Source organism: Mesorhizobium sp. M2A.F.Ca.ET.042.01.1.1, assembly GCF_003997405.1.
Lineage (GTDB): Bacteria > Pseudomonadota > Alphaproteobacteria > Rhizobiales > Rhizobiaceae > Mesorhizobium.
Window position 1 is genome coordinate 1 of record NZ_RZRX01000009.1, and the last position, 57,671, is coordinate 57,671.

Sequence of the window (57,671 nt, forward strand, 5' to 3'; positions counted from 1 at the left end):
GCACCAGGGACGGCTGCGCAAGCTCGAGCGGATGGGTCTGGCCGCGGAGGTCGGCGCTGGCTCCTGGCGCCTCGACGATGAGCTCGAAGCCACGCTGCGCCGCACCGGCGAACGCGGCGACATCATCAAGACCATGCACCGCGAACTGACCGGCAAGGGGCTTGCCCGCAGGGCCGCCGACTGGGTGATCCACGATCGATCCGGCGAGCCCGTCCAGTCTCTCGTCGGTCGCGTTGTCGCGCGTGGACTGGCCGACGAGATCAATGACCGCCATTACATGATCGTCGACGCCGTCGACGGTAAGAGCCATTGGATCAACATCGGTAGAGGCGAGGCGATGGAAACGATGCCTAATGGCTGCATCGTGCGTGTCGCGCCAAGGAACACCGAGCCGAGGCAGGTCGATCGTACCATCGCCGAAATCGCCGCCGCGCATGGCGGCCGTTACGACGTCGATATGCACCTGAAGCATGACCCATCCGCCACCGAGAGCTTTGCGCGAACGCATGTGCGGCGGCTGGAGGCGATCCGCCGCGCGACCGGCGGCGTCGAGCGAGAGCCGAACGGCACCTGGCTCATCGCGCCGGACCATCTCGATCGCGTCGCGAATTATGAGGGCCAGCGGGCCAGGGCCGAGCCTGTCGTTGCCGACAAGCTCTCCTCAATGGCGCTGGAGCGACAGGTCAGCTTCAACGGCGCCACCTGGCTCGACCGGGAGCTGGTTGCCGATAGACCCGAGCCTTTGCACGGATCCGGCTTCGGCCGCGACGTGAGAGAGGCGCAAGCTCGCCGGCGGCAGTGGCTGATCGCGCAAGGCCTCGCGCATAAAGAACAGGATGGGATCGTCTATCGAGCCAACATGCTTTCGATCCTGCGCCAGCGAGAACTGAACCGTGTTGCTGGCCAACTGTCGGAGGAACTTGGCCTGCCCTATGCCGAAGCGCGATCCGGAGGACGAGTAGAGGGTACGCTCCGCCGCTCCGTCGAGCTTGCCAGCGGAAAATATGCCGTCGTTGAAAAGTCGCGCGAGTTCACGCTGGTGCCATGGCGGCCGGTGCTTGAGCGCCATGTGGGCAAGGAGGTCTCCGGTGTCGTAAGTGGGGAGGGGATTTCATGGACCGTCGGCCGGCAAAGGAGCGGACCTGGTGTTTCGTGAGATGGTGTACAGCTTTTTAGCCAGCGGCGCGGGCAGCCATGCGAGCCCGCGTAGACCTTATGGCCGCACGCCCGCAATCGGTCGCATGGACCTGCCAGGCGGGGCGGCTTTGGAGCGTTCGGACCCGACACGCTGCGTGAGTGGCCAGACTTCGAGCGCTCGAAGATGCGGACTGTTGTCTGCTGGCCGGCGTTATTCCGGCTGGCCTATGACCGCGGCGCAACAGTTCACCGCTGAAGTTGCCACGGGCGAACATCGACAAGAGAAAAAACACCATTGCGCGATACAAATCGCCGTTGAAAGCGTTTAGGTTGCATGCGCTTCGCCAAGTAAACGGATACCCCAGAAGAGAGCCATGACCACGGCCCGCCATATCGTGACGCTGCTTAAAAGCCACATTGCCGGCGACGAGGATCGTTTCCTCTCTATCGCGATGCAGCTTGCTGCGCATGAGGCACGTCAAGGCCATGGTAAGCTTGCTCAGGAGCTCAAGGATCTGGTCGACGCAGCCAAGAGCAGGGACGCCCGGATTGTCAAGAGCAGTCGGCCGGTTCCCCTTTTTCAGCCAAAGGGCGAGCTCGCAGGGCTCCTGCATGTGCGCTATCCGGACCTGCGACTGACCGACATGATTTTGCCGGACAGTCTGCGCTCGCGCCTGCACCGCGTGCTGGGAGAGCAGCGCCAACAAGCAAGCTTGCGCGAGCACGGGCTTGTTCCCCGTCGCAAACTGCTTCTGGTCGGCCCGCCAGGATCAGGCAAGACGATGACCGCATCGGCATTGGCCGGGGAGCTTCATCTGCCCCTTTTCACGATCGTCCTCGATGGTTTGATCACCAAGTTCATGGGAGAGACTGCCGGAAAGCTGCGGCTTGTTTTTGATGCAATGCAGGCGACGCGGGGCGTCTACTTCTTTGACGAATTCGATGCCATCGGCGCGCGTCGAGGCGAACGCCAGGATGTTGGCGAGATTCGGCGCGTGCTGAATTCGTTTCTGCAGTTTCTCGAGCAAGACGACAGCCACAGCCTGATTATTGCGGCAACAAATCATCCCGAGCTGCTCGACAGAGCTTTGTTCCGCCGTTTCGACGATGTCATCGAATACGCCGTGCCCGATCGGCCGATTATAGAGGCGCTGCTTCGGGCTCGACTCGACCGCTTCGACACCAGAGGGCTTGCCTGGAACGAGGCGATCTCTCAGGCAGAGAGACTGTCGCAGGCCGAGATCACGCGCGCGGCCGACGACGCTGCAAAAACCATCATATTGCGGGGGGGGAAGCGGATCACCTCGGAAGCGCTCATCGACGCTCTGAAGGAACGCCGGCAGGCGTCGCTGTTTGAGTAGCGACAGCACAGATCATAATGGCAGACGATTTTCCGCGCGACCGCGCCCATATCCACCTTCGCAACAACGGCATTCGGGAAGCCTATCGGCGGCCCAACCAACTTATACATGCACCGCCGCTGCCGGCGCGTGATCGGGCGTCGCATGCTGCGGCCTTGACGCAATCCATCGAACAAGCGGTCGAAAGTGCACGCCAGCAGATTGCGGCGCGTGACCCCCAGCTGTCGGTCGGCACGCCTGGCTTTTACCTCGCGATCGATCTGCCCATGTCCGGACGGGCGGCCCTCGACCAGTTGGCCGATCGTCGCCAGCACATGGAGCTGGTCGCCGTCCATGAGCCAACTCAACCCGGTGCTCCCATCACAGCGTCGGTGTTCCTGCCGCAAAGCGCGCAAGCCTATTATTTGCGGAAAGTCGAGGCGTATCGAGACGTTGATACTGACCGCGGCAGACCGCGCAACGAGCCGCTCGTCTCCCGCATGGAGACAGTCAGGCTGGCGACTGCACGATCGTTGTTTACCGACCACGACGACCTCTTCCCCCAGGCCGCTGACGAGCAGGTGTGGTGGGAAGTCTGGCTGCGCGACGGTCGCCGCGAGAACTTCGAGCACATTGCCGAAGCCCTGAACATCACTTTGCGCACGCATGCGGTTAGGTTTCCGGAGCGGGTGGTCATGCTGGCCCTCGCCAGCACGGCAATGCTCGACCGCATGATTGCGCACAGCGATGTCGTCGCCGAGCTGCGGCGCGCGAAGGATACGCCGTCCTTCTTCCTGGGCCTTGGCGGCGCGGAGCAAAGGGACTGGAGCGACGAGCTTCTCGGGCGCGTCAGACCGCCTCAATCCGATATTGCGGTCTGCATTCTCGACAGCGGCGTGCGTCGCACCCACCCGTTGATCGAACCCGCACTTGCCGTTTAAGACTGGCACACCGTCAAACCGGCATGGGGCAGCGACGACACACCTGCGTGGAGCGGCCACGGGACGCGAATGGCAGGTGTCGGCCTGTACGGTGATCTGGTCCCGCTCCTGGTCGGAGGCGATCCAGTTCCATTGCCCTTTCGGCTGGAGAGTGTTCGTATCCTTCCGCCAGAAGACGAGGCAAACGATCCAGAACTCTATGGCGCGATCACCGCGGAAGCGATCGCCCGCGCCGAGGTGCAGGCGCCGGAGCGCCGCCGCGCGATCGCAATGGCTGTGACAAGCGCCAGTCCGGCGCGTGGAAGGCCCACATCGTGGTCTGCCGCTATCGACCAACTCTGTTTCGAAGAGGAACAGCGACGCTTGATCGTTCTCTCTGCCGGCAACATCGGCGATGACCTCATGCCGGCCGAGCATTTGACGCGCAACGATCTGGAAGCAGTCGATGATCCTTCTCAGGCCTGGAATGCGCTGACGGTCGGCGCTTTCACAGAAAAGGTCGATATCATTGACACCGACTTTTCGGGCTACGCTCCGATCGCGCCGGTCGGCGAGCTCTCGCCGCGCAGTCGCACTTCGGTCGTTTGGGACAGGCAGTGGCCGGTGAAGCCCGAGGTCGTCTTCGAAGGCGGCAATCTCGCCCATGACGGTGTGTTGCCCGGCGAGCCGATCGACGATCTGCAGATATTGACCACTTTCTGTCGACCCGAACTGCGCCACTTCACCACCCTCGGAGATACGAGCGCGGCAACGGCCCATGCCGCACGGATGGCGGGACTAATTCTATCAGCGCGCCCCGAGCTGTGGCCTGAATCGGTTCGCGCCCTGATCGTCCACTCGGCCGAATGGACTCCGGCGATGCGCGCACGCATCGATGCGTGCAACGGAGCGAAGGGCGAGATCCAGGCGCTCGTGCGGCGCTATGGTTACGGCGTGCCAGATCTTGGGCGCGCGCTTCTGTCAACGGTGAACGACCTCACGCTTATCGTTGAAGATGAGCTTCAGCCTTTCCAGCGCGAGGGCGGCGCGGCTGCCAAAACGCGTGACATGAAGCTGCATCGCCTGCCTTGGCCGAAGGAGCAGCTCGCGGCGCTCGGCGCTGCCCAGGTCGAGCTCCGCGTCACGCTGTCCTATTTCATCGAACCCAACCCCGGTGAACGCGGATGGACCCGCCGGCATCGTTACGCGTCCCATGGTCTTCGGTTCAGAGTAAAGTCAGCGACCGAGACAGTCGACGAATTCCGAGCCCGCATCAATCAGGCCGCTCGGGACGAGGAGGAAGGGGCGCCTGCTGGAGGCGGAGAAGAGTGGCTGCTCGGCACCTTCCGCGATCGCGGCTCGTTGCACGCCGATTTCTGGTCGGGCAGCGCCGCCGATCTCGCCGAGCGTGACGCGATCGGCGTGTTCCCGGTCGGGGGCTGGTGGAAGGAGAAGCCTTACCTGGAACGCGTCGACGCTCTGGCTCGGTACGCCCTGATTGTGACGATTCGGGCGCCTGGGGTCGATGTTGACATCTTCACACCCGTCGAAGCAGCCCTGACTGTCGAGACGTCGGTCGAGACCTGATGCAGCACTGTCCAAACCGGCCAACAACGGAGGTTTGACCAGCCTCTGGTGCCATGGCGGCTGGTGCTGGATCATCACGTCGGCACGGGATCATGCGCGGAGGACGATAGGCCGGCAAAGGAGCGGGCCAAGCGTGTCATAATGGCGCCCATGGTCACGCCCACAAGCCGCGCCCCCTGCGTCTACGGAGAGGTGCGCGTCTGCTTAGGCGGCCGAGACATCGCTTACCTGATCAACGCGCTCCGTATTTGCGCCTGTAAGCGGCAATGAAATCGTCGTCGCTACAGATGCAGCGGCCGCTGGAGTCCTTGGCCTTCGGATCGTGCAAGTGAGAGCCAAGGGGGCGCAGAAGATTCACCCGAGTGCTCGTCGTCGGGCTCATGGGAAACCCCGCACTATGCTTGACCAAATCCGCGGCAAGCATAATCCCGGCAAGCACCGACTGAAAGGCCATCGGAACCACAGTTCGAACGCGGCGACTTCCTTCGCTAAGCTGGAACACCAGACCGCCGCAGATAGCCTGCTGATAAAAGGAGCGCAGGGGCTGGCCGACAAACGGGGCTAGCGGTTCAAACGGCACAGCCATCGCTGTAGCCACGCGAACTACAAAGTCGTTGGGAACTCCGGCATTTGTCTGCAGGAGCGTTTTCACCTGCTCGTGTGCTTCCGGTATTCCGAGTTCCTCGGCAATCAGCTGGTGCTCGTCCTTGGATTTTCCGGATGGCAGGTACATGCAACAAAGGCAAGCCTGGCCGTCATCGAAACCATGCCGGGAGATACCGAGATCGTGCTCCTGCATCCAAGCGTTTGCGATCCATCGCGGCAGTGCACCTTGGACAGCCAGACGGTCGGCGGCGGTGTCAAGCGCCACACCCACTTGGTCTAAGACCCAATTGCCCCGGCGCGCAACATATTCTGCCCACGTCAGAGGGTGCGCCTCGACCTCAAGGCCAGTCGATCTAAGGGCGGTGGCTGCAAGAACCGCCTTGGACATACCAATCTCCGCCTGGCCGGCCAATGCGTAGCGCTGCAGGTTTGAGAGTTCGATCGCTTCGTGATCGATTACATGCAGACGACCCTTGAGATCGGGTTGTCTCGCTAGCGCCCAAAGCGAGCCATGGCCTATCGCACCGAGCCCAACGAGGTGGGTTTCGCCAAGGTCGACTGGGAAGTCGATCGGGCCAGCCTCCCCGGCTTTGGTCTTGTCGTAGCTGCATAGCGAGAGGTCGATGGTTTCGTCCAACTCGGCGCCGGTCAACTGGGCGGCGAAGATAGTTCGAAAGACGTTGGCGGCGCCGAAGCAACTGGCGGCGCCAGCTCCAAAAGGCAGCAGACTTGGGCCAGAGCCCACCGGGTCCGTACGCGACAGCTTTGCCGCCCAACCGTCCGATCCCACGAAAAAGATCGGGCACCGGAGTGATGGGCGCGTTACCCCTGCAACGACGCAGACGGTGGCAGACTTGCCGGAACGCCGGATGCCGACTTTTGGATTGATCGACTTTGCCAAGCGCTCCAGCGCTTGGGCTTGAGAGCTCGCCGCGCTGTCCAGCGGGAGTATCGCCAGAACCGGGTAGAGCCTAGCGAGCAATCTCACCGCAAGATCTAGTGTCGCCTGGCCTTCGGCGCAGGAAGCGGCCTGATGGTCGAAGGCGACTGCCACGACCTGCTTTTCAAGAGCTGCTTTGAAGTCTCCCAGATGAAAATCGGCCAGGACCTGAGATGCCGCCGTGGCGGCACGATCGATGAAGTTAGCGAATGCCATTGTTCAACTCGATATCATGATCATTCGCGACAGTGCCGCGGGAGGGAGCGCATTCCATTTGGCCTTTTCGTCAAGCCGATAGGCGGCGACCCGAGCAAAATCGAAAGGCTCGCGGGCGAAATTCGGCACTACCAGCGACAGACACCCAACCGTGGTAGCAACCGCATAAGCGTCGTCCGTCGTCGAATGGTAGGCGCGGCCCGGATGGCTGTGAATCTGGGCCAAGAGTTTCAGGCCGCTTTTGTAGAGCCAGACATTGAGCCGGTGCAGTTCTTCGGCCGCAACGATCACGCAAACGCCATCGTTTGTCCGAATGTGACGCTGCGCCGGGATAACCGTCTCTGTTACGGCAAAGTGCCGGTCTTGCTGAACGCCGACCCAGAGCGCCATCCCCTCATTGCCTTCGCGACCAACTGAGCGCAGATGCCCATGCGTGGTCGAGATGCAGCCGCGCGGGAGAGTCACGATCGTTACATCTCTCAAACCAGTCATTCTTGTATCGCCTGAGGGGATACCACCATTCCTACGATTGCCGGTGGGAGTTGAATCTGCAACTGCTCTATAGGAATGATTCCGTACTTGATGATCTTGTCCAGGATGAAGGCCAAACAGCCTTCGCCAGAACCCCGATGAAGTAGCCATGGATCACCTGAATGGGCTGGATTGTCGTGGTATTCCCGGACGCCCGCCATGCACAGGAATGGTTCGTCCTCGGGACTGTTGGCCTGGATGAAGTCCGTCAGCGGCACGGCGTTCTGCTGGATGAGAGCTCCTATCATCTCCGGCGGCGTTCCGGGCAGCGGCGGACGTCTAAGCATTTTCAGGTATAGATCTTTCCGGGCAATCGGATGACGCGTAAACGGATCGACGAAGACCACGGACGGTGGTCTTAAGTCGTAGTCGGTGAAGTCGACCTCGCTCGCTGCGCTGATCACCCGTGGTTTTAACTTGAGGCTTGCGAAAATGAAGAAAGCGCGCGGAAAGGTCGCCTCGATCAAGAAGCAGCCCTGAGCCCGATAGACATCAGCATATGGCCGGAACCGGCCGATCTCCCGATCAAACTTCGCTCGGGAGACCTCCGGATCCACACTTTGGGGTTTAGGCACCTGCGACGCCCGCCTTCAGGCTGAGGAACAGGGTCACAGTATTCGGGAAACCGAAATCGCCAAGCTTCTTGTCGACGTCGAGCAAGTTGCCGGCCTCATCCTTCAATTCCCAATTCTCGGCTGGTTGGGCGACATTCTGCGTGTTCTCAAGGGCTTTGGTACGAATGACGTGAAGCGGCTGGTTGGGATTGGCTTCGACCTGCGTGGGCTGGCCGTTCACCACCATCGTGATCTCGATCTTGCCCGGCCCGCCGCCGTGATTATCGCCCTTACCCGAATCCTTCGACATTGTCCTACTCCTGTGGCTTGCCAACCGTCCCACGCCCTGGCGCCCACCTGCGAGTGAGACCGGCGGTCTTCAATCGTTCACCCGGCGCCACGGCCGCGAGTACGCGAAAGACAGGGGATAAGCTACCGAATCGGTGCTTGCCTTCTTTTATGGGTGACTTGAGCCGCAAGTAAATGGTCTCAAATTGCTCCTCACAACTATAATCGATTATAGCAATGCGAAAATATTGGCGACACGCCTATTCATCTGCTCTCTCACTCGCCTGCTCCGTGCTTGGCAAGGGGAGCTTTGACTGCGTCACGCGTCCCCCAATCCTGCAACGCATTCACCCGAGCCTGCGCGACACCAGCGCCCGCACCGGCCGTGATCCGCAGAACGAAACGCTGATCGTGGCGTTCTATCGCGAACTGGCGCTGCTGTTCTGGCTAGACGATTGCAACGACGTTGGCCTGATCGCGCCGGAGCAGCTCGCCGCCGTGGAGCAGGCGCTGGGGCACGGCGTACCGTGCGTTCTCTCCGGATTCGAGGGCTGCGCTCAGCTGCGCGCTTCGCTGGTGCTGGATCGGCGAACGGCGCCGGCCACGGTGGCCGCTGGCTGGGAGTACATCCATTTCGAACACTGCGCACTGCCCGAGTTGGACCTGACGCAGATCGACCTGCGCGCCTCGCTGCTGGGCAAGGCTATGCGCGCGCCGCTGCTGATCAGCTCTATGGCCGGCGGCATGCCACGGGCCGAGGCCATCAACCGGCATTTGAGCGAGGCAGCGCAAGCCTTGCGGATCGCCATGTGCGGTTCGCAGCGTGTGAGCCTGCAATCCCGTAACTCCCAGGGGCTAACGCGCGCGCTGCGCCGCCTGGCGCCAGACATTCCCTTGCTGGCCAATATCGGCGCCGCGCAACTGCGGGAGGCCGACGGCCTGGACCTGGCGCGTCGCGCGGTGGACGCGCTGGAGGCCGATGGGCTCATCGTCCATCTCAATCCGCTGCAGGAAGCGGTACAGCCGGGAGGGCGACCGCGACTGGCGCGGCGTCCTGGCGCTGATCGCTGGCGCCGCGCGCATCGTGGGCGTGCCGATCGTGGCCAAGGAAGTGGGGGCGGCCTGTCCGCCTCGGTGGCCTGTGCGCTCGTCGAGGCGGGCGTGGCGGTAATCGATGTCGCCGGCGCCGGCGGCACCAGTTGGGCCGCAGTGGAGGGCGAGCGCGCCCGCAATGCCGCCGACCGTGCAGTGGCGATGTCATTCGCCAATTGGGGGATTCCCACCCTGACCAGCGTGCAGGCGGTGCGTCGGGCGCTGCCAACGGTGAAGCTGATCGCGTCGGGCGGGATCCGCGATGGCGTCGACGTGGCCAAGGCCATCCGCCTGGGCGCGGACATCGCCGGGCAGGCGGCCAGCGTGCTGGGCGCGGCGACAGTGTCCACCGAGGCCGTTGTCGCGCATTTCGAGATCGTCATCCGCCAGTTGTTGGGTCACCATCAAACCAATTTGACGCCCCGGGACAATATCGTCCGGCATTGTCCGGTGTGCGACGATGTTGGGGATGCGACATAGGCGGATTGCCGTGTATTAAACCGCTTTTCCTTTGGCACGCATATTGCGCCCTATCGGTAAACCTCGTCATGGGCCGGCGGCAATCGCTCGGAGATTGTCGAAATAGCACAATCTGCCGGGGTGACATCCGGCCCGACTAGAGCAGGACCTTTCAGATGATGCAGAAAAGCAAGCGGCCATACTCGCGGGGAAATAGTCGCGTCAGGGCTGCATGGACGCTCTTTCCTGGTTGTTTCGGCGACGGACGCCAACTCTTCAATCGGCACCCGAACCAGTGCCTGGATGTCCAAGGAGCGCCCCTGTTGCGCGTGCCTGGCTGCACCCGCGTGCTGGCTCTCCTCCAAGGCGACGCTCGGCGCTGCTGCAGACCGGCGACGAGAACCCAACTTCAAAATTAGCATTCCGAAAACCGAAAGAAGTGAACAGGTATGTCCAGGATCGGCGCTTTGACGCGCGCGGCATGGCGATCGGCAACTCAGACGCTGGCCAAGGGTTCGAAAAGTTTACACCCGACGCTAGCGCCGGCCGATTTCAAGCGCGCACTTACGATCAACGATCGATATGGCGGGCTCACTGTCAATGTCCCCAAAATGCCTTTCTGGCTGACCGGGGGTGAAGCCTTCGTCTACCGCCGGACTAGCCACGGCGAGCAGCAGTTCATGCAGGTCGATGCTGCCACGGGTTTCAAGCGGCCCGCTTTCGATCAGGCGCGTCTGGCGGCAGCGCTAAACAAGGTGAGCCATGAGAGCTATCAAGCCGGCAATCTTCCGTTCGACCGTTTCGAACTGAGTGAGGATGGTCGCAGGCTCGACTTCCAGATTGAAGACACCCGGTGGAGCTGCGACCTTGCAAGCTATGACTGTACCAGCACCACATTCGATGCAAGGAAAGGGGACCGTAGGGAGCTCAGCCACCGCTACACGCCGCCAGCGGAGAACAACCCCGACAAGAGCAACGCGTCGCCCGACGGCAAATGGATCGCCTATATCAAGAACTGCAACGTTTTCCTGCGCAGCGAGGACGGATTGCAGGATGTTCCTCTGAGCCGGGACGGAGCCGAAGGCAATTGCTACGTCTTTTCGACGCTGAGCTGGTCGCCGGACTCGCGCCACCTCGCCGCTTACCTTGTTCGCCCCGGCTATAGGCGAGAGGTCCGCTACCTCAATTCATCGACGGACCAGTTGGAGCGGGAATATTCAACAATATTCTATCCAGGCCGGGCGATGTCCTTCCGCTGCCCCAACCAGTCCTGTTCGACATTGCCGGCCGGCGCCAGATCGTGATTGACGGTGCCCTCTTCTCGAACGTCTTCGAACTTTCCCCTCTCCGGTGGTGGGCGGACAGCCGCGGCTTCACTTTCGAATATAACCAGCGCGGGCATCAGCTCTATCGCTTGGTCGAGGTAGACGCCGCCTCGGGCCGCGGGCGCTCCCTGATCGATGAGACCAGCGAGACATTCGTGGATTATTTGCCGCTGGGGCATGGCCAGGAGGATGCCGGAAAAATCTTCCGTTACGATGTCGATGACGGGAAGGAGATCATCTGGGCATCAGAGCGCGACGGGTATGAGCATTTGTATCTTTTCAACGGCCGGACAGGCGCGCTCGAAAACCAGATCACCCGAGGTGAGTGGGTCGTCCGGAGGGTCAACCATGTCGATCCGGTGAAGCGTCAGATCTGGTTCGAGGCGAGCGGGATGAACTCGCAGGAGGACCCCTATTGGGTCCATGCTTACCGCATCGGCTTTGACGGCAAGGGACTGACTGCACTGACGCCCGAACCGGCCAACCACCATATCGAGTTCTCGCCTGACAGGCGCTATTATGTCGATCTCTGGTCACGCATCGATCTGCCCCCGCGCATGGCACTCTACCGCGCCAGCGACAATGCCAAGCTCCAGCAGATCGAGACGGCCGACATTTCCGAGCTCGTCGCCGCAGGCTGGCAGCCGCCGCTCAGTTTCCATTCCAAGGGGCGCGACGGCAAAACTGACATCTGGGGTGTGCTCCACCTGCCAGCCAACTTCGACCCGACGAAGAAATACCCGGTTGTGGAGAATATCTATGCTGGACCCCACGGCTCCTTCGTCCCAAAATCCTTCTCGCGGTGGACAGAGCCGCTCACGCAGCTGGGCTTCGTCGTTGCTCAGATCGACGGCATGGGCACCAACAACCGCTCCCGCGCCTTCCATGATGTTGCTTGGAAGAATCTGAAGGACGCAGGATTTCCCGATCGCATTCTGTGGCACAAGGCGGCGGCCGCGCAATATCCATGGTACGACATATCCAACGTCGGCATTTTTGGCGCATCCGCCGGCGGCCAGAGTGCAGTCAGCGCGCTGCTCTTTCACCCCGATTTCTACAAGGTCGCCGTCGCCAAAAACGGCTGCTTCGACAACAGGATAGACAAGACCTGGTGGAATGAACTGTGGATGGGGTGGCCGGTCGGCATTGAATATTCGCAATCCTCCGCCGTTGACAATGCTCACAGGCTGCAGGGCAAGCTGATGATCGCGGTCGGCGAAATGGATGATAATGTCGATCCGTTTTGCTCGTTCCAGCTTGCCGATCGACTCATCAAGGCAGGAAAAGATTTTGACATTGTCTACGTTCCTGGTGCCAATCACCATACTCTAGGCACCTACACCGAGCGCAAACTCCTAGACTTCTTCGTTCGCAACATTCTCGGTCAGACCCCGCCCGACTGGAACAGCAAACCGATCGAGCTGGAGTAGCTTGTGGCTCTTGCAATTGTTAGCTCGCCTTATCGGCTGTAATCAGGGCGAGGCGCGAGCAAATCTGCACCGAAGGACGATCGTGGAGTCTAGGACTTGCGCTGCGTATTGAGGATAGGCTCGCCGCGACGTTGGTCTGAGCAAACTGCTTGATAGGCACGCCTGCAGACCGCGTGTGTGCGATTGCAAGATCCCCTATCAGCCTGGTGTGAAGCGTTCAGGGGAAAAGCCGCACCCAACGCCGCTTCCGCTCGCCGTAACGCTACGGCGGTGCGGCCCACCCGATCCGCTCGACGAGCATAGGAACACATAGGTCCCCGAACGGACGATTACCTTGGCAATAGAAGACCCTCGTCGGTCATCGCCGCTGTGGGTGGCAGCCCGTCGGTCTGGAGCTGCCACGATTCTCATCCTCGCGTCACATATGAGCTGAAGCTTTCCGGATCGGGTATCCAATCGGCATCCAGTTGCTCGGCGATATGGTTGAATTCTACCTCAGGACAAGAGTGAGTAGAGCAGCCCCGCTACGAAAATCCTATCCTGGTTCGTTTGACGCATCGACTATTCAGATTGATTGGCGTGATACCCGGCGCGGCCGCAACACGCTAGGCCGTCAACCGCTGAGCAGAAAACCAGCCTTCGCCTTCCGCGGCGGCGGACCTCGTCAGCCTTTCGAAAGCTTGCCTGAGTAGGTTGCTCATGTGATCTGTGGAAGTGAGGCTAGCGTGCACCCGTACAAACTGGACATTCATCGTAGCAGCTTGGCTGCAGGTGCAGCACGCCGTACCGCACGAGCAAGCGGACAAGCCGGCCAAGCCGGTTTTGAGCAGCACTTGGGCGAATTGCAGGCGGCGGATGAGTTGATGAGTGCACCAGGCGAGGATGTCCTCGTCAATGGCTCGCATGGCAAAGGTGAGTTGAGACCAACGAAGAGGCAGAGGATCCAAAGCAATCTGCAGCATGCTGTCACTGAGCGGCAACCAGGTCAGGTTGGTGACTCAGGCGCTCGCGCGATGATGCAACTCCCTGCCCATCAGGTGGGTACATCGGAACGGGAGGCGCAGCTCGCGATGCAGGGGGATGAGCACGAATACACCCCAGCGCCGCATCTCGATGGGTCGATGCCCTCGACAGTGCAGCCGGATCGTCCAATTGTGGCCCCCGACGGTGCCGACAAGCGTCCTGTTTATTCCAACGATGCCACCGCCATCGAAGGGCTGAAGTCTGCACTCCTTGCGGGTAAAGCCAGGCCGGACACGGTCACTCGCAGCGCAAATTCTCTTTTCGGCTTTAGTCGTTGGCTCTTTCAAAACAAAAAGCCAGGGTTTGCTGCTCGGCTTTACCATCCGTCGCTGAGCCAGGATCTCGAGGAGTACGAGAGTAGGGGTGGTTCCTCCACAGTGGCTGGCGCACTGCGTCAACTGATGAAGCCGATAGGCGGAGCCGCCCCGATTGTGGGTCGCGCTGTCCTGAACCCCCATCCTGACGACGCCGCGCTCACTAGACATTTCAGATCCGCGAGCGGCTACGCAACTGCTCTTAACCATTTCAGTCATTACCTACGTCAAAATGACAAGCTCGGGATTGCGGGCCGGATTTACGATGAATCGCTGGATAAAGATGTTGAGAGCTACAAGGCCGCCTCCTCTACTCGTGGAGCTCCGATCGAATCTGCACTGGTTTATATCCGCAAGCACCCGCCGCGCGTTATACTCGGGAGTCATCTGGAAAACGCGGTCAGCATGGAGGCTCGTCCCCGTGGCGACGCTGCTCAGCATACCGCACCACAGCAGGGATTCGATTGGCCAGAGGAGCTCCTGCCGGTAGGTTATAAGGAGGGCACCGATCTACCATTGTCTCTCGCCCCAACCGCGCACCAACACCAAGCACCCGACTTTGGAGAGGCCGTCCCTCACTTGAACTGGCGCCACGGCGACCAGGGCGCCCCGGAGGGGCTGGTAGCTGCACGGGACAGGAGCAGCCCGCTGCCAAGCGAGGCGGTGCCACATAAATCTGGACGGGGACTCGCTACGCAGCCCAGATTGTGGGCGGAGAAATCCGCCTCGCCAGAGCTCTTTCGACGGCGGGCGGAGCAGGCTCTGCCGGCGTCCGCCAGAGGTGTGGAGACATCCTCCGCGGTTGATGAAGCCGCCGCTCGCCAAGCTTTGGCTTGGTTGCAGCAGGAGATGGAGGGGATCGAACCGATGCAGGATCCTCATAAGGTGGCTACACCGGAATCTGAGGCGCAGCTCGTCAGGCAGAGGGATGAACACGAATCCACCCCAGCACCGCATCCCGGAGGTGGTGGTTCGATGTCCTCGACAGTGCAGCCGGATCGTCCAATTGTAGTCCCCAACGGTTCCGACAAGCGTCCTGTCTATTCCAACGATGCGACCGCTATCGAAGGGCTGAGGGCAGCATTCCACGCGGGTAAGGCCAGCGCGAACACGGTCACTTTCAATGTAAATTCTCTTTTCGGCTTTAGTCGGTGGCTCCTTCAAAACAACAAGCCAGGGTTTGCTGCTCGGCTTTACCATTCGTCGCTGGATCAGGATCTCAAGGAGTACGAGAGTACGGGTGGTTCCTCCACCGTGGCTGGCGCACTGCGTTACCTCAAGAAGTCGACAAGCGGAGCCCCGATTATGGGTCGCCCTCTCGTGATCCCCTATCCTGACGATGCCGAGCTCATTAGAGATTACAGAGCCGCTTCGACCAAGGAGTACCTGGCAGCGCCTGCGACCGGACGGAATCCAGATACCGTGGGCGGCTATACAAATTTTCTTAGACATTTTAGCCAGTATCTGCGTCAAAATAACAAGCCTGGGATTGCCGCTCGGATTCACGACAAATCGCTGGATAAAGATGTTGAGAGCTTCAAGGCTGTCTCCTATGGTAATAGACTAAGTATCGGTTCTGCATTGGCTCACCTCCGGGATATCCTGCCGCGCATTGTGCTCGGGCGCGAAACTGTCCTTGCTGCTCATCCGGCAGACGCAGTCACCAGGCGCGTTGGGGCCGCTGCTGAAGCTGGGCCAGCGGCACCGGCAAGAGCTCCCCAACCCGCCTCGCCAGCAACCGCTAAGCTGCCAGGCACCTACCGCGGCCTTCCACTGGTTGATGTGACCACACTGACGACCAGTTCCTCTGGGGCTCAGATCGGGGCGCTCGATCCGACAGCCCCGTCCAACGTTGCAACGGGGCGGGTGCTCGGCGCCGCCGAATGGCTGAGCGACGCCCATGTCCAGAGAGATTACAATTTGCTGGAGCGGCAACTGCAGGGGATCAATCCGGCGCTCGCTGCCCGGACTCGGCTGGTGGATCCTTCCGTATCCCATCTACTGCGACACACGTCGCCGCAAGACGCTCGAGGCATATTGCAGTCCATCTATAATCAAAACAACGCCACAGCCGACTTCCTGTTCTTGCCAGTGAATAATGGCACGGCTACTAGCCCCGGCACCCATTGGTCGCTGCTGCTCGTTGATCGCCGCGACCCCGAAAGGCGGTTCGCCTATCACTACGACTCCCTCCAGCGAGAGGGATATAACGACGTGCCTGCAAAACAGCTCGCAGGACTGCTGAATGCTACCTTGGCGCCAGCCCCCATGGCCAGACAGACGAACCATTATGATTGCGGCGTATTTGTCCTGGAGGGCACGTGGGCGCTGGTTGAACGATTGGTGAAAGGGCAGCGGCCAGACCACGAGCCGCTGCCCCTCGACAACCTCGTTGCCGATCGGCAGGCGCTGCAAGACCGGCTAAGGAGGCGCTTGCCGCACGAGGAAGAGCCGCGGCAGCTGCTGGAGGATGAACCCGCCTCCCCACCGATGATGGCATTCGAGCCAGGGGAACTGCGGCAACTGTTGGAAGACGAGCCTGACTCCCCACCAATGATGGCGTTCGAGTCAGGGGAACTGCGGCAACTGTTGGAAGACGAGCCTGCCTCCCCACCAATGATGGCGTTCGAGTCAGGGGAACTGCGGCAACTGTTGGAGGACGAGCCTGCCTCCCCACCAATGATGGCGTTCGAGCCAGGGGAACTGCGGCAGCTGTTGGAGGATGAACCCGCTTCCCCACCGATGATGGCGTTCGAGCCAGGGGAACTGCGGCAGCTGTTGGAGGATGAACCCGCTTCCCCACCGATGATGGCGTTCGAGCCAGGGGAACTGCGGCAACTGTTGGAAGACGAGCCTGCCTCCCCACCAATGATGGCGTTCGAGCCAGGGGAACTGCGGCAACTGTTGAATGATGAGCCTGCCTCCACTTGGGCACAAATCAATTCGACCCCACATGCGCGAGCGGACGGTGTTCATCAGCCAGCCCAGGCGCCCTGGCTCCCTGAACGCAGAAGATAACTTTGCGGAGGAGCGGTCACGCAACTGTCGGCGGCGCCGGGCCTCAGGGTGAATGGAGAGGATGGTGTCGCGTGAAGGCGCAACACGCGTGCTGACCGACCTGCATAGTAGGAAGTCGTTCATTGCTCCCAAATCGTATGTGAGGAACATTCCTGTCCCGGCTGCACCGCGCGATGCTAGGTCGCGTTGTTCAGCGGGCCAAGCCGATGACACCTACGAAGCTACTGATCGGGCAGATCGCCGTTGTGTGCGCAATTGTCATTATCGGCGTATGGACGGCAACCCAATGGTGCGCTCAAATGCTGACCTACCAGACGCCTCTCGGCGCACCATGGTTTCTCTTCGCCGGCTGGCCAATCTACAAGCCGTGGAAGCTGTTTGAATGGTGGTTCCACTTCGATGCTTATGCGCCGGAGGTCTTCGACAAAGCCGGTACGCTTGCAGGCGCCAGCGGATTCCTGGGCTGTGCCGCCGCAATCGCAGGCTCGCTTTTGCGCGCGCGACAGCGCGGGTCGGTTACGACCTATGGGTCTTCACGGTGGGCCACGACTCATGAGGTCGAGACGGCAGGGTTGTTACGGCCGGCGGGCGTTTTCCTCGGTAGGCTGAACGATCGCTATCTGCGCCATGACGGCCCGGAGCACGTCATGGCATTTGCGCCGACGCGTTCGGGCAAGGGCGTGGGGCTGGTTGTTCCAACGCTACTTTCCTGGACCGGGTCTGCCATCATTCATGATATAAAAGGCGAAAATTGGCAGTTGACCTCCGGCTGGCGGTCGAAATTCTCGTACTGCCTTCTGTTCAATCCGACCGACCCGAGATCGGCACGCTACAACCCGCTGCTGGAGGTGCGCAAAGGCCCAGATGAGATCCGGGACGTTCAAAACATCGCCGACATCCTCGTCGATCCCGAGGGCGCGCTGGAGCGACGGAATCACTGGGAGAAGACCAGCCATTCACTCCTAGTTGGCGCCATTTTGCACGTGCTCTACGCTGAAGAGGACAAGACGCTAGCCCGCGTCGCCACCTTCCTGTCGGACCCGCAACGCTCGTTTGCCGCAACGCTACGGCGGATGATGACGACAAACCATCTCGGGACGGGGCATAACCCTCAGGTCCATCCCGTAGTGGCCTCGGCGGCTCGCGAACTCCTGAACAAGTCGGAAAACGAGCGCTCAGGCGTCCTCTCGACCGCCATGTCCTTTCTTGGGCTTTATCGTGATCCAACGGTCGCGGCGGCCACTTCGTCCTGCGACTGGCGCATCGCTGACCTAGTGGATGGAGAGCGACCGCTGTCGCTCTATCTGGTCGTGCCGCCTTCGGATATCTCGCGCACCAAGCCTTTGGTGCGACTGATCTTGAACCAGATCGGCAGGCGGTTGACGGAGCGTCTGGAGGGGGACCCGAAGAAGAGCCGTAAGCATCAGCTGCTCATGATGCTGGACGAGTTTCCGGCGCTCGGTCGCCTCGACTTCTTCGAAACGGCGCTCGCCTTCATGGCAGGTTATGGCATTCGCTCCTATCTGATCGCACAATCTTTGAACCAGGTTTCAAAGGCCTATGGCGAGAACAATGCTATTCTCGACAATTGCCACGTGCGAATTGCCTTTTCCTCCAATGACGAACGCACGGCCAAGCGCATCTCGGATGCCCTCGGCACCGCAACCGAACTTAGGTCGATGCGCAACTATGCGGGCCATCGGCTTGCGCCCTGGCTTTCACATGTCATGGTGAGCCGCCAGGAAACCGCGCGCCCGCTCCTGACGCCAGGCGAGGTGATGCAATTGCCGCCGTCAGACGAATTGGTCCTGGTTTCTGGGTTGCCGCCGATCCGCGCCAAGAAGCTGCGCTATTATCAGGATCAGAATTTCACAGATCGGGTGCTGCCTGCGCCGGTGCTGCACGACGGACCCTATGCGGACTGCCCTGCATCACGCCCGGACGGCTGGACTGGACAAGTGTGCAGCGTCGATAGCCGACTTGCTGCGGACGAGGAAAGCGCCGACGCGCCAGTTGAAGACGAGGGAGGCGTTCAGCAGCAACGCCATCCAAGCCTGCCCGAAGAAGACGTTGTTGTCTCTCAAGAGCCCGATCAGGCCGATCTGTACAAGCCCGCAGACGATGACAGCGAAGCGCTCGCGGACAAGCGTGTCATGGATCGGATTTCCACTGCGGCCCGCGCCTACGGTATCAACGAGGGCAGGGGCGACGATGTCATTCCCGGCTTCTGAAGTCCGCTGAGTTGCAGAGCGCACCTCAGCGTAGATAACGGCCATAAGCAATTTTGAGCGTCTGGCCGATGCTTCTCCCGTCGCCGGCGCAACGCCGGGCCGTCGGAACGAGCCGCATGAAGCCGCACCGCATTCGCCATCAGTTTCTGCTTGAGCCGGAGCTCAGCGAGAAACTGGACAACCTCAGTCGCGATCCGTCAACGACCAAATCAGCGATCGTGGCGAAGGCGATCGAGGCGTTCATCGAGCGGCGTGGCGAGAGCGAGTTCGATCGGCGCTACGGCGTAAGGCTTGACCGGCTCTCCCGCGATCTTGCCCACGTCAGGCGCGATTCCGAGGTGATCCTGGAGAGCCTGGCGCTCTTCATCCGCTTTTCGATCACCCTTCACGCCCACACGCCGGTCCCGGATCGGGCAACGCAGGCTATTGCCCAAGAGCGTTTCGAGAAATTCGTTGAGAAGGTCGGCCGCCAGATCGCTTCCGGCAAAAAGTCGCTTAGCAAAGACAATGGTGGGGGAGGGGAAGGATGAGCTCTCATCCCGAGGCCGACCACCGGCGGCGTGTCATGCTGCGCACCGCCATGGGTCCGGCAATCACCGAAGCCCTGGCCGATCCGTCCGTCATCGAGGTGATGGTCAATCCCGACGGCGCGCTGCGACTCGACCGGTTAGGCGAAGGTCGGGTCGATACCGACGTTCACATGCACCCGTCCGAGGCAGAACGTATCATCCGCCTGGTTGCTTCGCACGTGCGCGCCGAGGCGCACGCCGACAACCCGATCGTCAGTGCCGAATTGCCGTCTGGCGAACGCTTCGAAGGCCTGCTGCCACCTGTGGTGTTGGCGCCATGTTTTGCCATCCGCAAGCCCGCCGCGAAAGTCTACACCCTGGCCGACTATGTTGCCGAACGCATCATGCTGCCGCTGCAGGCCGATGCGCTGAAAAAGGCCGTCCGCGAGCGGCGCAACATGCTGATCGCCGGCGGCACTTCCTCGGGGAAGACAACACTCGCCAACGCTCTGCTGGCTGAAGTCGCCGAATGCGACGATCGGGTGATCCTGATCGAGGACACACGCGAACTGCAGTGCGCGGCCAGGGACTGCGTTGCCCTGAGAACAAGGCGGGGCTCGGTCACCCTTGCCGATCTCGTGCGCTCGACGCTGAGGCTCAGGCCGGACCGCATCATCGTGGGCGAGGTGAGGGGCGCGGAAGCGCTCGACATGCTGAAGGCATGGAACACCGGGCACCCAGGCGGCATCGCTACCGTACACGCCAATTCCGCGCGCTCGGCTCTCTATCGCATTGAGCAACTCGCCCAGGAAGCGGTGGTCACCGTTCCCCGCCGGCTCATCGCTGAGGCGATAGATCTGATCGTCTTCATAGCGGGACGCGGCTCGTCGCGCCACATCGACGCAATCGCCGAGGTCACCGGTCTCGACGGCAGCGGCGATTACGCCGTTGCCCCGCTCACGCTTTCGCAACTCCAGCAGCTTTGAAAGGCCTTCCTCATGCGCAAGAAGCTTCGCTTTCTTTCGTCCACAGCGCTCGCGTTTCTTAACACGGCCCCGGTTTATGCCGCCGGCTCCGGCATGCCGTGGGAGCAGCCGCTGCAGCAGATCCTGGAGTCCGTGCAGGGACCGGTCGCCAAGATCGTTGCGGTGATCATCATTATCACCACCGGCCTGACGCTTGCCTTCGGCGACACCGCCGGTGGTTTTCGGCGCCTGATTCAGATCGTCTTCGGTCTGTCAATCGCCTTCGCGGCATCGAGCTTCTTCCTCTCCTTCTTCTCCTTCGGTGGTGGGGCGCTCGTCTGATGGCCGCCGGGGAGCAGCATATCGAGGGCTTCGCAGTACCGGTCCACCGGGCGCTGACCGAGCCGATCCTGCTCGGCGGGGCTCCGCGCGCGGTGGCGATCCTCAACGGTACAGTGGCCGCGGCCATTGGCTTCGGCTTGCAGCAATGGATTGCTGGTCTGGTGCTTTGGATCGCAGGCCACTCGTTAGCGGTGTTTGCCGCAAGACGCGATCCGGACTTCGCCAGCGTGCTTGTGCGCCACCTACGTCTGAAGGGGTGGCTTGCATGCTGAACCTTTCGGAATATCGAAGCAAAGCCGACCGGCTTGCCGACCATCTACCCTGGGCTGCCTTGGTGGCGCCCGGCATCGTGCTCAACAAGGACGGCAGCTTTCAGCGGACGTTGCGGTTCCGCGGCCCGGATCTCGAAAGTGCGACGGAGGCTGAACTCGTCGGCATTTGCGCCCGGGCGAACAATGCTCTCAGACGCCTTGGCTCTGGCTGGGCATTGTTCTTTGAGGCCGAGCGCACAGAAGCGCTGGGCTATCCGAACTCGCATTTTCCTGACGCCGCGTCGTGGCTGGTCGACGAAGAACGCCGCGCTGCTTTCGAGGGGAAGGTAGCGCACTACGAGAGCCGCTATCATCTGACCTTGGTGTTTATGCCACCGCCGGACGCCCAGGCGCGCGCAGAAAGCGCGCTCGTCGACTCTCATTATTCCCGAGGAGAAAGAGACTGGCGCCAGGATCTGGCGAGGTTCCGTGACGAGACCAACCGCGTGCTCGATCTCTTCTCGGGTTTCATGTCCGAAGTACGCGTCCTCGATGATGCTCAGACGTTGACCTACCTCCACGGCACGATTTCGCCTCGTCGCCATCCTATCATGGCCCCGGAAACGCCGATATATCTGGATGCAATCCTGGTCGATGCGCCGCTTACCGGTGGCCTGGAGCCGATGCTGGGTGAGCAGCATCTTCGCACACTGACCATCCTCGGCTTTCCGAACCTCACCCGGCCCGGAATCCTCGATACCCTCAATCATCAGGATTTCGCCTATCGCTGGATGACGCGCTTCATTCCGCTCGAGAAAACGGAAGCCACGAAGACGCTGACGCGATTGCGCCGGCAGTGGTTTGCCAAGCGCAAATCGATCGTGGCAATCCTACGCGAGGTCATTACCAACGAGCCGGTCCCGCTTGTCGATAACGATGCCGACAACAAGGCGCTCGATGCCGACGAAGCCCTTCAGGCATTGGGCGGTGATCATGTGAGTTTCGGCTATCTCACCACCACCGTGACGGTGTGGGGCGAGGATCGCCAAGCCGCTGCAGAGAAGCTTCGCGCGGTCGAGCGCATCATCAATGGGCTCGGCTTCACCACGATCCGAGAAGGCGTCAATGCGGTCGAGGCTTGGCTCGGCTCATTGCCTGGCCATGTCTACGCTAACGTTCGCCAACCGCTCGTTCATACATTGAACCTTGCCCATCTCATGCCGCTGTCGTCGGTTTGGGCCGGTCCTGCGACAAACGAGCATCTCGCGAAAGTCACCCAAACCGAAGCGCCACCGCTTTTCGTTGCCGAGACCAGTGGGTCGACACCGTTTCGGCTTTCCACCCACGTCGAAGATGTCGGCCACATGCTGGTTGTTGGTCCGACCGGCGCCGGCAAGTCGGTTCTGCTTGCTCTGATTGCTCTGCAGTTCAGGCGCTATGCCGGCGCCCAGGTTTATGTCTTCGACAAAGGCAATTCGGCCCGTGCTGCAACACTTGCCATGGGTGGAGAACACCACGCGCTAGGAGCGGACGGTTCCCTTGCCTTTCAGCCACTGCGCAGCATCAACGACCAGGCTAGCCGAAGCTGGGCGGCCGAATGGATCGCCAGCCTTGTTGCCCACGAGAACGTCACCGTCACGCCGGAGGTGAAGGAGGCTATTTGGTCAGCGCTGGCCAGCCTTGCCACCGCGCCGGCGCAGGAACGCACACTGACCGGTCTTTCGGTCCTGCTTCAATCCAATGCGCTGAAGACCGCATTGATGCCCTACACGCTCGACGGTCCCTTCGGCCGCCTGCTCGATGCCGATCATGATGGGCTGGCCTTGTCGGATGTGCAGTGTTTCGAGACCGAGGAGTTAATGCACAGCCAAGGCGCTTTGCTGCCGGTGCTTACCTATCTGTTCCAGCGACTTGAGGAACGGTTCGACGGACGGCCCACGCTGATCATGCTCGACGAGGCGTGGGTCTATCTCGACAATCCGCTGTTCGCCGCCCGCATCCGCGAATGGCTGAAGGTGCTGCGAAAGAAGAACGTGTCGGTTGTCTTCGCTACGCAGTCGCTGGCTGATATCGCGGGCTCTGGCATAGCGCCGGCAATCATCGAAAGCTGCCCGCAGCGCATTTTCCTTCCCAATGATCGTGCCGTGGAACCCCAGGCGCGCACAGCCTACGAGCGCTTCGGTTTAAGCGAGCGGCAGATCGAATTGATCGCCCGCGCCACGCCGAAGCGTCAGTATTATCTGCAATCGCGCCGCGGCAACCGTCTGTTCGAGCTCGAGCTTGGCCCCATCGCTCTTGCGCTTTGCGGTGCTTCCGATCCGGCCACGCAGACTCTGATCGACAGGATCATGTCCGAAGACGGGCAAGGCAGCTTTGCCTCGCAGTTCCTGATCGCGCGCGGCCTCGATTGGGCCGGCGAACTTCTCAAGCAATTCCCTCAACCAGACAAGGAGCAATTCTCATGATGCGGCGACGCCTTCTCTCCGGCCTGATCACCGTTTCCCTGATCGCCAAGCCTATGGCCGACTATGTGCAGCCCGCGTACGCCCTTATCGTGTTCGATCCGTCCAATTATGCGCAGAACGTGCTGACGGCCGCGCGCGCATTGGAGCAGATCAACAACCAAATCCAGTCGCTGCAGAATCAGGCGACCATGCTGCAGAACATGGCGCGCAATCTTCAGCGTCTGGATTTCTCTTCCGTTGGCCAACTCACCGGTTCGCTCCATCGCATCGACGGCTTGATGGACCAGGCGAGTGGCCTCAGCTTTGATCTGGGCAAGCTTCAAGACCAGTGGCGCAGCCAATATCCGGAAAGCTACGACGCCACGATCAAAGTCAGCGATGTGGCGAGTGCTGCGCGGGAGCGTTGGCAAACCGCCATGCAGGCGTTCCGCCAGACCATGGGTGTCCAGTCGCAAATCGTCGAGAACGTCCGCGCCGACGGCGATCTGCTCGCCGATCTCGTCAACCGCAGCCAAGGGGCGGCCGGTGCGCTTCAGGCAAGCCAGGCCACCAACCAGCTGATGGCGCTTTCGACAAAACAGCAGATGCAGATCCAGACGCTGCTCGCAACGCAGTTTCGAGCTGAGGCCGAGGATGCCGCCCGCAAGGCCCAGTCAGACGAAGCCGCCCGCGAGATGACGAAGCGGTTCTTGGGTACCGGCTCGGCTTATCCCGGCAATTAATCACGAGTTCATCACGACGAGAAAGGCAGCGGCATGAACGACCTTGGCGTCATCGATCGCTTCATGGAGACCTTCATCCGCTACATCGACAGCGGGTTCGGTCTGCTATCGGGCGACCTCGCCTTCCTCACTACCATTCTGATCGGCATTGACATCACACTTGCCGGCCTGGCGTGGGCGCTCGGCGACGAAACCAGCGTTCTCGGCCGGCTTGTCCGCAAGGTGCTCTATGTTGGCGTCTTCGCCTTCATTCTGAACAATTTCAAGAACCTCGCCGATATCGTTTATCGTTCTTTTGCCGGTCTCGGGATTAAGGCGTCGGCCGGCAATCTGTCGGCAGACAATCTCTTGCGCCCGGGCCGCATTGCCGCGACCGGTTTCGAAGGTGCTTGGCCAATGCTTGACCAAGCCAGTCAGCTCCTGGGCTTCCCGGAAATCTTCGGCAACGCACTGACCATCTTCGTGCTGCTGATGGCCTGGTTCCTGGTTATCATCGCCTTCTTCATCCTTTCCATCCAGCTTTTCATCACCATCCTAGAGTTCAAGCTCACCACGCTGGCAGGTTTTGTTTTGGTTCCATTCGCACTTTGGAACCGTTCAGCGTTCCTGGCCGAACGCGTGCTCGGCCATGTTATCTCGTCAGGCATCAAGGTGATGGTGCTCGCCGTCATTGTCGGTATCGGCTCCACGCTCTTCGGGGAGTTCGCTTCCGCATTGCAAGGCAAGGAGCCGGATCTTGCCGGTGCCATGTCCCAGGTACTGGGCGCACTGGCACTGCTTGGCCTTGGCATTTTTGGGCCGGGGATCGCGTCGGGTCTTGTCTCAGGCGCACCGCAGCTTGGGGCGGGCGCCGCCCTCGGCACGACCGCGGCGGCAGCGGGTGTATCACTCGTTGCTGGAGGCACAGCATTTGCTGGCGCGCGTATGGCAACCAGCGGCGGTCTCGCCGCCATCCGAGCCGGCACAACAATGGGATCGGCTGCTTCCACGTCATGGCAGATCGGGCGCGCAACCTCGCCCGACGCTGGCCTCTCCGGTGTGGCTGCTGGAATGCATGGTGTAACCAGTGCAGCTGGCGGCGCCGCTATACGCATAGCGCGATCCGCCACTGCAAGTGTTGGGCGCAACGCCGATGCCGGGCGCGATGCCGCGTGGACCGCGACCGGCGGCGCGCCGACAGCGTCAATGACCGAACGCTCTGCCGGTTCGGCCACTGTTTCGGCGCCGACGTGGGCAAGGCGCCTACGTTCTGAACAGACCGCCCGGGCAAATCGCCACGCTGCCATGCAAGCTGTCCGAGACGGAGACCGGCCGGGAGGCAGCGCCAACCCCTCTCTCAACGACAAGGATGACTAGATGCTCTTCAAGCGACCCGTGCACCGTTACGGCAAAACACCCGAACCGGTCACGCCGTATCAAAAAGCCGCCCAACTGTGGGACGAGCGCATCGGCTCATCTCGACTGCAGGCCAGGAACTGGCGGATCATGGCCCTTGGCTGCCTGGCCTTGGCGACCGGGCTTTCCGGCGGACTCGTATGGCAGTCGATGCAAAGCCGTGTCGTGCCTTATGTCGTCGAGGTCGATGGCTTCGGCGAGACGCGCGCCGTCGCGCCGGCGGTCCGGAATTATGAGCCCTCGGATGCTCAGATCGCCTGGCATCTCGGCCGCTTCATCCAGAATGTCCGTTCCGTTTCCACCGATCCGGTTTTGGTTCGGCAGAACTGGTTGGCAGCGTACGACTTTGCTAGCGATCGCGCAGCGCTCTTCCTCAACGAATACGCCAAGGCGAACGACCCCTTCGGTCAGATCGGAACGCGCAGTGTTTCGGTACAGGTCACCAGCGTGGTCAGAGCCTCCGAAAGTTCATTCCAGGTCAAATGGACCGAGCAGGTGTTTGAGCGCGGAAGCCTTGCCAGCACGATGCGCTGGACTGCGATCCTCACGATCGTGATCCGCTCGCCAAGCAATACGGATCAGCTGCGCAAGAATCCGCTCGGCGTCTTCATCAATGCCATTGACTGGTCACGCGAGCTCGACAGCGCCGTCCCAGCCCCCCTTTCTCCGACGGAGTCCACCAATGAAAGGTAAAATGTCACCGATTCGTGCCGTGCTGATCCTATCGGTGTCGGCAGCGGTCGTTTCCGCTTGTGCATCGAAGAAGGTGCCGCCGCCTGAGATTTCCTATGACGCTGCCGACTTCAAACCGGCCGCGATCGAAAAAGCGCCGGAGAGGCCGATTAGAATTGTCGAGGTGCCAAAACCACTGCCGCTGCCTGGCCAAATGCAGCCCGAGCCCGGCAAGGCCGAGGACAAGCGCCCTCCTGAAGAACGCGTCGCTGATGCCAACAAAGCCGCGACCCAGCAACCCACCAAGTACGGGTATGTTAATGCAGTGCAAGTCTACCCCTTCACCGATGGCGCGCTTTATCAACTCTATGCCGCGCCGGAGCGCGTGACCGACATCGCTCTGCAGCCGGGCGAGAAACTAACCGCCGTGTCGGCTGGCGACACCGTGCGCTGGGTCATTGGCGATACCGCAAGCGGCACCGGTGACAATCAGCGCACCAATGTTCTGGTAAAACCCTTCGCGCCGGGTCTTGCCACCAATGTCGTCATTACGACGGACCGGCGGACCTATCATTTGCAGCTTCAAAGCACCGAGAAGACCGCAATGGCGGCAATCTCCTGGACCTACAGCCAAGACCAGATCATCGCGCTTCGCCAGCGCAATGCTCAAGCCGAGGCAGTTACACCGGTCGCGTCGAACATCGCGCTCGAAAACCTTCGCTTTCGCTACTCAATCAGTGGCGACACACCGCCCTGGAGACCGACGCGAGCCTTCGACGACGGCAGCAAGGTCTATATTGAGTTCCCTCGTCGCATAGATCAGGGCGAGGCGCCACCACTCTTCATCGTCGGCGCAGATGGGAGCAGCGAGCTCGTCAACTATCGCGTGCGCGGCAACTATTACATCGTCGATCGGCTCTTCGCCGCGGCCGAACTTCGCCTCGGCACCAAGCGGCAGCAGGTGATCCGCATCAGCAGGATTGACGGCAGGCAACCGCAACGGCGGATCTCGCTCTTTCGCGGCAGCCGGCGAGGTGAGGGCTCATGATCGAAAATTCCCGCTCTGGCATCCCGCCGAAACTGGATCCCGAGGAACTGCAGCTTCGGGCCTCTCCCCGCCGCGTGGTGCGGTTCAGGCGCGGTGTGATCATCGCTATCGCAGCGCTCGGATCCGGCGCTGTCTTCGGCGTTACCATGATCGCCCTCCAGGGGCCGGCCCTTCGCATCAGGGATCAGGCGGAAGATCTCTACAACACTGAGCGCAAACCAACCGCCGAGGGACTCGATACGCTTCCCCATGACTATTCCGGCATGAAGCCAAAGCCTCCCGTCCTTGGGCTACCTTTGCCGGGCGACCTCGGCCGCCCCATCCTCGAGCGGCAGCGCCAGCTCGGCATCGTGCCGGGCCAAGACATCTCGGCCGAGGAGCAGCGTCTAGCGCAGCAGGCGATCGAAGCGCGTGAATCGCGGGTGCTTTTCCGCGTCGAAAATCGAGCTCAACAGACAGATGTCGGAGAGAGCGTGCAAACTGCTCAGCATCCATTTGAGGCGCTTCCCCAATCCGAAGCAGGACGCGCGTCAGCCTCGGTGGCGGCGGCGGAAGGCGACCAGAACAATCAGCAGCGAAAGCTTGATTTTCTCAGCCAGCGGAGCACTGGCGGGATCTACAATCCGCATGCGCTTCAGACGCCGATCTCGCCATATCAACTGATGGCTGGCAGCGTGATTGCCGCCAGCCTGATCACCGGCATCAATTCCGATTTGCCGGGCCTTGTCGTCGCGCAAGTCACCGAAAATGTGCACGACACGGTCACGGGCAACATATTGCTGATTCCGCAGGGCTCACGTCTTATCGGCGTCTACGACAGCGTCGTCGCGTTCGGGCAAAAGCGAGCGCTGCTGGTCTGGCAGCGCATTCTGCTGCCCGACGGCTCGTCGGCCGAAATCGACAATCTGCCCGCGAGCGACACCGCCGGCTACGCAGGGCTGGAAGACAAAGTCGATTTCCACACTTGGCAGATGATCAAGGGAGTGGCGCTTGCCACATTGCTCGGTGTCGGCACAGAATTCAGCCTCGGCGAAAACGAGAGCGATCTGGTCAAGGCGATCCGGGAATCAGCCCAGCAGAACGCCAGTCGAGCCGGCCAGCGCATCACCGAAAAAAACCTCAATATCCAGCCCACCATCGTCGTCCGCCCAGGTTGGCCACTGCGCGTCATCGTGCACAAGGACATCGTGCTGCGGCCATACGCCAGTTGAGCAGGAGTTATCATGGCTGACCTGAAACTTGGAAAACTTCCGGACCGAACAGCTTCGAAGATCACCATTACCGTCAGCGCGGAGCTGAGCCAAACACTCAAGGAGTATGCTGCACTTTACCGTCAGACCTATGGTCAGTCTGAAACCGTGGCAGAACTCATCCCTTTCATGCTGGCGGCGTTTCTGGAAGGCGACCGAGCCTTTGCCAGGGCCAGAAAAGAACGTCTGCCGACGGAGCTTGCCGGAAAATCGTGACTCCTCCGCTAGGGCAGCTGGAACATTGCCTAGCTGTCGCGACCTACCTGCTCCTCGCGAAGCATAGGATCAAACCCCTTGGAATGTAGGTATGCGCAAGAGAGGATGTGGAAGGAGATACCGCGCAACAGCCTAAGTTTGCATTTTCGATTTGATGCGGTAGTCGCCTATGAGCGGTCAAAACGAACGCAGCTGGTTCGCCGATCGACCAAACGGCGAGCGCACTGTGCTTTGCTCAGACCGCCACCGAGTGCCTCGCCGTTCCCCCTTTGAAATATGTATCGAACTTGGCCGCGATGGTTCGAATGAAGGGGCGACTTTCAGTCCGTACGAGGAAACTGTCACCATCGAATTCAAGCGCTCGGGCAGGATCGTGGAGTGCGATGGACCTCGAGCGATGAAGGAGCTGCTCGCCGGCTTTGCCGAACCGCTCCACCAGATCGACTGCCGAGAAGGCAAAATCACACATCAGCCGCTCGATGATCCAGCCACGGACGCGATCGTCGTCGGAAAGGGCAACGCCGCGGACGGCAGCCAACCCGCCATCCGCAACCATGCGCCCGTACCCGGCAGTCGAAGCCATGTTTTGCACGTAGCCTTGGCGAAAACGACCGATGGACGAAGGGCCAAGTCCGATCAGTGTCGGGCAGCGATCCTCAGTGTAGCCCTGAAAATTGCGATGCAAAACCCCTGCGCGGGCCGCTATGGCCAGCGCATCGTCGGGCTTCGCGAAATGATCGAGTCCTATTGCCTCATATCCCTTGGCGACAATTGCCCGCGCCGCGAGTTGAGATTGGGCGAAACGCTCAGTGGGACTCGGCAGCCATGCCTCGTCGATCATCGTCTGATGCTTCTTGAACCAGGGCACATGTGCGTAGCCGAACAGGGCCATCCGGTCTGGCTCCAAGGTCAGTGCCTGCGCCACCGTGGAACAGATCGTCTCGCGTGTCTGATTCGGGAGCCCGTAGAGCAGGTCCAGATTGACCGATTCGACGCCCCGCGAACGAACCCCGTCGACGACTGCCTTGGTCTGCAAAAAACTCTGCTCACGATTAATTGCTTTTTGCACTTGCGGATCGAAATCCTGCACGCCGAGGCTCGCCCGGGTTACGCCGATTTGAGCAAGTGCATCAAGGCGCGCCTTGTCCATGTCGTTGGTTTCGATTTCGATGCTGACCGTAGCATCCGGGAGAAAGTCGAAGCTGTCCCGCAAGGCCGCTCCAAGAGCAACCATATCATCGGGCCTCAGAATAGTTGGCGAACCGCCACCGAAGTGGATTGCACGGACATGTGCCTTGCCGCTCAGCAGACCGGCAATCGTGACGATTTCGGCATTCAGCGAGCGCAGATAAGCGGCCACCGGCTCATATTGGTGCGTCTGCTTGGTGTGGCAGGCGCAGAACCAGCAGAGCTTGTCGCAGTAAGGAATGTGCAGGTACAGCGAGATTTCGTCGCCGCTTTCCAGCGTCTCCAACCAGCCACGGTAAATGGCAGCATCGATCCCCGAATGGAAATGCGGCGCCGTCGGATAGCTGGTGTAGCGTGGGACGTTCTCGCTGAGTTTGACAGCTATTTCCGATTGCATCTCGCGTTCACCGTGTTGCCCGCCGGAACACTGCACGCATCGCTGAAGCAGACCCTGATCTCGATCAGCCGCGCTCATGGACAAACCGCCGCAGGATTTCTCTACCCTGGATGGGTATCCTGCCGGCAGTTAGGATCGGGTAAGGCGAACGCATGACCTTTCGGCAAGACATTCATAGTTCCGGCATTCCTGTTCTTTGCTTCCCTTGCGAGGCACGGCGTCGCGGTGTCTGCGGTGCGCTCGATCCAGACAATTTGGTTGGGCTCGCCAAGACTTGCTCGCGTCGCCGGATCGAGTCAGGAATGGAGTTGACCGGCGAGGCACAGAACGTCGACAGCTACTCCAACGTGCTTTCAGGCGTTGTAAAGCTATCAAAGAGCCTGTCGGATGGGCGCCAGCAGATCGTCGGTCTCCAGTTTGCACCGGATTTTCTGGGACGTCCTTTCAAGGTGGAAAGCTCGATCAATGCGGAAGCGGCAACAGCAGTCACGCTGTGTTCGTTTCCGCGAGCGGCCGTCGAACGGATGATGAAGGCGTCACGGGAATTCGAGCATCGCCTGCTCAAACAGACGCTGAATGAACTCGATGAGGCGCGCGAGTGGATGGTGACGCTGGGGCGCAAGACAGCTCCGGAAAAGGTAGCGACTTTTCTCCTCATGATGGCCCGGAATATCGATTCCAGTCTCGATGCGGCTTCCGGGTCGGCGTCCTTCGATCTGCCGCTGACGCGTGTCGAAATGTCTGATTTCCTTGGAATCACCAACGAGACCGTGAGCCGCCAACTGACGCGATTGCGGGCTGACGGGGTGATTCGGATTGAGAACGCACGCCATGTGACGGTGGACAGCATAAGCCGTCTGGAGAAGCGCTGTGGCGGCGGACGCGAGCGGCCCTAAGCGGCGAGGCCATGTCGCATGACTCCGGGGCGGGCCGTGTTTGCCTTTTAATGCGATGTTGCCGCGCCTTCGACGAAGCGGCGTCACGGTCGAGACAAACAGCTTTCGGGCTTTGATAGGAACGTGACCAATCGCCAGGTGTGTTTCGGCACATACCGGCGAAGCATGGTCCTTAATCTGCCACGGCTCGGCGGAACGATCGCGTTCGTTTCCAATGGGATCCGAACAACGTTTGGCAGGGCATCGGCAATAGCATCCAACGCGCGCAGGGCCTCAGCTTTCGCCTCAGCGATCGCGTCTGCGCCCGCCCAACCCAGGGAACGCCTTCCATGAGGGGGGTGAGCCCGCGCTGCGTTCCTCGTTCATTCGCCACCTGCTGATTGCGCCGCCGACACAAAATCTTGCGGCCTGACATAGATCAGGGCGAGGGGGCGGCGGCTGCGCGATTAGTGCGCTGCGGATTTGGCATCCACCAGATTCGAGATCGGGATCTGCAATGAAATTCGGCACAGAGATCGTCCTTCTAAGCGTGTTCGCTTTTGCGGCCCTGGTGGCCGCCGGCTTCGGCGTGGATGAACCTTTCCGCCGACACATGTGGGTGTTGTTCTTCGCAGTGGCTGGTTTCACTGCGATCCTGTTGCGCAACACGGAGTTCAAGCCAGCAGCTCCGATTGACCCATCCGCTTACATGGATGGTCCGATCCGCTACGGCGCGATCGCCACCGTGTTCTGGGGTGTCGTCGGCATGCTGGTCGGCGTGGTGATCGCGCTGCAGCTCGCCTACCCCGATCTCAACATCCAGCCCTGGTTCAATTTCGGTCGTTTGCGGCCGTTGCACACATCCGGTGTCGTCTTCGCCTTCGGCGGCAACGCGCTGCTTTGCACGTCTCTGTATGTCGTGCAGCGCACCTGCCGCGCCCGCCTCTTCGGCCGTGATCTGGCCTGGTTCGTCTTCTGGGGCTACCAGCTGTTCATCGTCATGGCCGCGACCGGCTACCTGCTCGGCATCACCGAGGGCCGCGAGTACGCCGAACCCGAATGGTATGTGGATGTCTGGCTGACCATCGTCTGGGTCGCCTACCTCATTCTGTTCCTTGGCACGATCCTGAAGCGCAAGGAACCGCATATCTACGTGGCCAACTGGTTCTACCTGTCGTTCATCGTCACCATCGCGATGCTGCATGTGGTCAACAACCTGTCCATACCAGTCTCGTTCCTGGGCTCCAAGAGCTACTCCGCCTTTTCAGGGGTCCAGGACGCCTTGACGCAATGGTGGTACGGCCACAACGCGGTCGGCTTCTTTCTCACCGCCGGCTTCCTCGGCATGATGTATTATTTCGTGCCCAAGCAGGCGAACCGGCCAGTCTATTCGTACCGGCTGTCGATCGTCCATTTCTGGGCGATCATCTTTCTCTACATCTGGGCCGGGCCGCATCACCTGCACTACACCGCCTTGCCCGATTGGGCGCAGACGCTCGGCATGGTGTTCTCGATCATGCTGTGGATGCCGTCCTGGGGCGGCATGATCAACGGCCTGATGACGCTGTCCGGCGCCTGGGACAAGCTGCGCACCGATCCGATCATACGCATGATGGTGATGGCCGTCGCCTTCTATGGCATGTCGACCTTCGAAGGCCCCATCATGGCGATCCGGGCGGTCAATTCGCTGTCGCATTATACCGACTGGACGATCGGCCACGTCCATTCGGGCGCGCTCGGCTGGGTTGGCATGATCTCGTTCGGCGCAATCTACTACATGGTGCCGAAGCTCTGGAACCGGCAACGGCTCTACTCGTTGCGGCTGGTCACCTGGCATTTCTGGCTGGCGACACTTGGTATCGTTGTCTACGCCGCGGTGATGTGGGTATCCGGCGTCATGCAGGGCCTGATGTGGCGCGAATACGACGAGCAGGGCTTCCTGGTCTACTCCTTCGCCGAGACCGTCGCCGCCATGCACCCCTACTATGTCATGCGCGCCATCGGTGGGGCCATGTACCTCTCCGGCGCGCTGATCATGGCCTGGAACATCACCAGGACCATCCTCGGCCACCAGCGCGAGGAGGAGCCGATGCCGAGCCCCGTCGCCATCCGACCTGCGCGATCAGGAGCCAGGTAATGGGCTTGATGGACAAACACGCAATCATCGAGAAGAACGCCACGCTTCTTCTCGTTGGCTCGCTGCTCGTGGTGACGGTCGGCGGCATCGTCGAGATCGCGCCTCTCTTCTATCTCGACAATACGATCGAGAAGGTGGAAGGCATGCGCCCCTATTCGCCGCTCGAACTTGTCGGGCGCAACATCTATATGCGCGAGGGCTGCTACCTCTGTCATAGCCAGATGATCAGGCCGTTCCGCGACGAAGTTGAGCGCTATGGCCACTACAGCCTAGCTGCCGAGTCCATGTACGATCACCCCTTCCAGTGGGGATCGAAGCGCACCGGGCCGGATCTCGCCAGAGTTGGCGACCGCTACTCGAATGCATGGCATGTCGCGCATCTTACCGACCCGCGCTCGGTGGTGCCGGAATCGATCATGCCGAGCTATGGGTTCCTGAAAGACACGCCGATCGACGTGAAGGATTTCTCAACGCATCTGGTCGCCAACAGGCTTGTAGCCGTCCCTTACACCGATGACATGATCGTCCACGCCAATGCGGATCTGGCGGCGCAGGCCGATCCCAATGCCGACACATCAGGCCTTGAGGCGCGTTACCCAAAAGCCAAGATCGGCGACTTCGACGGCAACCCGCAACAGGTCACCGAAATGGATGCCCTGCTCGCCTACCTGCAGATGCTTGGCACACTGGTCGACTTCAAAAATTACGACGAAGCCGCCGGCTACCGCTGAGGAGAACGCTGATGACCTACAATTTGATGCGGGCGTTTGCCGACAGCTGGGGCCTGGTTGCGATGGCGCTGTTCTTCGTGGGGTGCATCGCCTTTGCCCTACGCCCCGGCAGCCGAAGGCTGGCCGACGAAGCGGCCCGCATTCCGCTCGAGGACGAGTGATCATGAGCGACGAGCATATCGATGAAATCTCTGGCGTCTCGACCACCGGCCACGAATGGGATGGCATCCGGGAGCTGAACAACCCGCTTCCCAGATGGTGGGTTATCACCTTTTACGTCACCATTGTCTGGGCGATAGGCTACACCATCGCCTATCCAGCATGGCCTCTGTTGCACTCGGCGACGAAGGGTGTGCTCGGCTATTCCAGCCGCAACGAGGTCAGGAACGAGCTGACTGCGGCTGAGGCCGCCAAGGGCAAATATATCTCGGCGGTGGAGTCCAAGAGCGTCTCGGAGATCTCCGCGGACGACGGCCTGCGCGAATTCGCAATCGCCGCCGGTGGCGCCGCTTTCAAGGTCAATTGCGTACAATGTCACGGCTCCGGCGCCCAAGGTTCCAAGGGCTTTCCCAATCTCAACGACGACGACTGGCTATGGGGCGGCAAGGCCGAGCAGATCCAGCAGACGATTACGCACGGCATCCGCTTCGCATCCGATCCGGACACGCGCCTGTCGGAAATGCCGGCCTTCGGCGACATCATTACCGCCGACCAGATCGCACAAGTCAGCGCCTACGTGGCCAGCCTTTCCGGCAAGGTCCGCGATGCAAGTCTGATCCAACCCGGCGCCAAGGTCTTTGCCGAGAACTGCGTCGCCTGTCACGGCGACAATGCAAAAGGCAACAGGGAATTCGGCGCCCCCGACCTGACCGATGCGATCTGGCTCTATGGATCCGGTGAGACAGCCATCGCCGCACAGGTCCGTGCGCCAAAACAGGGCGTCATGCCGGCCTGGGTTGGCCGTCTCGGCGAGATCAAGGTCAAGGAACTTGCAGTTTATGTCCATTCGCTTGGCGGCGGAGAATAGGAATGGAAGTCCTATTCTTCGGTCCCCCCTGCCAAGCGGACGAGGCCCGGCGTGAGCCGGGCCTCGACACCATCCCTAATGCGATCTGCACAACCCGGCAAGGCTATCCTACCGCGAGGCTTTACGACAGGTGCCCCTGACATTGGCTGGGAAAGTGGAGTTGCACATGCGTGATAAGACGCAGTTGACACGGCTCGAAACAGAAACTGTCAATTCCGCCAAAACCCGCAAGCCGCTTTATGCCGCGCGTCAAAAGATCTTTCCGAAGCGCGCCTCGGGCAACTTTCGTCGCTTCAAATGGCTGGTGATGACGATCACACTTGGCATCTACTACCTGGCTGCGTGGCTGCCTTGGGCTCGCGGTCCATTTGCCCCGGACCAGGCAGTCCTGCTCGATCTCGCGAACCGGCGCTTCTACTTCTTCTTCATCGAGATATGGCCCCAGGAATTCTTCTATGTGGCCGGCCTCCTGGTCATGGCGGGCGTCGGTCTTTTCCTGATCACCTCGACTGTCGGCCGTGCCTGGTGCGGCTATGCATGCCCTCAGACGGTGTGGGTCGATCTGTTCCTCGTCGTCGAACGTGCGATCGAGGGGGACCGCAACGCCCGCATGAAACTTGACGCAGGTCCCTGGACCGCGCGCAAGCTCATGCTGCGTGTGTCCAAGCACACCATCTGGCTGGTCATAGGGGCGGCGACTGGCGGCGCCTGGATCTTCTACTTTGCCGATGCACCGACGCTGCTCGGCGAGCTCTTCACCGGCACTGCGGCGCCCGTCGCCTACATCACTGTCGCCGTCCTGACGGCTACCACCTACACGTTCGGCGGTCTGATGCGCGAACAGGTCTGCACCTATATGTGCCCGTGGCCCCGCATCCAGGCGGCCATGCTCGATGAAAATTCCCTCACTGTCACCTACAATGACTGGCGCGGCGAACCGCGTTCGCGCCACGCCAAGAAGGTGCTGGCCGCAGGCCAGCCCGTGGGCGACTGCGTCGACTGCAATGCCTGTGTCGCGGTCTGCCCGATGGGGATAGACATTCGCGACGGCCAGCAGCTCGAATGCATCACTTGCGCGCTCTGCATCGACGCCTGTGACGGCGTCATGGACAAGCTCGGCAAGGAGCGTGGGCTGATCGCCTATGCGACGCTCTCCGACTACAACGCCAACATGATGCTGGCGACTGCAGGCGGGTCCAGCTCAGTCAATCCATCGCTGATCAGGACCGCTGATGGCCTGTTCTCCGACAAGGTGGCGCATTTTCACATCCGCAAGATCTTTCGGCCGCGCACCTACGTCTACATGGGCTTGTGGTCGCTGATCGGCCTCGGCCTGCTCTATTCGCTGCTGACGCGCGATCGGCTCGAACTGAACGTATTGCATGATCGCAATCCCCAGTTCGTCACGCTGACCGACGGATCCATCCGCAATGGCTATACCGTCAAGCTGCTCAACATGATCCCCGAGCCGAGGACGATCGTCGTAACCATGCAGGGCCTTGAAGGCGCTGACATGGTCGTCGTCGGCGACGACATCCCCGCAGGCCGTTCCTTCGCCATTCCGGTCGAACCCGACCGCCTGAAAATGCTGAGGGTCTTCGTTCGCCAGCCGGCGGACCAGATCCGCGCTCCGGCACAGACCTTCAAGTTCCGCGTCGAGGACAGAGCCAGCTTTGAGTCGAACGAGTACACCGCCACCTTCAACGCGCCGGAGCCCCTCAGATGACTGCCAATGTACAAAAGCCTCGTGAATTCACCGGCAGGCACATGCTGGTCATCATCCTGGCCTTTTTCGGCGTGGTCATCGCAGTCAATCTGACCATGGCAACGCTCGCCAGCACAAGCTGGACTGGCCTCGTCGTCGAAAACACCTATGTGGCGAGCCAGCAATTCAACAAGAAGGCCGAGGAAGGACGGGCGCAGGCAGCACTTGGCTGGACCGGCAAGCTGACCATCGCATGGGGCGAAGTTCGCTATGGCCTCGCCGACGTCGCCGGCAAGCCGGTTCCCTTGCACGGCGTCAAGGTGCTGTTTCGCCATCCCGCGTACGAGAAGGAGGACAAGTCGGTCACCCTCGCACCCGCCTCGGGCCAGGAATTCGCAGCCCAGCACATGCCGAAGGACGGCGTCTGGATTGTCGAAGTCGACGCCGACGCCGGTCTGGACAAACCGTATCGCGACGTCCGCCGGATCATGATTTCCAATGGAGCGCTGCAATGAGTTGTTGTGCACCGGGCGCCGAAATGGCGCTTGATCTGGTCAACACCGGATCGGTCCTGCCGTCCAGCCAGGAGATCAGGCTGGCGAGCCGATCGCTTGGCGATGATCTTCACCAGACCGATCTTTCAGTACCGACGGTTCATTGCGCAGGCTGCATCCAGACGATCGAGACGGCGCTGGGAAAGCTCGATCGCGTCGAGAGCGCCCGCGTCAACCTGTCGACGAAACGGGTCTCTGTCCGGTGGCGTGGTGACGAGGTCCCACCGTTCGTCGTCGCGCTTGGGCGGCTAGGCTACCAGGCGCATCTCTTCCCTTCCGAGGTCGGCGACAAGGACAGGACGTTATCGGATTTGATCCGCGCGGTCGCGGTTGCCGGCTTTGCGGCGGGCAACATCATGCTGCTTTCGGTCTCGGTCTGGTCCGGCGCCGAAGGTGCTACCCGCGACCTGTTTCACTGGGTCTCGGCGCTGATCGCCATTCCTGCCCTCGCCTTCGCCGGCGGCATCTTCTTCCGTTCGGCCTGGAATGCTTTGCGCCATGGCCGCATGAATATGGACGTGCCGATCGCGGTCGGTGTTTCGCTCGCCTACGCCATGAGCCTCTACGAGACGATCAACCATGGCGATCACGCCTATTTTGACGCGTCGGTATCGCTGCTGTTCTTCCTGTTGATCGGCCGCACGTTGGATCACGTGATGCGCGAACGTGCCCGGACCGCTGTGAAAGGCCTGTCCCAGTTGGCCGCACATGGCGCCATGGTGCTGCGCAGCGACGGCGCGCGCGACTATTTGCCGGTCGGCGAGATCGAACCAGGCATGCGGTTGTTGATCGCAGCCGGTGAGAGGATCCCCGTCGACGGCAAGATCATCCAGGGAACGTCGGATCTCGACTGCTCGCTGGCCTCAGGCGAAAGCACGCCGAAAAACGTGGCGCCGGGCGAAGCAGTTCAGGCCGGCGTGCTCAATCTTACCGGCCCGCTGACGATTGAGGCGACAGCCGCCGCGAAGGATTCGTTTCTGGCGGAAATGGTTCGTCTTATGGAAGCCGCAGAGGGCGGCCGCGCGCATTATCGCCGGATCGCCGATCGCGTTTCAGCGCTCTATGCCCCGGTGGTTCATCTCACAGCCTTCGCGACGTTCCTTGGCTGGATGGCGGTGACCGGCGACTGGCACCGGGCGATAACCATCGCCATTGCCGTTCTGATCATCACCTGCCCGTGCGCGCTCGGCCTCGCCGTACCGATCGTTCAGGTGGTCGCCGCGCGGCGCCTGTTTGAGAACGGCATCATGGTAAAGGACGGTTCTGCCATGGAGCGCCTGGCGACGATTGATACAGCGGTGTTCGACAAGACCGGAACGCTCACGCTCGGCCAGCCCCGGCTGGTCAATGCATCGTCGATCGATCCGGCCATGCTGGCAGTCGCGGGAGACATGGCTACGCATTCCCGCCATCCTTTTTCAAAGGCCATAGCCGGTTTTGCCCATCCCGGCGGGCAGTACAAATTTGATGCCGTCACCGAGCATCCAGGGTTTGGAATCGAAGCCACTGGAGCCGGAAGCACCTGGCGGCTAGGCCGACGCGGATGGGCTGGATGGAGAGCCCGGACCGGTGGTGAAGGCAAACATGGCGGAACCGTGCTGACAAAAGACGGGTTCATTGTCGCGACCTTCGATTTTGAGGACGCGCTGCGCGCAGACGCCAAGGCGGCGATCGGGCAATTGAGCCATGCCGGGGTGTCAGTGGAAATGCTGTCGGGCGATACTGCGGGTGCCTGCGGTGAAGTCGCAGAAATGCTGGGTGTCAAGGACTTCGTTCCGTGCCTGCTGCCATCCGGCAAGGTCGAGCGCATCGAGACCCTGGCGAAAGACGGACACAAGGTTCTGATGGTTGGCGACGGCCTCAACGACACGCCGGCGCTCAGCGCGGCGCATGTCTCGATCGCTCCAGCTACCGCCGCCGACATTGGCCGCAATGCCGCCGACTTCGTATTCCTGCGCGAAAGCCTTCTGGCAGTGCCTCTCGCGCTGGACGTCTCGCGCAAGGCGGGACACCTGATCCGCCAGAACATCGCGATTGCGATCGTCTACAATGCGGTGGCAGTACCAATCGCCATCCTCGGGCACGCCACGCCTTTGTTAGCGGCGATTGCCATGTCTGCCTCATCGGTGCTTGTTATTGGAAACGCATTGCGCTTGCACGGCTTCGGGGCGAATGCGACGCTGCAAGTTATTCAAAAAGTCGGACGCTCCGCAGTCAGCTATTCGGCATAATCCTCGTGACGACGTTGCTCTATCTCATACCAGTGGCCCTTTTTCTGGGTGCACTGGGTGTGTCCGGCTTCGTCTGGGCATTGCGAAGCGGTCAATACGAAGATCTCGACGGAGCCGCCGAGCGGATACTAATTGATCGGGACGACAAACCGGAACGCTGATTTCAATCCGCTGTGCATAAGATGCGCGGATCGCGCTCGTCAGTCGAGCCGGCTCGGTCGGGAACAAGCTGTCCATGCTCCATGCTCCATGCTCCATGACCATCTTGACCTAAGCTGCACACTACATTTGTGAAAAGCCTCTGTCGTGCGAAGGACTGCCTCCCATTGCACCCAGTATGAGGCGGCTGATGCCACGAGAGTACCTCGCGTGGCCGGACGAGAGCTTGGCCATGTGCGCACGGGTTCCAAAGTGGAACGTCACGGTCGATCACCTGACCGTGAACCGCCAGTGCCGATTGGTCATGTCTGGCTGATCCAGATCAGGGTCATACTCATCGGTGTGTTCTATTGACCAGTCTTCGACGGAGAAATGCATGACTTACGGAAAGATTGGTCGTCATTATCAGCACCTTCACGGTTCTGGGTTTTCTGTCGTGTGGTCGGCCATGCCTTGTGCTTACGGCGCAGCCATTAGCTGACCGGCGTCGTGTGTATCTCGCTTGCTGGCTGACCATCCGCGTGGCTGCGCGGACACGGGGGCCGATCAACAGCTTTCGCCTTTGATGGGTTGTGTGCGTCGAAAGTGGCCTTCTTTGGGCTGACTTCGTAGAAATGTTCCAGGGCTCGCATCCAGCGCCGAAGATCCTCGTGATGTCAACGTGCTGCGGAGCATCATCGGGGTTGGGACGTGCGTTTTCGAGATCGATCAACCGTCCGAAGTTGATCATTGGTTCGAGTGACGCGCGCTATTTCGACGACTATGTCGCCGCGTGGGCTTTGCTCTATCGGCGACTGAATTGCAAGGACATCGACATCGAAGCCATGCAGCAGGTTCTTGATGAGATATGCGCGGTCGTGGATAAAAGTTTCCGCTACCTTGGCTGGGATGACGAGAGAGAGCGCTACGTTCGATACCCTCGCAAGAGAGCCCGCTTCGACGTCGTGGAGCGTGAGTAGTATGCGCAAGGGTTCCAGGTGGAATGTGGCGATCGATGCGGCGCGGCCGTGGCTGACCAGCGTCGCGAGTGTCTCGCTTGCTGGCGGCGATCTGCGCGGCTGCGCGGCCAAAGGGCGGGATCGGTTAGCCGCATCCACCTCTGAGCGCTTTGAGTGCTTCGTTGCCGATCGATGCGAATCTCCCGGCCCAGCGCCTTTAGGCAATGCGGCGGCCACGGAGCTCATGTCACTCGGCTCAGTTCCACCGTTACACGAGGATAGGCGACCGGATGGCGGCACGCTGATGGGCTCTGACGATAATTTTGACATCGTTGTCGTTGGAGCCGGCCCGGTCGGCCTTTCGTTCGCTGCGTCGCTTGCCCAAAGCGAACTCAAGGTGGCAGTTGTTGAACAGAACACATTCGATAGTCTGGCGAATCCGGCTTTCGATGGTCGCGAAATCGCGCTGACCAACGCTTCGATCAGAACCCTTCGCGAGCTCGGCGCCTGGGATGTCATCCCGGCTTCGGACAAATCAGCACTTCAAGGCGCGCGCGTGCTCAACGGCTCGAGCGCATTCGCTCTTCGTTTCGATCCTCCCAGCAACTCTGGAGAACCGCTGGGGGTTTTGGTTCCAAATTGCCGGATCCGCGAGGCGCTGTTCAAAATCGTCCGCTTGCAGGATCGCGCCCGGCTGTTGTGCGGCCACTCGGTCGTCGATGCAACAAACAGCCAAGAAGGAGCAGTCGTAACGCTCTCTAATGGCGCGCGTTTAACTGCTCGGCTGGTTGTTGCCGCGGATTCGCGTTTGTCCGCCACGCGTGATCTGCTAGGCATCGGCGCCGATATCAACCGGCTTGGCCACTCGATGCTGATTTGCCGAGTGAGGCACGAGCGCGCCCACCACCAGATCGCCATCGAATGGTTCGATCACCATCAGACGATAGCGATGTTGCCCCTCGCGGAGGGCATGTCGTCGCTGCTGCTCACATTGCGCTCAAACGAGGCCTATAGACTGCTTGCCTTCGATGATGATTTGTTCCTGTCGGAGTTGACGAAACGGTGTCGAGGGCGCCTTGGAAAAATGACCTTGGCAAGCAAGCGCCACACCTATCCGCTGGTCACGACCTGGGCGCACAAATTCCGGGCGCCGAGCGCCGCACTCATCGGCGACGCTGCCATCGGCATGCACCCGGTGACCGCTCACGGATTCAACATCGGTCTCAGCAGCCAGAAGCAACTCGCCCGTGGAATCATGACTGCGTGCCGCGACGGCCGCAATGTTGGCGACCCCGACATGCTGCATATATACGAAAGGCGGCTGCGCCTGTCGGCGGCGCCGCTCTACCATGCAACGAACATATTGATTGGACTCTACTCCAGAGACCACCTGGCGGCACGGCTTGCAAGGCATCTGGGGCTTCGCTTTGCCCAACATGTTCCCCTTGTCCGGCATGGGATATCGGCGGAGCTCCAGCGGTGATACTGCACCAGCAGTCGCATTTTTGCGCGTGCTGGGCGAGCGATGGGAGAGAGTGCATGATGCACCGGAGTAATCCTGCTCCCCGACGCTGATCTCCGATTGAAGAATTAACCCGTCCTTCAGGGGGGCTGCATAGGCTGCGGACAAGCAGGAGTAAGCAAGCTGACCCGTCCAGCCTTGGAAAAGAAGATCCGCTGGAGGCGAGAATCCTTCAGGACCAGCTCGCTGATCTGAGGGCAGGCCTTTTCGTCTCAATGCCGATAAGCATTGTGCTGTCCGGGCTGATTTTGACCGTGCAGGCCCTTTCCGGGAACGGTCTTGCTGGCGCGGCCTGGTTTTCGGTCGTTAATGCGATAAATGCCGCCCGCCTTGCACTCGCCCGTCATCAGCTGAAGGAACCCGGAGTCCAGGATGATCTGACACGGGTTTGGCTGCGGCTTCGCTGGTTTGGCAGGCTTGCTCTTCTGGCGGGATTCACCTGGTCATTCCTTGCCATCCTAACGGCTGGATACACGACGTCTCAAGCATCGCTGCATCTAATAATTCTGGCGGGCATTTCAGCTGGCGCGGTCACGTACGGCAGCTCATATGCTGCGGCAGCGATATGCTTCATCACACCGCCACTCCTCATTGCCGCCGCATGTTTGCTGACGAAGGGAGCCCCGGAAAACTACATTCTGGCTTTTGCCGTCCTGCTTTTCGAGGGCGGCCTGGTTCGATCCTCGTTCGTTGGACAAGCGCGCTTCCGTGACGCGAGCCGCCTGAGACATCAAGCCGAGCGGCTTGCCGCGGAAATGGAGCGCAATTCCAGGGAGGACCATCTTACCGCGCTCCTCAACAGGCGGGGCCTCGAACATGCAATCGATCAGTTTGAGAACACCGATGGACCCTTTGTGGCCATGCTGATTGATCTGGACGGGTTCAAATCTGTCAACGGTACCTACGGTCACAGAACGGGTGACGAGCTGCTTGCCAGGATCGCCCGCCGAATAGAGGAAGAAGCACCGGAGGGCTCAACGCTCGCCCGCATCGGTGGGGATGAATTCGTGCTGGTTTTTTCTTCGCGAAAGAATTCTCCTTCTCCCACCAATCTCGCGTCCAATCTCATAGCCAAGCTTGCTCGCCCCTATCCTGGGATCGCATCCGTCCGCATTGGAGCGTCTATAGGAATCTACTTGGCTGAAAACCCCGGACTGACGGAAATGTTGTTGCGGGCCGACATCGCCCTTTACACAGCTAAGCGCCGCGGCAGGAATGAATTTTGTCTGTTCGGTGCCGAGCTAGCCCGGGAACTGCAACGCCGCCAGTCAATCGAACGCGATCTTCATTCGGCGATAACGATGAGAAGCTTGGTCGCTTGGTTTCAGCCAATCGTAAGACTCGAAACTGAAGCGTCGTCGGTTTTGAAGCCTTGCTAAGATGGTCTCACCCGCTTCACGGTCCCATTTCTCCGCCCGAGATCATGACAGCGGCACGCGAAACTGGAATGCTTCAGCTGCTAACTCAAACGGTATTCGCCGACTGTTGCGCTCTTATCGAGGGCTTGGTCAAAGCTGACCGTCGTGATGTTCGTGTGGCGATGAATGTTTCACCGCGCGAGTTGGAAGCTGGCGATATTGACGAGATGATTCTTAATGGTCTGGCGGCAAAAGACCTCCCTGCAACGATGTTCGACATCGAGATTACCGAAGAAGCCCCAGTGGATCCGGACAGAGTGGATGAAAAGCTCGGCCAGCTTTCACATGCTGGCATTTCTATCGCGCTCGAGGACTTCGGCACCGGTTTTTCGACGTTGGCATCGCTCAAGGACAGTCGGATCAGGAAAGTGAAAATAGATCAGGGCTTCATTCGCGGCTTAGCCAAGTCCCGGGAGAATCGGCTGCTTGTCAAAGCGGTGATTGACCTTGGTAGGACGCTCGGGATCGAGGTCATGGCCGAGGGCGTTGAAACAGAGGCAGATCGGCAAACTCTGTACAAGCTTGGCTGCAGAACCGCGCAGGGCTTCCTGTTCTCTAAGGCAGTGCCTCTCCATTTGGCACTTGATTCGGTAGTAAAAGAGCACGCGAAGGAGTTGTGACCGGCCTCTCCGTCCGTGCTGCTCGCGGAACTTTCATGTGGGGTGGACCTGACGCGCGAAAGCCGTTTCGGACGGTAGAGTTATTACGGGGGCGAAACTGAGCACGTGGTTTGGATAGCAGCAATCCGGTCCACCGGCGCACATGCAGCGGCTTCATACAAGCGTTCAAGTTGCGAGATGAGCTTGAGTGAACGACGTCGGAGAATTGCGTCCCTTGGACGCTGGTTTCGCGGTTCCCGTAGGATTCGATTACGGGAAGCGTTCTTGGCTGCTTCTCGGCTCAGCGCTCATCTGGATGAACAACGTACCCGCGGTCAAGGTTTTCGCGACCTCAACCCAGTCACCATCCCGCAACAGCAGCGGTCGGGTCCTGATCAAGCGCTCAGCCTCAGCACAGGTGCTGGAGCAACGGTAGAGCGCGGAAAACGTGTATCGGAATGCGCTGGCTCACCATAGGAAGCTGCCACGGCATGTCGAATGTCCCCAGGGGGCGGGACCGTTCCCTTGCATTTGTCTCGATGACGGGCTCTCAAAGCTAAAGCCAAGAGAGCTTTATAAAAATCGCACCCGATCGGCTGCGCAACGACGACCAGCTGAGGCCCGATCGGGTGCTAAGGTCGTGCCAAAAAAGGCGCGTCACTGTCGCATTTCTAGCCGGCTTGCGATCGGACGTCATCTCTTGGCGATCGTTGCCCCTTCTCTCAAATGCGCTTAGCGGCGCCGACGGCGAATAGCGCAAGCTTTTCCACCCGTTTCTACTCCACTACCGAGACTCGTCACCAACCTCCTTTTATTCGCTTCCATATGGCCCATCCTGTCTCCAATCGAGGAGGAGCGCGAACATGGGCCAAGCCGTAGAACGTCTCAGTCTCGGGAATTCTTCTGCTCGCCAAACTGCCGTTGTCACCGGCACCATATTTGGCAGGGTGACAGTGAACGACAAGATATCAGGCGTTCTTGTCTGGGCTGAACTATGCTTGCAAGCCATAACCCAAAAATCGCCGATCCCTTTGAATTCGAGCCGGATGAATGGGTGTTTCAAAATTTTTGGCGGTTTTAGGCAGAACCCTCCGATGGCCCGCGTACCGGTCAAGCTTCGTGAGCACTTTAGGTTCGTCGATCAGGCATAGGTTTGTATCCCATGCCACATGCTGGCCGTTTGCCTAGTTCGGAAGCCCTCGAGAGGCGTTGCTCGTCTTGGTATGGCGTCGCCCCTTTTTCCGATCCATCGGCCACGGAGCTAGAATGCTGTCTAGCTGTTGCCGCCTACTTGGTCATCCGGCATGGAGATGCCTATATACCGACCTTCGAAAGGCTGGAATACGAGGTCGAACAAATGCGGCGGAAGCTCGGAAATCGCGAGCGAGCGCAGCGCGTGCTGGCCACGCTCAACCTAAATGGCTCGGACAGCTGGAGCCGTGAGGTTGGTTCTCAAGGCCTGGATGGCGCCGCAATCACATTCGCCCGGGCGGGGTAAAAGCGATTTTTTGAAGCCACTCGCGCTTTTGCGCTAACGAAGGTCCCGCGCCGTATTTGGGCCGGATCCATTTGTGGCCCATCAGAGAAGCAATTACCTTCTCCGGCGCCTCAACTGCCGTCAGCCGGTCCTCGAAAGTGTGTCGCAGGCTATAAAGACTATGCTCGGAAGTCGGCAGAAGTTCCTTGCTGGCGAGCACCTTGTTGACGAGCGCTGAAAGTGACGCGGCCTTGTCGCGATAACGAGGAAAGCCGTCCGGATGGAGCTTGATGGCTGCAAGTGCGCCGCCAACCAAGGGAATGTCACGGGCTGAATGACCGGTCTTCAAGCGACGGCCATTGGGGCGCACCCGCACATGCGGGATTTCTTGATCGAGGTGGATTGTTTCGGTGGTGAGGTTTGCCGCTTCAGAAAGCCTGAGTCCGGTATCGGCAATCACATAGATTAGATGGCGGGCTTCGTCATTGAGTCCGTCGAGCGCGCCTTCAGCGAGTATCTTCTCCTGAATGAACTCCGCTGTGAACGCAGCGCGTTGCCCGGGGACGGCGCCGGAAAGACGCAGGTTTCGAAAAACCGGCTCCAGCTTGAGCTGGTGAGTCAGATCGACGACGCGCAGCATTTTCGAAACATGGCCGATGTCCTTGTTGGCCGTACCGATATCAAGTCCATCCTCAACGATCCGCTTTTGCCACCACTCGCGGAACGCGATTGCGTCGTCCCGAGTGAGGCTTGCGATCTCCTTGTCGCCAATGACTCCAACCAGATTGGCAACTGCGCGCTTTTTGGGGTTACGCCATTTCTTGATTTGGTTAGGCGACATGGTCAGCAAGTTCTGTTGCTCGATCGTCTCGAATTCCTTGATAAGACCGCTCAGGCGGACCGCTGGCCGCTTCTCCCCACCCATGACGGCCGAGACGTCCTGCGCGTCCTCGATCGATTTTTTGTCGAGGAGCAGCTTGATACGGGCCATGAGTTCGTCGAGCGGCCCCGCTGCTAGTTCCTCGTTAGAGCGATAGGCCAATCCAAATGACCGCGCGCGCTTCCTCGCGGCTTCGAAACGCAGCCCCGCCTCGGCGGATTGGCCTTCCCGCAGTCTACGCCAATACGCCTCCAGCCCCGCGCCGAGGCTTTGCACTGCATCTCGCGCCCGTACACCGCGGGGATCGTCAGCCACGGCGACGCCCGTGGAAATGCGTACTAGGCAGCGGCGATCAAACGCCGCGAATTCCTTCGGCACCCTGCGGACGAGATACCAGATGCCTTCACGTTTATGCGGCTTTGGCGCTGCGGAACGTCGCATTATCTTTCTCTAATGTTACACAGTTTGTTACACAGTCTAAGATAAGTTTCGCTTCGCGCTGGTCAAGCGCAACAAGGAAGCTTTTGAAAGGAAACGATTATTATGGAAGCTAAATGGCGGAGAGGGAGGGATTCGAACCCCCGATACCCTTGCGAGTATGCCGCATTTCGAGTGCGGTGCATTCGACCACTCTGCCACCTCTCCGCGAGGTCATGGTCGGCCGTTGCCGGCGCGGCGCACTAGATAACGGCTGACTGCTGGAGTTACAAGGCCCTATTCGAGCGAATTCCAGCTTCCACGAAAAGCAGCGGCGACGGCGCGCCTGCCTCCTTTGCCGGCGGCATGGCTCGGCGTGTCGTCCGGGGCAAGCCTGTTTGCCTGGGTCTGTTTGCCTTGACTCCAACGCAACCTTCGGTTAGGGACAGCCCGCATTCGGCGTGGAGGCTCTTCCGCGCCGCTTGTTTTTTGAACCCGCAGACTGACAAAAAGACGGCCGAACCGCCCGAGGCGGTTCATCGAGGCCGACCGAACAGCGAAAGGCAAAAAATGTTCGCAGTCATCAAAACGGGCGGCAAGCAGTATCGCGTCGCCGCCAACGATCTCCTGAAGATCGAGAAACTCGAAGCCAAGGTCGGCGATATCGTCGAGATCGGCAATGTGCTCGCGCATGGCGAGGGCGAGAATGTCACCTTCGGCGCGCCGTTCGTCGATGGCGCTCTGGTTACGGCGGAAGTCGTCGAGCAGGGCAAGAACCGCACCGTAATCGCTTTCAAGAAGCGCCGCCGCCAGAATTCGCGCCGCAAGATCGGCCACCGCCAGCTTTTGACCACCGTCCGGATCGCCGAGATCCTGCTGGGTGGCGCCAAGCCGTCGAAGAAGGCTGCCGCGAAGCCGGAAGCCAAGGCAGAGGCGAAGGCTGAAGTCGCCGCCGAGGCGAAGGCCGAGGCGGCTGCGAAGGAGCCGAAGGCCAAGAAGGAAACCAAGGCCGAGGCCGCTGCCGGCGAAGAGGCAAAGGCCGCGCCGCTGTTCAAGGCGCCGAAAGGCGAGCCGGACGACCTGACCGTGATCAAGGGCATCGGCCCAGTCGCGGCGAAGGACCTCGCCGAGCAGGGCATCATCACCTTCGCGCAGCTCGCCAAGCTCACCGACAAGGATGTCGCCAAGATCGACGAGCACATGCCGTTCAGCGCCGACCAGATCAAGGACTGGCGCGAGCAGGCCAAGGAACTGGCGAAGAAGTAATTTCCGGCGACGATCGTCGCCGGTACGGACTTGAAACGGAACGCGAACGCGTTCATAAGACCATTCAAGCGCCTCAGGGCGCATCGGAGTTAGTCAAATGGCACACAAGAAAGCTGGCGGTTCGTCGCGGAATGGTCGCGATTCGCACTCCAAGCGTCTGGGCGTGAAGAAGTTCGGCGGCGAAGCCGTCATCGCCGGCAACATCATCATTCGTCAGCGCGGCACGCAATGGCATCCGGGCACCAATGTTGGCATGGGCACGGACCACACCCTTTTTGCGCTCGAAGCTGGCGCAGTCACCTTCAACAAGAAAGCCAACGGCCGAACCTACGTATCGGTGAACCCGATTACCAAAGCAGCGGAGTAGCCGGTTCCGCACCATAACACCGGCGCCCATCTCGGGAACCGGTGTCTGGCCAGGCCAGGAAAAGGATCAGGAGAGATGGGCTCGCCCTCTCTCCTTTTTCATTTTTTCTTGCCCTGGAGGACTAAAATGGTTGCCGAAGCGGAAGACACCGAAGACGAAAGTTATGCGATCGATTGCCCGGCGCTGGCCACCGAGCGGCTGATCATGCGCGCCCCGCGCGAGAGCGATCTCGAGCAACTCGTCACGCTTGCCGACAACCGACATGTCGCCGAAATGCTGGCCCGCATGCCGCATCCTTATGGCGAGGCCGAGGGCCGTACCTTCCTTGCCATGGCGGCGTCGCGGCGCGCCGGCATCGTCTATGCGCTGACGCTCAGGGACAGCGACACTTTCGTCGGCTGCGCCGGCCTGAACACGACCGATCGCGGCCTGGAGCTGGGCTACTGGATCGGCGAGCCTTTTTGGAAGCGCGGCTACGCCACCGAGGCCGCGCATGCGCTGGTCGACCTCGCCTTCCAGCGGACCTCGATCCAGGTGCTGCATGCCTCGACCCGGGTGATCAATCCGGCCTCGCGGCGGGTGATCCACAAATGCGGCTTCCAGTATGCCGGCCAGGGCATGCTGAATTCGATCGTCGCCGGCCAGGTGCCTGTCGAGCGTTATCGCTTGGATCGCAAGACGTGGAACAGTCTCCGCAACTGGATCCACTATTGATGGATGACGCCGGTCAAGCCAATGGTCGATGACAGCAACGATATTGAAACGATCGCGATCACGCGGATAGCGCCGGGTCACATCGAAAGCTTTCATCGCGCTCTCGATCTCGTTGCGCGTGAGCGGAAGTACCTGTCGTTCCTCGAAGCGCCGCCACTCGATCAAACCCGGCGCTTCGTGTTGGACCGTATCGCGGCGGGCGATCCTGGCTTCGTTGCCGTCGTTCGCGGCGAGGTCGTCGGCTGGTGCGATATCTCACGCCTTGAACGGCCCATCCATGCCCATCGCGGCACGCTCGGAATGGGGATCGTTACCGCCCATCGCGGGCGTGGGCTTGGACTGCGGCTTATCAATTCGGCCTTGGCACAGGCACGCAAGGTCGGCTTTGTCCGCGTCGAGCTGTGCGTGCATGCCGACAATCCTCGCGCCATCGCTCTTTACGACAAGGTCGGGTTTGTCAGGGAGGGCGTTCAGCGCGACGCCATTTGTATCGACGGGCAATACGGCGATACGATCATGATGGCGATCGTCGAACGCGAAAACGCTGCCGAATAAGGAGCCGTCAGTCCAGTTCGGCCCAGAGCGGGAGGTGGTCGGAGCCGATGGCGTCCCGGTCGGACCACAGGCGCTGCAGCGATCTGGCGAGCGAGGCGCTGGTAAAGATGTAGTCGATGCATTTGTGGCGGCTCTTGTCGTCGGGCCGCTCAGGATCCACCCAGGTGACGAGGTCGGCGACCGCCAGACGCTGGGCGACATCGACGGCGAGGTCGGCGGTCAGCGGCATGCCGAACTCATGATCCGGCCGGCCGGCCAGCTCGACATATTCGGGCGAGCCGGGCAGCATGTTGAAGTCGCCCATGACGATGAAGGCTTCCGGATAGGGCAGGTCCGGAAGGCCGATCTCGGGAATGCCCGACAGGCCGCCGCCTTCCAGCGCATAGTTCAGGAGGCGCTGGCGCAGGAAACGGATTTGACCCTGGCGCTCGACCGGGCTGCGGTGATCGAGATGGGTGGAGTAGAAGCGGATGAAGCCGAGCGGCGTCTCGATCAGCGCCTCCAGCGCGCCGCGCTGGAAGTTCATGGTCTCGAGGCTGCGGCTGCGCGGCAGAAGGAGATTGCGCGACAGATGAATGGGCGTCTTCGACAGCACCATGTTGCCGAGCTGAAAGGACGTCGAGATGGCCCGGCCGTTCTCCAGGCGCGAGCCGATATTGACCTCGAAATTGCTGCCATAGGCGGCAAAATAATCGGGCAGCGCCTCGCTGATCTCGGCCACCATGTCGCGGTCGCCGTTGCGCGGGTTGTTGCGGGTCACTTCCTGCAGTGCGATGACATCGGCGCCGCGCACCGCGTCGGCGATGCGCCCGACATCGTATCTACCGTCGAGGCCGATGCCGTATTGGATGTTGTAGGTGACGATCTCCATTCCCGTGCCCCTCCAGCACTCCCCGCGACAGTGCTACCGCGTCCCCGGCTAAAGGGCATCAGGCGCTTTAGTCGCAAAACGGGCCTCGCCCTTAGCTCCGCCTTGGTTTAAGGCATGCCTTAGAGCAATCGCTCATGGACATCAGCAGAAACTTGAAAATCCGATGAAATTCCTCGACCAGGCCAAGGTTTACATACGTTCCGGCGACGGCGGCGCTGGATCGGTGTCGTTCCGGCGCGAGAAATTCATCGAGTTCGGCGGCCCGGATGGCGGCGACGGCGGGCGAGGCGGCGATGTCTGGGCGGAAGCGGTCGACGGGCTGAACACGCTCATCGACTACCGCTACCAGCAGCACTTCAAGGCCAAGACCGGCATGCATGGCATGGGCCGCAACATGACCGGCGCCAAGGGCGCCGACATCACGCTGAAAGTGCCGGCCGGCACGCAGATCTTCGCCGAGGACAATGAGACGCTGATCTGCGACCTGATCGTGGTCGGCCAGCGCTTCCTGCTTGCCAAGGGCGGCAATGGCGGCTTCGGCAACCAGCATTTCAAGACCTCGACCAACCAGGCGCCGCGCCGCGCCAATCCCGGCCTGCCCGGCGAGGAACTCAGCATCTGGCTCCGGCTCAAGCTGATCGCCGATGCCGGCCTGGTCGGGCTGCCCAATGCCGGCAAATCGACTTTCCTGGCCGCCGTCACCGCGGCCAAGCCGAAGATTGCCGACTATCCGTTCACCACGCTCTATCCCGGCCTCGGCGTCGCCCGCATCGACGGCCGCGAATTCGTGCTGGCCGACATCCCAGGCCTGATCGAGGGCGCGCATGAGGGCGTCGGCATCGGCGACCGCTTCCTCGGCCATGTCGAGCGCACGCGCGTGCTGCTCCACCTCGTCTCGGCGCAGGAGGAAAATCCCGGCAAGGCCTACAAGACGGTGCGCGCCGAGCTTGAGGCCTATGGCCATGGGTTGACCGACAAGGTCGAGATCGTTGCGCTTTCCCAGGTCGATATTCTCGACGCGGAAGCCCGCAAGAAGAAGGCGGCCTCGCTGAAGCGCGCCGCCGGTCGCGCGCCGCTGCTTCTGTCGGCCGTCACCGGCGAAGGCGTCGAGGCGGTGCTGCGCGCGCTGATGGCGGTCGTCGCCGAATCGCGGGACGCCGTTCCGGCTCCCGTCGAGACGCGTTGGCAAAACCCATGAAATCGCTGAAATCGTACCGGCGTATCACCGTCAAGATCGGCTCGGCGCTGCTCGTCGACCGCGCGACCGGGTTGAAGCGCGACTGGCTTACCTCGCTTGCCGACGACATCGCAGTGCTCGCCAATGCCGGCGCGGAAGTGCTCGTCGTCTCCTCTGGCGCGATCGCGCTTGGGCGCACCATTCTCAGCCTCGGCAAGCGCGCGCTGAAGCTTGAGGAGAGCCAGGCGGCGGCCGCCGTCGGCCAGATCGCGCTTGCCGGCGCCTGGTCGGACGCGCTCGGCAAGGACGGGCTGAAATCGGGCCAGATTCTCTTGACCCTGGGCGACACCGAGGAGCGCCGCCGCTACCTCAACGCGCGCGCGACGATCTCGACGCTGCTCAAGATGAAGGCGGTGCCGGTCATCAACGAGAACGATACGGTAGCCACCTCGGAAATCCGCTACGGCGACAATGACCGGCTGGCGGCGCGGGTGGCGACGATGATGGGTGCCGACCTTTTGGTGCTGCTCTCCGACATTGACGGGCTCTACACGGCGCCGCCGGCCAAGGACCCGGGAGCAAAATTCATCCCGGTGGTCGACCGCATCACGCCGGACATCGAGGCGATGGCGGGCGCCGCCGCGTCCGAGCTGTCGCGCGGCGGCATGCGGACAAAACTCGACGCCGGCAAGATCGCCAATGCCGCCGGCACGGCGATGATCATCACCTCGGGCACCAGGCTGTCGCCGCTGATGGCGATCGAGCGCGGCGAGCGCGCGACCTTCTTCAAGCCGAGCGCCAATCCGGTGAAGGGTTACAAGACCTGGATCGCCGGGCAGCTCGAGCCGGCCGGCCGGCTCACCGTCGACGCCGGGGCCATCGGCGCGCTGAAATCGGGCAAGTCGCTGCTGCCGGCGGGCGTGAAGCTGGTCAGCGGCAATTTCTCGCGCGGCGACACGGTGGCGATCCTGTCGCCCGAGGGCCGCGAGATCGCGCGCGGCCTTGTTGCCTATGATGCCGCCGATGCCGTAAGGATCGCGGGATTGAAGACGGCCGAGATCGAAAATGTGCTCGGCTATGAGGCGCGTTCGGCGATGATCCATCGCGACGACCTTGTGGTAAGCGTCGCCGGCGACCACGTATTGGCCGACGACTAAGAATTGAACGACGACGGGCGGAGGATGACCATGCTGAAGCTGCATGAAAAATCCGGCGAAGACACGATTGTGCTGATGGTCGATATCGGCCGCCGCGCCCGTGCAGCCGCCCGACCGTTGGCTATCGCTTCCACCAAGGCCAAGAATGCCGCGCTTGTCGCCATGGCCGACGCCATCCTGCGCAACGAGCAGGCGATCCTCGAGGCCAACGCCATCGACATGTCGAATGGCGAGGAGGCCGGTTTGTCGGGCTCCTTCATGGACCGGCTGAAGCTTGACACCTCGCGCATCAAGGCAATGGCCGACGGCATTCGCGAGATCGCCGCGCTCAAGGATCCGGTGGGCGACGTCATCGCCGCATGGGACCGGCCGAACGGGCTGCATATCGAACGCGTGCGCACGCCGCTCGGCGTCATCGGCGTCATCTATGAGAGCCGGCCGAATGTGACGGCGGATGCCGGCGCGCTCTGCCTCAAGGCGGGCAATCCGGTGATCCTGCGCGGCGGCTCGGATTCGCTCAATTCGTCGGCCGCCATCCATGCTTGCATGGTCGAAGGGCTGAAGGCCGCCGGCCTGCCGCAGGATGCCATCCAGCTGGTGCCAACCACGGACCGCGCCGCCGTCGGCGAGATGCTCAAGGGCTTGAGTGGCAATCTCGACGTCATCATCCCGCGCGGCGGCAAGAGCCTGGTCGGGCGCGTGCAGACCGAAGCGCGGGTGCCGGTCTTCGCGCATCTCGAAGGCATCTGCCATCTCTATATCGACCGTTCGGCCGATCTCGACATGGCGGTGAAGATCGCGGTCAACGCCAAGATGCGGCGCACCGGCGTCTGCGGCGCCGCCGAGACGCTGCTGGTCGACCGCGCGGTGGCCGCCACGCATCTCGTGCCCATCCTCGAAGCGCTGCGCGTCGCCGGCTGCGAGATCCATGCCGACCAAGAGGTGCTGCGGGCTTTTTCCGAAGCCAGTCCGGCGACCGATGCCGACTGGGTGACGGAATATCTCGACGCCATCATCGCGGTGAAGCTGGTCGACGGCGTCGCCGGCGCAATCGAGCATATCGAGACCTTTTCCTCGCACCACACCGAGGCGATCATCGCCGAGGACGCGCAGGCTGTGGAACGCTTCTTCAACGAGATCGACTCGGCGATCCTGCTGCACAATGCCTCGACACAGTTCGCCGATGGCGGCGAGTTCGGCATGGGCGCCGAGATCGGCATCGCCACCGGCAAGATGCATGCGCGCGGGCCGGTCGGCGTCGAGCAGCTCACCTCGTTCAAATACCGCGTGCGCGGATCGGGACAGGTGAGGCCTTGACCTTTTTCGCCCGGCAGGCCTGAGGGAGGCCAAGGCGAATGCTTTCGCAAGCCGAGCAGACTGTTCCGGCCCGTTACTTTCGCATGCCGCACGCCGCCAGGGGCCTGACGGTCGGGCTGTTCGGCGGATCGTTCAATCCGCCGCATGCCGGCCATGCGCTGGTCGCCGAGATCGCGCTGAGAAGGCTGGCGCTCGACCAGCTGTGGTGGATGGTGACGCCTGGCAATCCGCTGAAAAGCGCGCGGGAACTGGCGCCGCTCGCCGAGCGCATCGAGCTTTCCGAAAAGATCGCCAGGAATCCCAGGATCAAGGTCACCGCCTTCGAGGCAGCGCAGCATGTGCGCTATACCGCCGACACGCTGGCCCTGGTCAAGGCGCGCAATCCGGGTGTCGATTTCGTCTGGATCATGGGCGCGGACTCCTTGCGCGACTTCCACCGCTGGCAGCGCTGGCGCGAGATCGTGCTGACCTTCCCGATCGCGGTCATCGATCGCCCGGGCGCGACGCTCTCCTTCCTGTCGTCGGTCGTCGCCAAGACCTTCGACTACGCCCGCATCGACGAGGGCGACGCGCCCCTGCTTGCCCGCATGCAGGCGCCGGCCTGGACCTTCATCCACGGACCGCGCTCGTCGCTGTCGTCCACGGCGATCCGCAAGGCCGCGAAGGGCTGAGCGCTGATTTTCCCTTCTCCCCCTGTGGGAGAAGGTGGATCGGCGCGCAGCGCCGAGACGGATGAGGGGTGCTCCGGCTTGGCGACACCGATTGTCCAGCGAAGAGATCGCCAACCTCTCACTCCGCTGGAACACCCCTCATCCGTCTTGCCGCTTCGCGGCAATCCACCTTCCCCCACAAGGGGGGAAGGGAAGTCCGGCCATGTCGCTTTTGCGGCGGCTTTCCGCCCTCCAGTAGGCGATGCTGCGCAGGCATGCTGAAGCAGAACCCCACCAAGACCGAGGCCGTCCGCGCCGAACAACCGGCGCCGCTGATCGCCATTGCCAGCGTCATCGTGTCGATGGCGCTGATCGCGATCGGCAATGGGCTGATGTTTGCCTATATCCCGGTGCGGCTCGGCGCCGATGGCTTCGACCCGACCTGGGCCGGGCTGATCGTCACCGGGCTTTCGGCCGGCGGGCTCGCCGGCTGCATCCTGACCGGGCCGCTGGTTCGGCGCGTCGGCCACGCCCGCGCCTTCATGGTGCTTTCGGCGCTGATCGCGCTTTCCAACGCGGCGATCGGCGCCGGGCCGATCCCGCTTTTGTGGATCGCCGCGCGGGCGCTTTACGGCTTCTCCATCTGCGGACTGTTCATCGTCGCACAGAGTTGGCTGAACGATGCCTTGCCGAATTCGATCCGCGGCCGGGTGATGGCGGTGTTCTATGTCGCCTATATTGCCGGGCTGGGCGTGGGTTACGCGACGCTCGCCCTGGTCGACATCCACTCGGCGGCCGCGTCGCTGATCGGCATCACCTTCACCGCTCTTTCCATCCTGCCGGTCGGCATGACCAGGCTTGCGCAGCCGCCGGCGCCGCAGGCGGCGTCGGTGGCGCTGCGGCGCGCCTGGCGCATCTCGCCGGTAGGCGTCGCCGGCATGCTGGCGGTCGGCGGCCTGTCGATGATCGTTTCCGGCTTCGCGCCGATCCACGCCACAGCCAAGGGCTACAGCCAGGCCGATGTGGCGCTGCTGTTGTCGGCGATGCCGGTCGGCACGCTGATCCTGCAGATTCCGCTCGGCTGGATTTCCGACCGCACCGACCGGCGCTACGTGCTGGCCGGCGCTGCGGCGCTGGCGACCGTCGCCAGTGTGCTTGCCATCGTCTTCGACGGCGGCGCGCTGATGGCGCTGGTGGTGATCTATCTGATCTGGGACGGGGCGTCGGAATCGATCTACGCGCTCTCCAGCGCGCATGCCGCCGACCGCGCCGCCAAGGACGAGCTTCTGGCGCTGTCGAGCTCGATGCTGTTTGCCTGGTCGCTGGCCGGCTTCATCGTGCCCGGCATCGTGACGGCGCTTTCCGCCGTCTTCGGCACCGCGACCTTCATCTATGTCGGCATCGTGATTGCGTCGGCCTTCTGTCTGTTCGTGCTGTGGCGCGTGACGGCGGGCCGGCCGACACCCGCGGCCACAAGCGGCAGTTTCGCGCCGATGTCGGCGCAGACGCCGCTGCCGGTGGAGCTCGCCTTCGCGCCGGACGAGAAGCCCCGACAGGATTGAGCCGGCTACTGCTTGCGCGCTTCCGGCGCCGGCAGCTCCGGCGGCGGCAGCGGGATCGAGATGCCTTCGCTGTCGAAGGCCTGCTTGGCGCGCTTGGTCATGTCGATCTGGGTTGAGAAATAGTCGGCGGCCGATGTCCAGTAACGCAAGGTGAGCGCAACCGTCGCGTCGCCGACACTCGCGATGAAGGCGATCGGAGGCGGTTCGCGCCGGATGCGCCTTTCGGCGCCGGCGATGGCAAGAAGCGTCTTCTGCCCGCGGTCGATATCGTTCCACGAACCGATGCTCAGGGTCACGTCGGTGCGGCGCACGCCGTTGCGGGTGAAGTTGCGCACCGGCTGGTTCCACAAAGTCGAGTTGGGCGCCAATATGTAGACGCCTTCGGCGGTGCGCAGCTTGGTGGCGAAGAGGCCGATCTCCTCGACGGTGCCCGCAATCGCGCCGACCTCGACATTCTCGCCGATGCGGAAGGGCCTCAGCGCCAGAAGCATGATGCCGGCGGCAATGTTCTGCAGCGTGCCCTGCAATGCCAGCCCGATAGCGAGGCCGGCGGCGCCGATCGCGGCGATGATGGAGGCCGTCTGCACGCCGAACTGGCCAAGCACCATGATGACGACGAGGATCAGGATGGCGTAGCGCACGACCTGCGAGAAGAAGTGCCGCAAGGTCTCGTCGAAGCCGTGGATGTGGCCGAGGCCGGCATAGATCGAGCGTTCGGCAAGCCCGGCGACCAGATAGCCGACCACCAAAAGGATCACGGCGCCGATGGCAGAGAAGGAATAGGAAACGATCAAGGTGCTGAGCTGCGCGAGCCCGGCCTGGATGGTGATGAGAGCGCTTTGCGGGTCGGTGGGCATGGCGGGGATCCCGTTGGTCGGTGCGCCGATAACCCGCGCATTCCGGATCAGTTCCCGCTTTTCAGGTACTGCTAAAG

The 57,671-nt window shown here is 61.3% G+C and carries 45 protein-coding genes, 1 tRNA gene and 4 pseudogenes; 41 read left to right on the forward strand and 9 right to left on the reverse strand.

Features of this window, described 5'->3' with window-relative positions:
• The 3 genes and pseudogenes from EOA23_RS02770 to EOA23_RS02780 all read left to right on the forward strand — a co-directional run.
• On the forward strand, positions 1-1,156 hold a 1,156-nt coding region (locus EOA23_RS02770), incomplete at its 5' end, for a DUF3363 domain-containing protein (protein ID WP_127302831.1).
• Between the two features lie 355 nt (positions 1,157-1,511).
• Positions 1,512-2,498 carry an ATP-binding protein gene (locus tag EOA23_RS02775; protein WP_126057775.1) on the forward strand — a complete coding sequence of 329 codons (987 nt, stop codon included), beginning with the start codon at positions 1,512-1,514 and terminating at the stop codon, positions 2,496-2,498.
• A 17-nt stretch (positions 2,499-2,515) separates the two neighbouring features.
• Positions 2,516-4,984 (forward strand): annotated as a pseudogene (locus EOA23_RS02780) (S8 family peptidase).
• Between the two features lie 232 nt (positions 4,985-5,216).
• Here the strand turns inward: EOA23_RS02780 and EOA23_RS02785 are convergent.
• Genes EOA23_RS02785 through EOA23_RS02800 form a run of 4 tightly spaced genes read right to left on the reverse strand, consistent with a single transcriptional unit; the run spans position 5,217 to position 8,141 of the window.
• The gene (locus EOA23_RS02785) at positions 5,217-6,746 is read right to left on the reverse strand and encodes an E2 ligase fold family C protein (protein WP_126057776.1); all 1,530 of its coding nucleotides are present in this window, start codon (positions 6,744-6,746) and stop codon (positions 5,217-5,219) included.
• Between the two features lie 3 nt (positions 6,747-6,749).
• Entirely contained in the window at positions 6,750-7,238 is a 489-nt protein-coding gene (locus tag EOA23_RS02790) for a Mov34/MPN/PAD-1 family protein (protein ID WP_126057777.1), read from the reverse strand.
• Complete coding sequence (locus tag EOA23_RS02795; RefSeq protein ID WP_126057778.1) at positions 7,235-7,852, reverse strand: putative metal-binding protein; 618 nt, start codon at positions 7,850-7,852, stop codon at positions 7,235-7,237. Before EOA23_RS02795 ends, EOA23_RS02790 begins: the two co-directional genes overlap by 4 nt.
• Positions 7,845-8,141, reverse strand: a complete 297-nt coding sequence (locus EOA23_RS02800; protein ID WP_126057779.1) for a DUF2604 domain-containing protein — start codon at positions 8,139-8,141, stop codon at positions 7,845-7,847. The genes EOA23_RS02795 and EOA23_RS02800 overlap by 8 nt, the downstream gene beginning before the upstream one ends.
• Before the next feature lie 311 nt (positions 8,142-8,452).
• Here EOA23_RS02800 and EOA23_RS36040 point away from each other — a divergent pair.
• From EOA23_RS36040 to EOA23_RS02875, 16 genes and pseudogenes are all read left to right on the forward strand, one after another.
• Positions 8,453-8,692: pseudogene (locus EOA23_RS36040) on the forward strand (hypothetical protein); the annotation flags it as partial.
• Positions 8,681-9,604 (forward strand): annotated as a pseudogene (gene fni / locus EOA23_RS02805) (type 2 isopentenyl-diphosphate Delta-isomerase); the annotation flags it as partial. The pseudogenes EOA23_RS36040 and fni, both read left to right, overlap by 12 nt.
• Before the next feature lie 515 nt (positions 9,605-10,119).
• A pseudogene (locus EOA23_RS02810) lies at positions 10,120-12,425 on the forward strand (prolyl oligopeptidase family serine peptidase).
• Between the two features lie 833 nt (positions 12,426-13,258).
• On the forward strand, positions 13,259-16,780 hold the full coding sequence (locus EOA23_RS02815) for a Ulp1 family isopeptidase (protein WP_245454737.1): 3,522 nt from the start codon (positions 13,259-13,261) through the stop codon (positions 16,778-16,780).
• Positions 16,781-16,986: 206 nt separating this feature from the next.
• On the forward strand, positions 16,987-19,011 hold the full coding sequence (locus tag EOA23_RS02820) for a conjugal transfer protein TraG (RefSeq protein ID WP_024502848.1): 2,025 nt from the start codon (positions 16,987-16,989) through the stop codon (positions 19,009-19,011).
• A gap of 116 nt (positions 19,012-19,127) precedes the next feature.
• Positions 19,128-19,541, forward strand: a complete 414-nt coding sequence (locus tag EOA23_RS02825; RefSeq protein WP_095488561.1) for a CopG family transcriptional regulator — start codon at positions 19,128-19,130, stop codon at positions 19,539-19,541.
• Entirely contained in the window at positions 19,538-20,506 is a 969-nt protein-coding gene (gene trbB / locus EOA23_RS02830) for a P-type conjugative transfer ATPase TrbB (RefSeq protein ID WP_024502850.1), read from the forward strand. Before EOA23_RS02825 ends, trbB begins: the two co-directional genes overlap by 4 nt.
• Before the next feature lie 12 nt (positions 20,507-20,518).
• Positions 20,519-20,827, forward strand: a complete 309-nt coding sequence (locus EOA23_RS02835; protein WP_126057781.1) for a TrbC/VirB2 family protein — start codon at positions 20,519-20,521, stop codon at positions 20,825-20,827.
• Positions 20,827-21,099: a VirB3 family type IV secretion system protein gene (locus EOA23_RS02840; protein WP_024502852.1), complete on the forward strand. Its 273-nt coding sequence runs from the start codon at positions 20,827-20,829 to the stop codon at positions 21,097-21,099. The genes EOA23_RS02835 and EOA23_RS02840 overlap by 1 nt, the downstream gene beginning before the upstream one ends.
• A complete protein-coding gene (trbE, locus tag EOA23_RS02845; RefSeq protein WP_126057782.1) occupies positions 21,093-23,543 on the forward strand; it encodes a conjugal transfer protein TrbE in 2,451 nt (816 codons plus the stop codon). The genes EOA23_RS02840 and trbE overlap by 7 nt, the downstream gene beginning before the upstream one ends.
• Positions 23,540-24,265 (forward strand): P-type conjugative transfer protein TrbJ, encoded by a 726-nt coding sequence (trbJ, locus tag EOA23_RS02850; protein WP_024502854.1) that lies wholly within the window; start codon positions 23,540-23,542, stop codon positions 24,263-24,265. Before trbE ends, trbJ begins: the two co-directional genes overlap by 4 nt.
• Positions 24,266-24,298: 33 nt before the next feature.
• The gene (gene trbL / locus EOA23_RS02855) at positions 24,299-25,621 is read left to right on the forward strand and encodes a P-type conjugative transfer protein TrbL (protein ID WP_126057783.1); all 1,323 of its coding nucleotides are present in this window, start codon (positions 24,299-24,301) and stop codon (positions 25,619-25,621) included.
• Entirely contained in the window at positions 25,622-26,353 is a 732-nt protein-coding gene (gene trbF / locus EOA23_RS02860) for a conjugal transfer protein TrbF (RefSeq protein ID WP_126063930.1), read from the forward strand.
• Position 26,354: 1 nt separating this feature from the next.
• The gene (gene trbG, locus EOA23_RS02865; RefSeq protein ID WP_189341482.1) at positions 26,355-27,380 is read left to right on the forward strand and encodes a P-type conjugative transfer protein TrbG; all 1,026 of its coding nucleotides are present in this window, start codon (positions 26,355-26,357) and stop codon (positions 27,378-27,380) included.
• A complete protein-coding gene (locus EOA23_RS02870) occupies positions 27,377-28,591 on the forward strand; it encodes a TrbI/VirB10 family protein (RefSeq protein WP_126057785.1) in 1,215 nt (404 codons plus the stop codon). Before trbG ends, EOA23_RS02870 begins: the two co-directional genes overlap by 4 nt.
• Positions 28,592-28,603: 12 nt before the next feature.
• Positions 28,604-28,846 (forward strand): DUF2274 domain-containing protein, encoded by a 243-nt coding sequence (locus EOA23_RS02875; protein ID WP_126057786.1) that lies wholly within the window; start codon positions 28,604-28,606, stop codon positions 28,844-28,846.
• A gap of 235 nt (positions 28,847-29,081) precedes the next feature.
• Here EOA23_RS02875 and hemN read toward each other — a convergent pair whose 3' ends face one another.
• Positions 29,082-30,431, reverse strand: coding sequence for an oxygen-independent coproporphyrinogen III oxidase (gene hemN / locus EOA23_RS02880; protein WP_126059321.1), 1,350 nt, complete (start codon positions 30,429-30,431; stop codon positions 29,082-29,084).
• Between the two features lie 152 nt (positions 30,432-30,583).
• On the opposite strand from hemN, the gene EOA23_RS02885 reads away from it, so the two are divergent.
• From EOA23_RS02885 to EOA23_RS36280, 13 genes are all read left to right on the forward strand, one after another.
• Positions 30,584-31,327, forward strand: coding sequence for a Crp/Fnr family transcriptional regulator (locus tag EOA23_RS02885; RefSeq protein WP_126057787.1), 744 nt, complete (start codon positions 30,584-30,586; stop codon positions 31,325-31,327).
• 496 nt (positions 31,328-31,823) lie between these two features.
• Positions 31,824-33,443, forward strand: a complete 1,620-nt coding sequence (gene ccoN / locus EOA23_RS02890) for a cytochrome-c oxidase, cbb3-type subunit I (RefSeq protein ID WP_126057788.1) — start codon at positions 31,824-31,826, stop codon at positions 33,441-33,443.
• Positions 33,443-34,174, forward strand: a complete 732-nt coding sequence (gene ccoO / locus EOA23_RS02895; protein WP_126057789.1) for a cytochrome-c oxidase, cbb3-type subunit II — start codon at positions 33,443-33,445, stop codon at positions 34,172-34,174. Before ccoN ends, ccoO begins: the two co-directional genes overlap by 1 nt.
• Positions 34,175-34,185: 11 nt before the next feature.
• Positions 34,186-34,335, forward strand: a complete 150-nt coding sequence (locus EOA23_RS02900; RefSeq protein WP_024502864.1) for a cbb3-type cytochrome c oxidase subunit 3 — start codon at positions 34,186-34,188, stop codon at positions 34,333-34,335.
• 2 nt (positions 34,336-34,337) lie between these two features.
• Positions 34,338-35,201, forward strand: coding sequence for a cytochrome-c oxidase, cbb3-type subunit III (gene ccoP, locus EOA23_RS02905; protein ID WP_126057790.1), 864 nt, complete (start codon positions 34,338-34,340; stop codon positions 35,199-35,201).
• Between the two features lie 166 nt (positions 35,202-35,367).
• On the forward strand, positions 35,368-36,927 hold the full coding sequence (ccoG, locus tag EOA23_RS02910) for a cytochrome c oxidase accessory protein CcoG (protein WP_126057791.1): 1,560 nt from the start codon (positions 35,368-35,370) through the stop codon (positions 36,925-36,927).
• On the forward strand, positions 36,924-37,421 hold the full coding sequence (locus tag EOA23_RS02915) for a FixH family protein (protein ID WP_126057792.1): 498 nt from the start codon (positions 36,924-36,926) through the stop codon (positions 37,419-37,421). The genes ccoG and EOA23_RS02915 overlap by 4 nt, the downstream gene beginning before the upstream one ends.
• A complete protein-coding gene (locus EOA23_RS02920; protein ID WP_126059322.1) occupies positions 37,418-39,691 on the forward strand; it encodes a cation-translocating P-type ATPase in 2,274 nt (757 codons plus the stop codon). Before EOA23_RS02915 ends, EOA23_RS02920 begins: the two co-directional genes overlap by 4 nt.
• Positions 39,692-39,696: 5 nt before the next feature.
• Positions 39,697-39,852 carry a cbb3-type cytochrome oxidase assembly protein CcoS gene (gene ccoS / locus EOA23_RS02925; protein ID WP_081714250.1) on the forward strand — a complete coding sequence of 52 codons (156 nt, stop codon included), beginning with the start codon at positions 39,697-39,699 and terminating at the stop codon, positions 39,850-39,852.
• Positions 39,853-40,464: 612 nt separating this feature from the next.
• Positions 40,465-40,809, forward strand: coding sequence for a hypothetical protein (locus EOA23_RS02930; protein WP_126057793.1), 345 nt, complete (start codon positions 40,465-40,467; stop codon positions 40,807-40,809).
• Positions 40,810-41,089: 280 nt separating this feature from the next.
• Entirely contained in the window at positions 41,090-42,271 is a 1,182-nt protein-coding gene (gene ubiM, locus EOA23_RS02935; RefSeq protein WP_185928959.1) for a 5-demethoxyubiquinol-8 5-hydroxylase UbiM, read from the forward strand.
• Between the two features lie 269 nt (positions 42,272-42,540).
• The gene (locus EOA23_RS36275; protein ID WP_245454738.1) at positions 42,541-43,689 is read left to right on the forward strand and encodes a GGDEF domain-containing protein; all 1,149 of its coding nucleotides are present in this window, start codon (positions 42,541-42,543) and stop codon (positions 43,687-43,689) included.
• Positions 43,683-44,348 (forward strand): EAL domain-containing protein, encoded by a 666-nt coding sequence (locus EOA23_RS36280; protein ID WP_245454739.1) that lies wholly within the window; start codon positions 43,683-43,685, stop codon positions 44,346-44,348. Before EOA23_RS36275 ends, EOA23_RS36280 begins: the two co-directional genes overlap by 7 nt.
• A 1,454-nt stretch (positions 44,349-45,802) precedes the next feature.
• On the opposite strand, the gene EOA23_RS02945 is transcribed toward EOA23_RS36280, so the two are convergent.
• Positions 45,803-47,125, reverse strand: a complete 1,323-nt coding sequence (locus EOA23_RS02945) for an integrase (RefSeq protein ID WP_126057794.1) — start codon at positions 47,123-47,125, stop codon at positions 45,803-45,805.
• Between the two features lie 114 nt (positions 47,126-47,239).
• Positions 47,240-47,329 (reverse strand) — tRNA-Ser (locus EOA23_RS02950).
• Between the two features lie 342 nt (positions 47,330-47,671).
• On the opposite strand from EOA23_RS02950, the gene EOA23_RS02955 reads away from it, so the two are divergent.
• The 4 genes from EOA23_RS02955 (at position 47,672) to EOA23_RS02970 (ending at position 50,003) form a co-directional block, all read left to right on the forward strand.
• Positions 47,672-48,367, forward strand: coding sequence for a 50S ribosomal protein L21 (locus tag EOA23_RS02955; protein ID WP_127302833.1), 696 nt, complete (start codon positions 47,672-47,674; stop codon positions 48,365-48,367).
• A 97-nt stretch (positions 48,368-48,464) separates the two neighbouring features.
• Positions 48,465-48,734, forward strand: a complete 270-nt coding sequence (rpmA, locus tag EOA23_RS02960) for a 50S ribosomal protein L27 (protein WP_095767205.1) — start codon at positions 48,465-48,467, stop codon at positions 48,732-48,734.
• Between the two features lie 126 nt (positions 48,735-48,860).
• Positions 48,861-49,448: a GNAT family protein gene (locus tag EOA23_RS02965; RefSeq protein ID WP_127302834.1), complete on the forward strand. Its 588-nt coding sequence runs from the start codon at positions 48,861-48,863 to the stop codon at positions 49,446-49,448.
• Positions 49,449-49,469: 21 nt separating this feature from the next.
• Positions 49,470-50,003 carry a GNAT family protein gene (locus EOA23_RS02970; RefSeq protein WP_127302841.1) on the forward strand — a complete coding sequence of 178 codons (534 nt, stop codon included), beginning with the start codon at positions 49,470-49,472 and terminating at the stop codon, positions 50,001-50,003.
• 7 nt (positions 50,004-50,010) lie between these two features.
• Here the strand turns inward: EOA23_RS02970 and EOA23_RS02975 are convergent, their stop codons facing one another.
• The gene (locus EOA23_RS02975; protein WP_127302835.1) at positions 50,011-50,874 is read right to left on the reverse strand and encodes an endonuclease/exonuclease/phosphatase family protein; all 864 of its coding nucleotides are present in this window, start codon (positions 50,872-50,874) and stop codon (positions 50,011-50,013) included.
• A gap of 163 nt (positions 50,875-51,037) precedes the next feature.
• On the opposite strand from EOA23_RS02975, the gene obgE reads away from it, so the two are divergent.
• From obgE to EOA23_RS03000, 5 genes are all read left to right on the forward strand, one after another.
• Positions 51,038-52,072 (forward strand): GTPase ObgE, encoded by a 1,035-nt coding sequence (obgE, locus tag EOA23_RS02980; RefSeq protein WP_127302836.1) that lies wholly within the window; start codon positions 51,038-51,040, stop codon positions 52,070-52,072.
• Entirely contained in the window at positions 52,069-53,208 is a 1,140-nt protein-coding gene (gene proB, locus EOA23_RS02985; protein WP_126063936.1) for a glutamate 5-kinase, read from the forward strand. The genes obgE and proB overlap by 4 nt, the downstream gene beginning before the upstream one ends.
• A 30-nt stretch (positions 53,209-53,238) precedes the next feature.
• Positions 53,239-54,525, forward strand: a complete 1,287-nt coding sequence (locus EOA23_RS02990) for a glutamate-5-semialdehyde dehydrogenase (RefSeq protein ID WP_127302837.1) — start codon at positions 53,239-53,241, stop codon at positions 54,523-54,525.
• Positions 54,526-54,608: 83 nt separating this feature from the next.
• Positions 54,609-55,196 carry a nicotinate-nucleotide adenylyltransferase gene (locus tag EOA23_RS02995; RefSeq protein WP_127302842.1) on the forward strand — a complete coding sequence of 196 codons (588 nt, stop codon included), beginning with the start codon at positions 54,609-54,611 and terminating at the stop codon, positions 55,194-55,196.
• Between the two features lie 254 nt (positions 55,197-55,450).
• Positions 55,451-56,737, forward strand: coding sequence for an MFS transporter (locus EOA23_RS03000; RefSeq protein WP_127302838.1), 1,287 nt, complete (start codon positions 55,451-55,453; stop codon positions 56,735-56,737).
• Positions 56,738-56,742: 5 nt separating this feature from the next.
• Here the strand turns inward: EOA23_RS03000 and EOA23_RS03005 are convergent, their stop codons facing one another.
• Positions 56,743-57,594 carry a mechanosensitive ion channel family protein gene (locus EOA23_RS03005; RefSeq protein ID WP_127302839.1) on the reverse strand — a complete coding sequence of 284 codons (852 nt, stop codon included), beginning with the start codon at positions 57,592-57,594 and terminating at the stop codon, positions 56,743-56,745.
• Positions 57,595-57,671 lie beyond the last annotated feature (77 nt).

Coding starts and splice junctions, on each gene's coding strand:
- rpmA (WP_095767205.1), top strand. CDS start 48,465: ATGGCACACAAGAAAGCTGGCGGTTCGTCGCGGAATGGTCGCGATTCG.
- EOA23_RS02970 (WP_127302841.1), top strand. CDS start 49,470: ATGGTCGATGACAGCAACGATATTGAAACGATCGCGATCACGCGGATA.
- EOA23_RS02995 (WP_127302842.1), top strand. CDS start 54,609: ATGCCGCACGCCGCCAGGGGCCTGACGGTCGGGCTGTTCGGCGGATCG.
- EOA23_RS02875 (WP_126057786.1), top strand. CDS start 28,604: ATGGCTGACCTGAAACTTGGAAAACTTCCGGACCGAACAGCTTCGAAG.
- hemN (WP_126059321.1), bottom strand. CDS start 30,431: ATGCAATCGGAAATAGCTGTCAAACTCAGCGAGAACGTCCCACGCTAC.
- EOA23_RS02825 (WP_095488561.1), top strand. CDS start 19,128: ATGAAGCCGCACCGCATTCGCCATCAGTTTCTGCTTGAGCCGGAGCTC.
- proB (WP_126063936.1), top strand. CDS start 52,069: ATGAAATCGCTGAAATCGTACCGGCGTATCACCGTCAAGATCGGCTCG.
- ccoG (WP_126057791.1), top strand. CDS start 35,368: ATGCGTGATAAGACGCAGTTGACACGGCTCGAAACAGAAACTGTCAAT.
- ccoO (WP_126057789.1), top strand. CDS start 33,443: ATGGGCTTGATGGACAAACACGCAATCATCGAGAAGAACGCCACGCTT.
- EOA23_RS02800 (WP_126057779.1), bottom strand. CDS start 8,141: ATGTCGAAGGATTCGGGTAAGGGCGATAATCACGGCGGCGGGCCGGGC.
- ccoP (WP_126057790.1), top strand. CDS start 34,338: ATGAGCGACGAGCATATCGATGAAATCTCTGGCGTCTCGACCACCGGC.
- EOA23_RS02900 (WP_024502864.1), top strand. CDS start 34,186: ATGACCTACAATTTGATGCGGGCGTTTGCCGACAGCTGGGGCCTGGTT.
- EOA23_RS02820 (WP_024502848.1), top strand. CDS start 16,987: ATGACACCTACGAAGCTACTGATCGGGCAGATCGCCGTTGTGTGCGCA.
- EOA23_RS02955 (WP_127302833.1), top strand. CDS start 47,672: ATGTTCGCAGTCATCAAAACGGGCGGCAAGCAGTATCGCGTCGCCGCC.
- trbJ (WP_024502854.1), top strand. CDS start 23,540: ATGATGCGGCGACGCCTTCTCTCCGGCCTGATCACCGTTTCCCTGATC.
- trbB (WP_024502850.1), top strand. CDS start 19,538: ATGAGCTCTCATCCCGAGGCCGACCACCGGCGGCGTGTCATGCTGCGC.
- obgE (WP_127302836.1), top strand. CDS start 51,038: ATGAAATTCCTCGACCAGGCCAAGGTTTACATACGTTCCGGCGACGGC.
- EOA23_RS02930 (WP_126057793.1), top strand. CDS start 40,465: ATGTTCCAGGGCTCGCATCCAGCGCCGAAGATCCTCGTGATGTCAACG.
- EOA23_RS02835 (WP_126057781.1), top strand. CDS start 20,519: ATGCGCAAGAAGCTTCGCTTTCTTTCGTCCACAGCGCTCGCGTTTCTT.
- trbL (WP_126057783.1), top strand. CDS start 24,299: ATGAACGACCTTGGCGTCATCGATCGCTTCATGGAGACCTTCATCCGC.
- ccoN (WP_126057788.1), top strand. CDS start 31,824: ATGAAATTCGGCACAGAGATCGTCCTTCTAAGCGTGTTCGCTTTTGCG.
- EOA23_RS03005 (WP_127302839.1), bottom strand. CDS start 57,594: ATGCCCACCGACCCGCAAAGCGCTCTCATCACCATCCAGGCCGGGCTC.
- EOA23_RS02840 (WP_024502852.1), top strand. CDS start 20,827: ATGGCCGCCGGGGAGCAGCATATCGAGGGCTTCGCAGTACCGGTCCAC.
- EOA23_RS02915 (WP_126057792.1), top strand. CDS start 36,924: ATGACTGCCAATGTACAAAAGCCTCGTGAATTCACCGGCAGGCACATG.
- EOA23_RS02965 (WP_127302834.1), top strand. CDS start 48,861: ATGGTTGCCGAAGCGGAAGACACCGAAGACGAAAGTTATGCGATCGAT.
- trbF (WP_126063930.1), top strand. CDS start 25,622: ATGCTCTTCAAGCGACCCGTGCACCGTTACGGCAAAACACCCGAACCG.
- EOA23_RS02885 (WP_126057787.1), top strand. CDS start 30,584: ATGACCTTTCGGCAAGACATTCATAGTTCCGGCATTCCTGTTCTTTGC.
- trbG (WP_189341482.1), top strand. CDS start 26,355: ATGTCACCGATTCGTGCCGTGCTGATCCTATCGGTGTCGGCAGCGGTC.
- EOA23_RS02790 (WP_126057777.1), bottom strand. CDS start 7,238: ATGACTGGTTTGAGAGATGTAACGATCGTGACTCTCCCGCGCGGCTGC.
- EOA23_RS02990 (WP_127302837.1), top strand. CDS start 53,239: ATGCTGAAGCTGCATGAAAAATCCGGCGAAGACACGATTGTGCTGATG.
- EOA23_RS03000 (WP_127302838.1), top strand. CDS start 55,451: ATGCTGAAGCAGAACCCCACCAAGACCGAGGCCGTCCGCGCCGAACAA.
- trbE (WP_126057782.1), top strand. CDS start 21,093: ATGCTGAACCTTTCGGAATATCGAAGCAAAGCCGACCGGCTTGCCGAC.
- EOA23_RS02945 (WP_126057794.1), bottom strand. CDS start 47,125: ATGCGACGTTCCGCAGCGCCAAAGCCGCATAAACGTGAAGGCATCTGG.
- EOA23_RS02870 (WP_126057785.1), top strand. CDS start 27,377: ATGATCGAAAATTCCCGCTCTGGCATCCCGCCGAAACTGGATCCCGAG.
- EOA23_RS02785 (WP_126057776.1), bottom strand. CDS start 6,746: ATGGCATTCGCTAACTTCATCGATCGTGCCGCCACGGCGGCATCTCAG.
- EOA23_RS02775 (WP_126057775.1), top strand. CDS start 1,512: ATGACCACGGCCCGCCATATCGTGACGCTGCTTAAAAGCCACATTGCC.
- EOA23_RS02920 (WP_126059322.1), top strand. CDS start 37,418: ATGAGTTGTTGTGCACCGGGCGCCGAAATGGCGCTTGATCTGGTCAAC.
- EOA23_RS02975 (WP_127302835.1), bottom strand. CDS start 50,874: ATGGAGATCGTCACCTACAACATCCAATACGGCATCGGCCTCGACGGT.